Origin of the sequence: Pseudomonas salomonii (genome assembly GCF_900107155.1) — a bacterium.
Lineage (GTDB): Bacteria > Pseudomonadota > Gammaproteobacteria > Pseudomonadales > Pseudomonadaceae > Aquipseudomonas > Aquipseudomonas salomonii.
The window spans coordinates 1-57671 of sequence record NZ_FNOX01000020.1 but is presented as its reverse complement, the minus strand read 5'-3'; the positions used below and the strand labels follow the sequence as shown (position 1 = coordinate 57671).

Here is a 57671-nt window from a genome sequence, read left to right as displayed (position 1 = left end):
GTTGCTCGATGCGCATAAAGACGCGCAGTGGATCGGCAGCCTGGTGGCCGACGACGAGCAAGCCGGTTATCTGATGCTCACTGATCTTGTGCGCCAACATGGCCCGATAGCCCCAGGCGAGTCGCTCGGCCTGCTGGCGTTTTCCGGCGCCAAAAATACCCCGGCCGCGCAACTGCGCGAACAAGGCTTGCGCCGGGCCCTGGCCGAGCACCCCGAAGTGCGCCTGCGCCAATTGGTCTATGGTGAGTGGAACCGTCAACGCGCCTTTGAACAAGGCACGCAGATGTTCAAGCGTTACCCACAGACAGCGCTGGTATGGTCAGCCAATGACGAGATGGCGCTGGGGGCAATGCAGGCCTTGCAAGACAGCGGGCGGGTGCCGGGCAAGGACGTTCTGTTCAGCGCGGTCAACAGCTCGCCCGAGATCCTGCAGGCGCTTCTTGGGGGGCGGCTGACCACTCTGGTTGCAGGTCACTTCACCTTGGGCGGTTGGGCCATGGTGCTGATCCATGATGATGCCCGGGGGCTCGACATCAGCGCCTATGGCGGGCGTGATCGCCAGCAGGCGCTGTTCCAGCTCATCGACAGCGCGCAGGCCCGCCGCTTGTCAGGGCCGACAACGGCGGTGGATTTCCGTGCGCTGTCGGCCGTGGGCAAGCCCGCGTCCTATCGCTACCCGTTCAGCCTGCAACTGCTGCTGCGTTAGGCGCCGGCCAGGTGCAGCACCAGCTTGACGATGCCAAACAGGGTCAGGGCAAACACTGCCGTGAACAGAATACCCAGGATCACAAAGTGGCTGGGCTTGCCGTGGGTGAAATCGCGGGCGCGGTTCTTGCCGCTTTGCACGCCGAAAGCCGCCGCCATCACGCTGTGCAGCATCTGCCAGAAGGTCGGCGGCTTGTTATCGATTGGATCGTCCATACAGCCCTCGTCAGCCGGATTATCCTACTGAGCATAGACAATCTGGCCGCCCGACCTGGAACTTCACTCAGGTATCAGTACCTCCAGCTTGAGAAACAACTCTTGGTCAAGTGGTGGCCAGATTTTAGCGGTCTCGTAGATGACTAACGCGCGGTTGCTCGAGCGTGCCTTCTCGATCAGTTGAGCACGGGTGAAACGCCGATCCTCTTTGGTCTTGAGGTGGCCGAAAGGCGATTGCGAGGGCGGCGTATCGACGGCTGGGTAGTGGAAGTGGGCGTACCACAACACGGTCTCTTCGAACGTTGCTCCTGCTTTGATTTTGCTCCGGTCACGAATCACGTACTCGGTGAGGAAGTCACCGGCCGCCAGTGGAATACGACTGCCCAGCAGATTGATATCGACAAAGCCATGCTTCCATAAATAGGCGACTTTATCGGCTTTGGGCCGCTGTAGTTTGTAACCCTCGGCGCAGGCTATGCGGGCCGCTGTTGTGGCGTCTCCGGCCTTGGCCTGGTATTCATCGATCAACACGATGGCACCGGTATTGGCACTGTGGTCGCGTTTGAGTTCTGTGGCGAGGGCTTCGAATTTTTCCGCGTGTTGGCTCAACATAACGTCCCATTCGTAAGGACTCAGGCTTTCCACTCGGCTGGGCTCTCGAAGCCCTCTCTGTTGGAAGAGAATGCTCGCATCAATACCGGCCCGCTGGCCGTCGAGGGTCTGTGCATCCGCCTTTATCCTCTTCAATGATCGAGCCGCAGGCGCGGGAGCCTTTGCTTTCGGACCGTCGGGATCGACAATTTTCCAGACGTTTTCACTGGCATGTTCATGGTAAGTGGCGAAGATCTCATTGGTGAACGGGTCCTTGATGTCGACGTAATTACCTGAAGCGTCAGCCGTCCTCGGGCGCATGTCGCCCACCAGGCTCTTCTTGTCGACGGTTTTGATCACCCTCCGGTTGCTTGGTTTTTGCCGTTTGGTTTTATCCTGCGCAGGTTGAGGGGTAATCTTTTCTTCAATCAGGATCAGGTTCGCAAGCCGTGCTTCAACATCGGCGCGGGCCTCGCTGAGCTGTTCCAGGAACGGCGCGCTATAGTCCTCTTGAATGAGCGGGGAACCCATTTCAATTAACGAGCTGACGGCACTTCCCAGCTGTTCATATTGCTGAAGTAAGTTCTTGAATACGTCCATTTGCTCTGAGGTGGAGTAGCCGGTAGTCGTCTGTATTTCCGTATGCGTGTTAATACTGGCGTAGAGTTGGCGATCCGTGAGCACGTCGAGGAAAGGGCGCTGTTCCGGTTTATCGGTATCCAGTGCACGATTCACTAGCAGTTCAATAAACGCTAACAAAATGTTTTGCTTTATCCGGAATGAGGATATGGGTTGACTAGGGTTGAAGTCTCTCAACAGTTTTTCATGCAGTGCCGCGCCCGCTTGCTTAAGTGTGGCTTCGTATTTTTCTGTGGCATCGAGGGCTTCTTTAAGCGCTTCTAATCGTTGCGTGGCGCCACGGATGAACGCCTTGTAGCCGTCCGTGACCTTGTCCGGCAGTTCTCTGTTCATACGATTGAGCAATTCAAGAAGGCTTTCGCCGCGCGGGGTTTGCAGCGTCAGTGAGATTTTTTTATGCAGGTAGCCATAGGTAAATAGCCAATGCTGGTAAATGTTAGTTATGACGTTATTTCGTAAATCGGTGTATTCCTTTTCTACCCTGTCCACTGCTATCAGTTCGTCAACTTTGGCCACCGACGCTTCCAGTGCGTTTATAAAGGGCTGTGTATTTTCTTGATAGTTTTCGAATGCAAGGCCCCATGCGCTTTTGGCGTGCAGTGTCGAGGCTTGCCTTTGTTCATGCCGCTCAGCGATTCTGGGGCGTAATGCGGGGAGTAATTCGGGGTTGCTGAGTAATTCCCAATCTTTCCTCAAGGCGAGCAGCCGCTCGTCAAGTTGAGCCCCACTGCGCACGACGGCTTCGTTGAACGGTTGGGCATGTTTTGCCAGGACCTGCGCTTCTTGATTGAGGATGGCCAGCTCCGAGCTGAGCTCGGCGATGCGTTGGGTCTTATGCGCTCGCAGTGCGCTGAGGCCGGTCCTGCGCATGCCCCCCTCCAGCCTGGCATGTCGGTCCAACCGCCAATGCCCCTGGCCGTCGGTGACCAGCCTGAAGCCTGGATGCAACGGATGCTGCGGATCAATCAGATAGACGTCGCCGAAACCGGGCACCACGCTCACCTGAAACAGCAGCCCGCCAACGCTGGCATGCCATTTTTCCTCAATCCAATAGAGCCCTTTGAGAACACCCGTGGGCAGTGGGGATGGTGGTGGGTCGGGCCAAGGCACCTTCACTTCCAACAGTGCCTTGAGCAATTTTGCGCTGGCTTGAGGGCTGGCAATCGAGCGGCTGAAGTCCAGCGTGGTATGGCCTGTCGCCGGCGGCTCGCCGGGAAATGCCACTGAGCCGATGCGGACCTCTGCGATAGGTTGCTGGTGGGCCAGGCCCACGGCGCGACGCCAGGCTCGCAATGGTAGGGTGTGCTCCGCTGCGCTCGGTTCCGACAGCGGTTGGTGTGACCTGTTGGTGGGTGTCGCCGTGTGCAGCAACACCATCGCGGTGTTGAGCAACAGATCAATCAGCGCCAACTCACGAGTGGTTGGGTCTTCACTGTCCAGGCCGGCCAAATCCTGCTCCAGGCTGCTGACCAGCACCATGAACCACCCCACCAGCATGGCCGGCCCCTGTACCAAGGGCAGCAACAGGGTATTGAACAGCAGCCAGGCACCTTCCATCATAACGGCCCAGCGGCTTTCGCTGTTGGATACCGACTCGCGATCCGCCAGGTCAACCAGTGCCCTTGCAGTACTGCCGAATAGATGGCTGAGCAGCTGTCCATTGATTTGCGACTGCATCCATTCGCCAGCGCCCTCATCGATGGCCAGGGTGGCAGGGCTTGGTTTTTCAGGGGGGGTGAACTCGTCTCCAGGCAAGAAATGAACGATGTGAGGTTCCTTGATTCCGCCGTGGTCATAGATGGGGCGGGCCTTGTCGGTTAGCCACGTCAGTATGCTGTCTTGCAGTTCGCCGGGTGTGACCAGCGCATCCAGCAGGGCTTGGCGGGTCGAAAATTCATGTAGGGCCTCGTCATACAGCGGCCGATACAGCAAGTGCGGGCCGACGCTGGCGTCACGCGGTTCAATGATAAATACATTGTTGACTTCATCGGGCCTGGCCCCGGGTTTACGACACAGGGCCAGAGGGCGCAGGACGATCTCCTGTTCGTCGACGACTCTGTCCGTTGGCATCTCACCCATCAATGCCTTCACATACCGGTAGCCTGTGACAGTAACGCCGTTAAGTTGCCGGATCTTGCACTCCAGCGCCAGCATCGGCAGCTTGACCTTGAGTTCGCGGGTGAACAACGTCTCGCGTTGCCGGGCGTCATCCGTGTCGGACAACAGTAGATCCTTGATTTTTTGCGGGTAGGTGGTACCGATGTCGACGCGCTGGATCAGGCCGGTTCTGCCTAAGAGATACTCTTCGTTCAACCATGCGGGCAACGGCGTGGCGCCTTTGGAAGATAGCTTCAACACGCCAGAGGGTTTACCGGCCAGGTTCTTCAGGGCCAGTTCTGTCAACGACATACGCACGTGCTCGATTATACCGGCAGTGCCTGGAAGCCCGGCCGCCACGGTGAAGTCCAGCACCACTTCATCGGGGTCGAAATCTTCATGATCGGCCTGCATCTGCTTGCGCAGCGCTTCACGGCTGAAGCGGTGGATGCTTTCAATGCCCTGATCGAATGATCGGCCTTGGTTTTGTCGCAGCACCCGCGCCATGTCCTGAAGGTGGCGGTGGTGGGCAAAGCTGTCAGTGGCTGTGGCTTGCTTGAACCATTCAGGCAGGTGGTCACTGACTTTTTGCATGAGCGGGGCTGCGGGTGTCGGGATGTTGGTAAAAAGCAGCGCCGGATCGGTGATTTTGTCCAAGCGTCGCTCAAGGGTTTTCTCGTCTTGCCCCTCAAACACAAGCGTCGCCAAGTCTTCAAGTTGTTGATTGAGGATCAAGCCGGCTTGCTGTTCGAACACATTGCCGTCTGGTTCATTGCGCCTCCAGGTCATGCTGTCGAACTGGTACTGGTCCTGCATCCGCGTGCCCCAGGCCTGACCGAAGGCATCAATGGAGTCAAACGCCTCGATAACGCCGGCGACGCTGTACAGCAACACTTGTTTTTCACGGACCAGCAGCAGGTGCGGCGTCAGCAAGCGCACTTGCTTATCGGCGGTGGTGAAAGTGTTTTCAATGAAATAGGTGTAGGTAGGGGGCGAAGAATGGGGCAGACGCTCGAGTAATACCGGCCAGGCGGCGACGACAGTCAGCATATCCCGCTGGGTGTCGTTCAGGCTTGATTGGCCCGCTGCCGCTGCGGTCATTTGACCGTTGAGAAAGGTGCCCAGCCATTGCCAGCGGCTGTTGCCGTGGCTGTCAATAACGCTCCAGTAGTCGGCCAGGTCGTACTGAAAATAGAGGTACAGCGATGAGCGCAGTTCGTCGATGATTTGCGCGATGACTTTCATGTCGATGAGCGCGGGCGGCACAGGTTTCAGAATCTTGGGGATTTGCTGCGTCAGGTAATAGGGCAGTTCGCGTTTTGAGTGAAGGTCCAGCGATTGCGGGTTCAGGACATGCGCGAGGGTGACTTCCATCAACGATCGGTAGGTGTAGTGGCCGGTGGAGGTCGGAATGGCTAGTTGCACGTCGAGCAGGTTTAGCTCAAGGGTAGGGTAGCGCTCCAGGATGAGGTTGCGCAGTGCGTTGAACACGACGGAATACAACACCGGGCGGGTGGCGAAATGTGCATGAACGGCTTTGGCGGGTAATTGGCTCAGCGCCATGGGTAATGCAGGAGCAGTTGGGTCGGGCATGACGAAATCCTTTTTCTGTGTGAAACCGGTGTTTTTCAGGCTGCCGGCTCAGCGAACCGGGGGTGGTCCGGTACAGGAAATCGCATTTCGTCATCGCAGATGCGGTAGGCGATTATCGCCTACCGCCCCACCGTGGGTTTCGCTCGGTTTGGCAACAGTCAGCTTCTCTACATAGTCACCACCGACCAAGGCCTGGACGGTGATGTTCTGTCATTCCCTATCACAGGAGTGACCGAATGTCTGATTTACCCACCCCGCGCGCTGCCGACAGGCAGCTCGCGGCGACCTTGAGTATTCATGGCGACTTTCTCGAGAAAGCCGTGCCCCGATGGCTGGTCGATGCAACGCCTGCGCGCAGGTTGGCGCTTAAGCACGCTGCGCCGGTCACGCCGCCCGTGTACCAGAATGCCTCTGCCTTGCAACGCCAGGCCGTCGCTGCAAGCGCCCAGGCCAGTGCAATCGCCCAGGTTCAGTTGGACAGCGCGATGTCAACGTTCCAGGACGTCGACGCCTTCGCCAGGCCGTTGTTGCTCAAAGCCTTGAAAGACCAGTACCAGGTAGAGGTCGATGTCGACAAAACCTTTCTGTGTCTGCGACGCCCGCTGGCGATCAGTGCGCTGGAACTTGAAGTCGCTTCGTTCGAGTTTCTGAGGATATCGATGCTGCAGGCGGCCCTGCATAACTTTGAAGCCTGGGAGTGCCGGGCAGGGGCGTACCATTCGACTTCTGGTTATGTGCGGGAAACCGCCGAAGCCGCAACCTTTGAAGTTGCGACCGTCAATCTGACGGTCAGCCAGTTCATGACCCTGTGTCGCAGCCTCGATATCGGCGCAAAGTATCAGGCCTACCTCACGTCGTTCTTTGAACCGGTCGACACCCAACCTGAGCCGCCTCTTCGCCAGCACTTCATCGCCTGCCAGAAGGCAACCATGAAGGCCGCCGCCGACTATGCCGTGTTGGCCGGTGATATCGAGCCGGCCGACCATGCGATGATCCTGGCGGTGATCGGCGGCAGTCTTTACCCCACGCTTGGTGACAAACGTGTGTGGGTGCTCGACATGAGCCTGATGAAAATAAGACTGACAGGCTGTGTCTATTTTGCCATCGGTGACACCTACAGCAACGAGTTGATCCTGTATATCCCGCACGACCCGGCCCACCCGCTCAAGCGCTATACCAGGCAGCAAATGCGCGACGAGCTCAAGCGCCTGTTCACGGACCGTAAAGGCATGGCGACGGATGATCCTGCACCAACGCCCTATCAGCGCTTTTTCAGCCAGTTCGTACCCTATGAGCAGCGGCCTTACTATTTCAGTCAGTTCACGCAGACGTCTGCCGACTCCCCGAGCAGCCCCTTCAACTCGCCGTGGCGAGGGCTGGTGGAGTTCATCTTCGGGTTGTCGCCGATTACACGTATTAAGGAATTGCCGCCGGAAAAACCGGCGAAACGAGAGCCGGCAAGCGACCCTTACATTGCGCCCGGCAGCCAGATGCCTTACCGCGGTGTAGGCATATATTCCGGGCTTCTCGATCTTTGGCCATTTCTCTACGAAAAACAGCGTAACAAGATCCTGGCCGACGCCCGTGCCCATGCAGTGCCCACCGCCGACGTTGATGCAAAGGCGCGGGAAGCCAAGCTGGCGCACCTGCTGGAGGTCGGCATATTGGCGCTCAACGTGGTCTCCATGTTTGTGCCGGTGTTGGGTGAAGTCATGCTCGCAGTCATGGCTGAGCAATTGCTCTGGCAAACCGTGGAAGGCGTGGCTGACTGGGCCGAGGGCGATAAACGGGCGGCCAAGGCGCATCTGGTCGATGTGGCACAGAACCTGGCCCAGATCGCGGTGATGGCAGGCGTGGGGGCGGCGGTAGGCAAGTACCGCGCGGTCAAGGCTGAACCGATCCTCGAAAACCTCAGCCCCGTGACCCTGCCCAACGGTGAGACCCGTCTCTGGAAACCAGACCTGACGGGCTACGAAAGCCCCGTGACGCTGGACGCCGGGACAGCCCCGAACGCAATGGGGCAGTACACGCTCAACGGCAAGACTTATGTGCGCCAGGGCGGTCAGGTTTATGAACAGGTTTTCGATGAGTCGACCAAGCATTGGCGAATCAAGCACCCCACTAATCCCGAGGTGTACCAACCGGTGCTGCAAAGCAACGGCAGGGGGGCCTGGCGTCATACCCTCGAGCGACCTGCCGAGTGGGATCGTTTGACGCTGTTGCGGCGCATGGGTCATGAAACCGAGGCGTTTTCCGATACTGAGTTGCTCAAGGTCGCGCACGTCAGTGGGGTGAGCGACAGCGCTTTGCGTAAAATGCACACTGACCTGGCGGCGCCGCCTCCGCAGTTGCTCGATGCCATGCGCTTGTTCAAGGCTGAGGCTGACAGCTCGAAAGTGATAGCGCAGTTGCGAGGCAGTCAACCAATCGACGACCATTATTTATTTGCCCTGCCTCTGATCACCGAGATGCCGCGTTGGCCGAAAACGCGCGTGCTGCAAGTGTTCGAGGGGGCAGCGTTCACTGGCGATTCGGTGAAGTACGGCTCTGAGCGCTTGCCGCGTGGAGCGGGGACGCAAGTGCCGATCCAGATTACCCGTGCCGATGTACTGAACGGGAAATTGCCCACGGTGATTCTGGCTGCGCTGGATGAGTCGCAGGTGACCAGCCTGCTGGGCGGCGAAGCTGCCCGCGTCGGTGATTTGCGGCCGCAGGAGTTTACCCGGCAAATCGCCGATTATGCCCAGACCCGCAAACCGGCTGTTTTTGACAGCATTTACGCGGGTACCGAACCTGTAGACAGCCAGGTCAAGCTGCTACAACGCCTCTGTCCCGGGCTCAGCGAAGCCGCCGCCGAGGAAACCCTGGCCAACGCTTCTGTGGAGGACCTCAAACGTCTGCAAGCGACGCGCCGGCCGTCTTTGGCGATGCTTGAGGAGGCGCGCTGGTACGCGCTTGAGGGGCGACAGACGCGTGCGTATGCCGGTTTGCGCAGCGAAACCATGGCCTCGGCAGATAGCCGTCGGCTGGCGCTGCACACCCTCGAGAAACTGCCTGGTTGGCCGGACACCTTACGTCTGGAAGTACGCGAAGGCAGTGAGAGTGGTGCGCTATTGGACAGCATCGGCAGTGACACCGCCCGGCACAAGAAGTACCTGGTGAAAAAAGGCCCGCGCTTCCAGGCGTTCAACGAGCGCGGGGAGGAACTCAATAGCGTTCCCTCGGACGGCGATAACTTTTACGCCTCGCTCATGCATGCCATGCCCGATCAAGTGCGTCAGGGGCTGGATGTGCCGCATGTGGGTCAAAGCGCGCAACTGCGCGAAAAGATCATCGAATTCGCAGACCTGTATCGTAACCAGGCAGCACGATGGCTGGAGCCGCAGCGCAAATGGTTCAAGCCCCCCGTGCGGCTCAATGGCAAGGTGGTGGGCTATTACGCCAGTGGACGAGGGGCGGGGCTGGGGGCAAACCTTGAGTCACGCGCGCAGGCACTCTACGGGCTGAACGATGAGCAGGCTGCCGGCTATATCCGACACCTGCAAAGAGAGGGCAAGGATAGCAGGGCGATATTCAATTATCTGCAAACCCGTGAGCGTGAATACACCGCGCTGGTGTCGGCACTTGACGAATGGGCCGGGACCTGGGGCGGCACGGCGTCCGACACTGCCACGTTCCAATACAGAACTCGCCTGGCGCATCAGCTCAAGGAGGCCTGGCGGATGGAGCCGTTGGCTGGAAAGGGGGTCGGTGCCGATCACTTGCATCTCTATATCGATGAGCATCTGCCGCCATTGCCGACTGACTTTTCCCATATCCGTGAGCTGACGGTGATCGGAAGGAAGATGAACGATGCCGGAGTTGAGGCTTTCCTGGCGCGGTTTCCTGAGGTGCAGACCCTGTCGATTGGCGACACGACCCAATTGTGGGCGCCGACCATCCCGACAGGCCGAACGTCGTTGACGACACTGCCCCCGGCGGTCTCCAGGATGGCCCGTCTCAAAAACCTGAAGTTCGGTTCGGCGGCGGAGCAACTGGCGCCGGAGTTTTTCTCAAGGCTCAATACGCTGACTTCGCTGGAGGCGTTGCATATCGATTACCGTGGGTTCTCCAGCGACGCACTCAATAACCTTGACTTGTCGGGGTTGACGCAGTTGCAACGGTTGCAAATCGAAGCGCCGATAGGCCTTTCCCTGTGGCCGATCAATATCGAGAACCTGCCCCATCTGGAACGTCTCGATTTGAGCCGTACCGCAATCGGCGCGCTGCCTGAAACGCTGTATAGCGGGCATGAGCGACTGTGGGCGGGGCTGTCGATGGACTGGTCGAGGTTTACCCGCGAAACCTTCCAACCGGCCTATGAGTATGTCAGCGCTTACCGGGGCGAGCTTGGGCACTTGGTTGATTTGCACCAGATGGTCAATGGTTATGCCAAGGGCGAGTTGGCATCGCTGACCGGCAATACATTTTTGGCTGACGCACTGCGCGAAAAAATAATCTCAGCCGCGCAAACCCCGCAGGCACAGCTTGCCATTATTGATGGCCTCAGCGATCAGTACTCCGGCATTTTTGAGACGTTCTACTACTCGCCGGTCAAGACCGCCCGGCAGTTGAGATTACGTTCCCAGTCATGGCAGGCGGGGCCGAGTGCTCAGATACTGAGTGTGCTTGAAACCAACTGGTGGGAGGCAGTGGGCGAGCGATACGGCATAGCGGGCAAGGCATCAGTGTTGGATTTGCCAGGACCGTCGTATCCAGCGACGGGCTCTGGGGGGCAACTGAGTAGCGTGAAGCTGCCCCGGTTACCGGCAGCGAGTTTTGCGCATGTACGCACGTTGCGCATGCGCTGGGCGGGTGAAACGCCCGCACAGATGCGTGCCTTCATACGCGCCTTCAGCGGTACGCAATCCCTTGAACTCAAAGGGCTTGGCTTGACTGAAATACCCATTGGCGCGGGCGACCTTCCCGCTTTGGCTCGGTTAGACCTGGCCGATAACAGCCTGGTCATGCCGGCACTGCAGGCACAACTCAATGACCTGGGCGGCCTGGAGCTGTTGGACTTGAGCCGGAGCAGCACGCCGCTCGACGAGGTGGATGTGAGCGCCTTGAGGCAGCTTGAGGCGCTGAATCTGCGCGGTTCAGCCTTGCAGGCATGGCCGAGCGGAGCCGAGAGCCTGCCGAAATTGGCCTGGCTGGACCTGCGGGACAATCTACTGGCGACCTTGCCGCCTCAGGTGTTGAGCAATGATGCGATACTGATGAAAACCCACTTCGCGGGTAACCGCTTCAGCACCTCGGGTGAGGCTGCGTTGTCCTCTGCGCGCCTGCGGGTCGAGGACGCGAAGGGTTTACCGGCGGGCGCGTTGGCGCGTTTTGACGCGCAAAATGTACCGGACGTGTTTCCCCCGCAGGAAACGGGCATGACGATGGCACGTTATTTATTGCCATTGCCTGAGCCGATTGCAGTGGCCGAAGGGGCTGAGGGGTTTGTCCCTCGGTTGCAGCAGATGAGCCCAGCGGTGACCGAACAAAACGCACGACAATGGTTCGCGCAGCTCCGTCAGGGAGGCATGAGTGACGCGCAAATCGATAGCCTGTTGACGGGCTGGCACGAGGAGTACGTGACTTTGACGCGCCAGCTGAACGGCTGGCTGTATACCCGCCAATTGCCCGGCGCCGACATCAGCCAGTTGGCTGACGAACGTCGATTGATCGCGCTTAATATAGTTGAGTGCTGGCAAACCGGCGTGTCGGCCGAAGCCGGTTATACGTTGAGCCTGCAAGGCCTGCAAACCCATGACCTGCCTGAATTGACTGTGCAGTTCAACAACGTGCACACGCTGAACCTGACCGGTGTGCAGTGCACGGCATCGGGTGCCGAAGGTTTCCTGAATAGTTTTCCCGCGCTGCGCAAACTCACCTTGAGCGGCAATGGTTTGACCATGCTTCCTGAAGCGGTGGGGCACATGGCTCAGCTCGAAGCGTTGGAGCTGGCCTCCAATGCCATCAGCGATCCTGAGCCTCTGTATCGCCAGTTGGGGGGCGGCCACCTGCGGCAGTTGGATCTGGCCAGAAATGACCTGCGTGAGTTCAGTACCGAGGCTTTCACTCGGCTTGAGCGTCTGGACCTTAGCTACAATCGCCTTGCAGAGTGGCCAGACGGCGCATTGGACACCCCGAGCCTGCGCAGGTTGAACCTGTGTGGCAATGACCTGACGACGTTTCCTGAAGCGTTGCTTGATGGCGACCATCACGCATTGGTTAGCGGCACGGACCTGTCCGAGAACCAGTCCCTTTCACTCGAGAGCTTCGAGCTGCTCAGAGATTATAGCGAGGGCACCGTGATGGGGTGGACCCGGCGCGAGATCGAAGAGGAAATTGCAGCGGCCCAAAGTAATGACAGTGACTCGGGTTCCGACAGTGAGGATGACGAAGAGGCTGCCAACGAACCATTGGAAGTCATTCTCAACCCAGGCGCAGACACGAGCGAAACGGTGTTGGCATCTTGGCTGACACACTCCCCGGGCAGTGTGATTGAATCCAGGCGGCAGTTGTGGCAGCAACTGGCCGGGGAGCCGGGCCACGAGCGGTTTTTCCATCTGCTCGAGAGACTGCGCGCGACTGATGAGTACCAGTATGTCCCCGCCGACCTGACCCGACGGGTATGGACTGTCATTGAAGCGGCGGCCGGCAGCGCGCAGATGCGTGAGTTGTTGTTCGTGGCCGCTGAAACCCACGGCACCTGTATCGACGGACGTATCCTCACGTTCAGCTCAATGGAAGTTCTGGTGTTCGAAACGGACATGCTGGGTGTGGCTCCGACGCAAGATTTGCACGTCAGGGGCCAGCGTTTGCTGAGGCTGTCCCGGCAATTGTTCCGGCTGGACCACGTCGACACGTTGGCCATCGCCGACGCCATAGGACGCGACCAGGCCGAAGTGCGCCTGCAATACCGCATCGGCATGACCGGTGGCTGGCCCGACGGACTCGAGCTGCCTGGGCAACCCAGGTACATGGCATTTGGTCGACCGATCAGCGGTCAGGCGTTGACCACCGCCCGCGCGCGGGTGCTGGAGGCCGAAGCTTCCGATGCGTTCTATGAAAGCCTGATTGCCCGCGATTATTGGACCCGGTACCTGAAGGACCGCTACCCCGATGAGTTCCAGGCGCTGCAGAGCGATGCTGCCGCGCGTTATGAGGCTTTGGAGGACGAGTATGCGCACAGGATGCCGGGCACCGACAGCCAGGAAAACTACGAGGCGGCACTGATCCGTCTGGAGGTTGAGCGAAGTAGCGCAAGGGCGCGGTTGTTGCTGGAGTTGTCGCGCAAAGAGGTCGCGGCATCGCAGGCGGCAGGCCCGGCGTCGCCACAGCCGGGTCCCTCGACACGGCCGTAACGAGCCGGGCAGGCCGTCAGTTGTCGTAGCCCAGGTTGGGTGCCAGCCAGCGCTCCGTCACGCTCAGGTCCTGGCCTTTGCGTGCGGTGTAGCTGGCAACCTGATCCTTGTCGACTTTGCCCACTGCAAAATACTGCGCCTGCGGGTGGGCAAAGTACCAGCCGCTGACCGCCGCTGCCGGGAACATCGCGTAATGCTCGGTAAGAAACACACCGCTACGGCCTGCGTGCATTTCGCGGGCCTCGGGGTCGAGCAATTGAAACAGCTGGGCTTTTTCGGTGTGGTCCGGGCACGCCGGGTAGCCGGGGGCAGGGCGGATGCCGCTGTATTGCTCTTTGATCAGTGCCTCGTTATCCAGCTGTTCGTCCTGGGCGTAGCCCCAGTGTTCCTTACGCACTTGCTGGTGCAGCCATTCGGCGCACGCCTCGGCCAGGCGGTCGGCCAGGGCCTTGACCATGATCGAGTTGTAGTCGTCGCCAGCGTCCTGATAGGCCTTGGCAACTTCTTCGGCGCCGATGCCGGCGGTGGTGATAAAGCCACCGATGTAGTCGGTCACGCCGCTGTCCTTAGGCGCAACGAAGTCGGCCAGGGAGAAGTTCGGCTTGCCGTCGGTCTTGATGATCTGCTGGCGCAGGTGGTGCAGCTTGGCAATCGGCTGGCCGTCGTCGCCGTAGACTTCCAGGTCATCGTCCTGCACCTGGTTGCTCGGCCAGAAACCGAACACGGCGCGGGCGCTGATGAGCTTTTCGTCGATCAGCTTGTTGAGCATTTCCTGGGCATCGGCGTACAGCGCAGTGGCGGCTTCACCGACCACTTCGTCTTCAAGGATGCGCGGGAACTTGCCGGCCAGGTCCCAGGAGATAAAGAACGGCGTCCAGTCGATGTATTCGGCCAGCACCCGCAGATCAATGTTGTCCAGCACCCTGGCGCCGGTAAACGTCGGCTTGACCGGGGTGTAGCTGCTCCAGTCGAACTGCGGCTTCTTGGCGATGGCGGCCGGGTAGCTCAGGCGCTCGGTGCGCGCACTGCGGTTGGCGGTGCGCTCACGTACGTCGATGTATTCCAGGCGGGTTTTTTCGACAAAACCGGCCTTCAGTTCCTTGGACAGCAACTGCGTGGCCACACCCACGGCGCGTGAGGCGTCGGTAACGTAGATCACTGCATCGTTGCGGTACTTGGGCTCGATTTTCACCGCCGTGTGCGCCTTGGAGGTGGTGGCGCCGCCGATCATCAAGGGCAGGTGGAAGTCCTGGCGCTGCATCTCACGGGCCACGTGCACCATTTCATCCAGGGATGGCGTGATCAGGCCGGAGAGGCCGATGATGTCGCACTTCTGTTCCTTGGCCACCTGCAGGATTTTTTCCGCAGGCACCATCACACCCAGGTCCACGATGTCATAGCCGTTGCAACCAAGCACCACGCCGACGATGTTCTTGCCGATGTCATGCACGTCGCCCTTGACCGTGGCCATCAGGATCTTGCCCTTGGCTTGCGGTTTATCGCCTTTTTCCAGCTCGATAAACGGAATCAAGTGGGCCACGGCCTGCTTCATCACGCGGGCGGACTTCACCACCTGAGGCAGGAACATCTTGCCGGCGCCGAACAGGTCGCCGACGATGTTCATGCCGGACATCAGCGGGCCTTCGATCACTTCAATCGGGCGCGCGAACGACTGCCGGGATTCTTCGGTGTCTTCGACGATATGGGTGGTGATGCCCTTGACCAGCGCGTGCTCGAGACGCTTGTTGACGTCCCAGCCGCGCCATTCCTCGGTTTCGGCTTCCTTGACGCTGCCGTCGCCCTTGTACTTGTCGGCAATCGCCAGCAGGGCGTCGGTGCCTTCCGGCGTGCGGTTAAGCACCACGTCTTCCACCGCGTCGCGCAGCTCGGCCGGGATCTGGTCGTAGATCTCCAGCTGGCCGGCGTTGACGATACCCATGGTCAGGCCGTTGCGGATCGCATACAGCAGGAACACCGAGTGAATCGCCTCACGCACCGGGTTGTTGCCGCGGAACGAGAACGACACGTTGGACACGCCGCCGGAGGTCAGCGCATATGGCAGCTCGTCGCGGATGTAGGCACAGGCGTTGATGAAATCGACGGCGTAGTTGTTGTGCTCTTCGATGCCGGTGGCGACCGCGAAGATATTCGGGTCGAAAATGATGTCTTCCGGCGGGAAGCCGACTTCATTCACGAGGATGTCGTAGGAGCGTTTGCAGATCTCTTTTTTTCGCGCTTCGGTGTCGGCCTGGCCGGCTTCGTCGAAGGCCATCACCACCACCGCCGCGCCGTAGCGCTTGCACAGCTTGGCGTGGTGAATGAACTGCTCGACGCCTTCCTTCATGCTGATCGAATTGACGATGCCCTTGCCCTGAATGCACTTGAGGCCGGCCTCGATCACTTCCCATTTGGAAGAGTCGATCATGATCGGTACACGGGAGATGTCCGGCTCACCGGCAATCAGATTGAGGAAGGTGACCATGGCCTTCTTCGAATCGAGCATGCCCTCGTCCATGTTGATGTCGATCACCTGCGCGCCGGCTTCCACCTGCTGCAGGGCGACTTCCAGGGCTTCGGTGTAGTTGTCTTCACGGATCAGACGGGCGAACTTGGCGGAACCGGTGATGTTGGTACGCTCGCCGACGTTGACGAACAACGAGCTGCGATCAATGGTGAACGGCTCCAGGCCCGACAAGCGGCAGGCCTTGGGAATGTCCGGAATTTGGCGCGGCGCATACCCGGCCACAGCCTTGGCGATGGCCTCAATGTGGCCCGGCGTGGTGCCGCAGCAGCCGCCGACGATGTTGAGGAAACCGCTCTGGGCGAACTCTTCGATGACCTTGGCGGTTTGTGACGGCAGTTCGTCGTACTCGCCGAACTCGTTGGGCAGGCCGGCGTTTGGGTGCGCCGACACATGGGTGTTGGCCTTGTTCGACAGCTCTTCGAGGTACGGACGCAGTTCGCTGGCGCCCAAGGCGCAGTTGAGGCCCACCGAAATCGGCTTGGCGTGCGCCACCGAGTTCCAGAACGCTTCGGTGGTCTGGCCCGACAGAGTACGGCCGGAGGCGTCGGTGATGGTGCCGGAGATCATGATCGGCAGTTCGACGTTCAACTCCTCAAACACGCCTTGCACGGCGAAGATCGCGGCCTTGGCGTTGAGCGTGTCGAAGATGGTCTCGATCAGGATCAGGTCGGCGCCGCCTTCGATCAGGCCCTTGGTGGCCTCGGTGTAGTTTTCCACCAGTTCATCGAAGGTCACGTTGCGGTAGCCGGGGTTGTTCACGTCCGGCGACAGCGAGCAGGTGCGGCTGGTCGGGCCCAGCACGCCGGCAACAAAACGCGGCTTGGCCGGGTTCTCGGCTGTTTTGGCGTCGGCGATCTTGCGCGCCAGGCGGGCGCCTTCTACGTTGAGTTCATAGGCCAGTTCTTCCATGCCGTAATCGGCCATGGAGATACGCGTGGCGTTGAAGGTGTTGGTTTCCAGAATGTCGGCGCCGGCATCCAGGTAGGCCTTTTCGATGCCGCCGATCACGTCCGGGCGGGTGAGAACCAGCAGGTCGTTGTTGCCTTTGACATCACTGGGCCAGTCAGCAAAGCGTTTGCCGCGATAATCCTGCTCTTCGAGCTTGTAGCTCTGGATCATCGTGCCCATACCACCATCGAGGATCAGGATACGGTCCTTGAGGGCTTGATGAAGGGCTTGCAGACGAACGCTACGGTCGGACATGGGGCTACTCTGGTCAGGCATTTCGGAGGGCGTGAATCATAGCAAACCTGTGCCGATTTAGAGCATGTCGTGGTTTTGCATGAATATCGTTCATGTTGGTGCGGGCCTTGGCCCGGTAGACTCGCCGGCACTTATAGCGCACGCATTGAATCGGGACCGGATACATGTCACTTCGTCTACTCACCAGCGCCGTCCTGGCACTGGTCGCCTGCGTTGCACAGGCCAACGGACCCGCCCCGGCGATTTCCTATACCCGCGACATCCAGCCGATCTTCACCGAAAAATGCGTGGCCTGCCATGCCTGCTACGACTCCGCGTGCCAATTGAACCTGGGCAGCGCCGAGGGCGCGGCCCGTGGCGCGAGCAAAACCCCGGTGTATGACGGCGAGCGCAGCCAGGCCACACCGACCACGCGTTTGTTCTACGACGCCTTCGGCAAGCAGGCCTGGCAACAAAAAGGCTTCTATTCGGTACTCGACGCCCAAGGCAGCCAGGCTGCGTTGATGGCGCGCATGCTGGAACTGGGGCATAACGCACCGCTGCAACCGAATGCCAAGCTGCCCGACGAGATCGTGTTGGGCCTCAACCGCCAAAACCTGTGCGCCATGCCCGGCGAGTTCAATGCCTACGCCGGCAGCCATCCCAAGGAAGGCATGCCGCTGGCGGTCACCGGTTTGACTGACCAGCAATACCAGACCCTGCAGCGCTGGCTCGCCTCCGGTGCGCCGATTGATGAACAAGGCCTGGCGCCGAGTGCCAGGGAAGCCCTGCAAGTACAGCAGTGGGAAAACCTGTTCAACCAGCCCGGCGCCCGCGAAAGCCTGGTGGCTCGCTGGTTGTACGAGCATTTATACCTGGCGCATATCTACTTCGAAAACGGCGAGCCGGGGCATTTCTTCCAGTGGGTGCGTTCGCGCACGCCAAGTGGTCAGCCCATCGACCTGATCGCTACCCGTCGCCCCAATGATGATCCGGGCACCCAGGTGTATTACCGCCTGTGGCCGGTGCAGGGCGTGATCGTGCATAAAACCCACATCACTTACCCGTTCAGTGCGGCGAAAATGCTGCGTATCAAAGACCTGTTCTATTCCGGCGAATGGCAGGTGAGTGCCTTGCCGGGCTATGGCCCGGGTCGCCGTGCCAACCCGTTCGAGACCTTCGAAGCCATCCCGGCCAAGGCCCGCTACCAGTTCATGCTCGATAACGCCGAGTATTTTGTGCGCACCTTTATTCGCGGGCCGGTCTGCCGTGGGCAGATCGCCACGGATGTGATCCGCGACAATTTCTGGACGCTGTTCCAGGACCCGGACCATGACCTGTACATCACCGATGCACGCTATCGCGGCCAGGCCACGCCGCTGCTGGCGATGCCGGGGCAGAATGATGACGTGGGCAGCGTGCTCAGCCTGTGGCTGGCCTATCGCGACAAGCGCAACCAGTACGAAGCCTTGCGCCGAGACAGCTACGCGGACGTGCCGCCGCCGAGCTGGTCGACCTTGTGGGCGGGGAATGACAATGCCTTGCTGACGATTTTCCGGCATTTCGACAGTGCTGCGGTGACCAAAGGCTTGATTGGCGAAGTACCGCAGACGATGTGGTTGTTCGACTATCCGCTGCTGGAGCGCACCTATTACCAGTTGGCGGTGAATTTCGACGTGTTCGGCAATGTGTCGCACCAGGCCCAGACCCGGCTGTATTTCGACCTGATCCGCAACGGCGCCGAGCAGAACTTCCTGCGCCTGATGCCGGCCGATACCCGCGATGACTTTATGGATGATTGGTACCAGAACAGCGGCAAGCTCAAGCTGTGGCTGGACTACGAGGCGATTGACGACGACAAGCCAAGCGGCTTGCATCTGGATGAAAAAGACCCGAAACGTGACTTTGCCAACCAGTTACTGACGCGTTACGGCAATTTGAATGCCAGCCCGGATCCGATCAACCGTTGCACGGGTGCTTATTGCTCGCGCGATGGTATCGACCCGGCGTTGCAGGACGCGGAGCAGGCGTTGAGCCGGCTGACATCGCGCCCGGCGGCGGGGCTCAAGGTGATTGATCAGTTGCCTGAGGCAACCATGCTGCGTATCGAGACCGCCAGCGGCAAGCGCGTGGTTTACAGCCTGCTGCGTAACCGCGCGCACAGCAATGTGGCGTTCCTGCTGGGCGAGGCTTATCGCTATCAGCCGGGGTTGGATACGGTGACGATCTATCCGGGTGTGCTTAGCAGCTATCCGAACTTCATCTTCAACATCCCGGCGCAGGAAGTGCCGGCGTTTGTGGCGGCCATGGAAAACGCCAAGGACGCCAAACGGTTCGAGAAAATTGTTGATCGGTGGGGTGTGCGGCGCAGTCATCCGCTGTTCTGGCAGTACTTTCACGACCTGTCGCAGTACATCCGCGAGACGACGCCGGTGGAAGAGGGTGTGCTGGATATGAATCGCTATGAAAATCTTTGATGAGGGGTTTGGGTCTTTTCCGACAAAATTACTCGGACTTTGTACCTGCGTAATATTTTGGCGTAAACTGCCGGCAAGCCTGTGAGGAGTTTCCATGACTGCCATAACCATTACCGACGCCGCCCACGATTACCTGGCTGACCTGCTGTCCAAGCAGAACACCCCAGGCATCGGCATCCGCGTCTTTATTACCCAACCCGGCACCCAGTACGCCGAGACTTGCATCGCCTACTGCAAGCCTGGGGAAGAGAAACCTGAAGACACCGCCCTGGGGCTTAAAAGCTTCACCGCGTACATCGACAACTTCAGCGAAGCCTTCCTCGACGACGCCGTCGTCGACTACGCCACCGATCGCATGGGCGGCCAGTTGACCATCAAGGCGCCCAACGCCAAGGTGCCGAACGTCAACGCCGACAGCCCGGTCAACGAGCGCATCAACTACTACCTGCAAACCGAGATCAATCCGGGGCTGGCCAGCCACGGCGGTCAGGTCAGCCTGATCGATGTGGTCGAAGACGGTATTGCCGTGCTCAAGTTCGGCGGCGGCTGCCAAGGCTGCGGCCAGGCGGACGTGACCTTGCGTGAGGGCATCGAGCGCACCTTGCTCGAACGTATCCCGGAGCTCAAGGGCGTACGTGACGTGACCGACCACACGCAGAAAGAAAACGCCTACTACTGAGTAAGGTGTTCACTGCGAAGAAAAAACGGCGCCCCGTGAGCGCCGTTTTTTATTTTTAAAATTCAGTGCCTTACGCGGTCTACCTAACAAAGCAGATTAACTGTGGGAGCGCGTTTCTTCAGGGTCGATACAGGTGAGCATGCCCCGCCCGATACAGCGACGATTCGCTGAAACCATCACTGGCCAGCACCCGGCCCACCACAATCAACGCCGTACGCCGAAACCCTTTGGCCGCCACCTTCGCGGCAATATCCGCCAACGTGCCCATCACCCAATCCTGATCCGGCCACGTCGCGCGATGCACCACGGCAATCGGGCAGTCCGCGCCGTAGTGCGGCAGCAGTTCGGCGACGATCTTCTCCAGATGGTTGACCCCCAGGTGAATCGCCATCGTTGTGCCGTGTTGCGCCAAACGGTCGAACGCTTCACCGGCCGGCATGCTGGTTTTATCGGCATAACGGGTCAGGATCACACTCTGGGCGATGTCCGGCAGGGTCAGCTCTGTCTCCAGCAATGCTGCGCAAGCCGACACCGCCGTCACCCCAGGGATGATCCGGAAGGGGATGTCCAACTCACGCAAATAACGGATCTGCTCGCCAATCGCGCCATACAGGCTCGGGTCGCCGGAGTGTACGCGCGCCACATCCTGGCCGTTGGCGTGGGCTGTCTTGATCAACTCAATGATCTGTTCCAGGTGCAATTCGGCGCTGTTGACCACCTGTTCGGCCTGATGACCTTGCAATACCGCCGCCGGTACCAGGGAGCCGGCGTAGATGATCACCGGGCAACTGCGGATCAGCCGCTGGCCCTTGACGGTGATCAATTCCGGGTCGCCGGGGCCTGCGCCGATAAAGTAGACGGTCATGGGAGTTCCTGTTGAAAAAACGGGCGAGCATGAAAATTGCTCATGATCGAGGCGCGCAATTATCGGGATTTTAGTCGGCGCATGCCAATGCAAACGTCGCCTGGGCGGTTTTTTTGCGCGTGATCAACAGGCGAGCGGGGCGTTGAGACAGCTGTTCAGCCAGGGCCAGGGCCGCGCTTTCGGCGATGCCGTAGCAACCGGTATGCGCAAAAGCGACGGCTGACGTGTGGCTCAAGCGGTCTTGATAACCAGCCAATTGTTCTGCACTGAAACACCGCAAGGGCAGTTCCAGCAGCCGGGCCAGGGCCAGCAGGCCGGGTTCATCATGTTTGTGATCAATGCTCGCCAGCGCGGTGATGCGTTGGCGATCAATGCCGCCGTCGGCGAGGGCTGCGTCAAGCAGGCCCAGCAGGGTGTGAACATCACAGCCGCGCTGGCAACCCAGGCCGACCACCAGCGTCATGCCGAGTATTGGCCGTCGCGGTTGCGGCGAAACAGCCACGCGCTGATCCAGCCCAAGGCCAGCCAGAAGGCGACGTTGGTCAGTTGCGAGGCGATCTTGAACTGCGCTTCCAGGGCTTCGGGTGCCAGCATCGAATGCACTTGCGGTTGCGGCGCGCCGATCACGTGGGGCACGGCCAGGATCGCCACGCCCAGCACCTTGAGCAGCCAGCTACGACCAAACACCAGCAGTGCGATACCCGCAGCGGTAGAGGCCGCAGTGCCGATCCACCAGATCTGCCGTTGCGCCAGGTCGGCGGCAGCCGTGCCCGGCAACTCCGGCGGCAGGCCCAGGGTCGGCGCCAGTACAAACGTTGCGTAACCGGCCAAACCCCAGAGCAACCCTTGAGCTGTGCGGGTCGGCGCGCGCAAGGTGTAGAGACCGGCGAGCATCAGCGCGAAACCCACCGCTACCACCAGGTTGCCGCCGGTGGTCGACAGCACACGCTGCCAGCCATTTTCCGGCTCCCAGGCTTCGGCGTCGTGGGTGTGAGCTGCGGCCCCGGCGGCGTGTTCGTGCGCGACTTCGGCAACCGGGGCCTTTTCAAAGGTTTCCGCCTGCAAAATCAGCGGGGCGACCCAGAAACTTTGCAGCAGGGTCAGCAACAGGGCGGCCAGCAGGCCGGTGAAACCTGCGGTTTGAGCAATACGCTTGATCATGTCGGCAGGCCTCAGTGGCACGGGAACGCGGCGCTGTGGCGGGTATCGTGGGCGGCGTTGTGCACCGCTTCGATATGCGAGAAACCGGCGAAGTACACCAGGCATGCGCCGAGGATCGACGCGCCGATGGCGGCGCCCAGGCGTTGGCTCAAGGTGGCGGTGCTGCTGGCGGTGTGCGAAGTGCTGCTGATGATCGACATGGCGCGTCCCTTCAGGGTTTCAGGGTGGCGCAGGCGCATGAAAACCCCGCGAGGCAGGCACGCAGGGTTCTGAACAGCGCCCGCCCACCGCGGGTTTGTTATCTGATTTTTTCGGGCCGGTCTCCGGGCTTGCGAGGGGCGCTCTTGGGAAAAGAGCCGGGCCGTATCAAGCATCTCCTTCCCATGCACAGGCACAGTGGATTTGACGCTTCGCTCGCTTACCGTTGCGGGGGCAGCACCGGACTCGTCATCACGCTATGACTCACCGGTTTCCCGTTTCACCCTGTGAAGGGCACCCGAAACAAGATGTGTAGGAAAGCATGGGCGGGCGACGGTAGTCAAATGCCGCGAGCCCCTGTAGCCTTGCACCTTCGAGGTTCTTCGGCCCACGCCGAAGCTAAGAAGGGAACGCGGTCCAAGCCGCGGCTGCCCCCGCAACTGTGAAGGGTTCAGCTGACTGCCACGCCACTGCCATAACGGCGGGAAGGCGCAGCCGGCGCGGGTCACCCGACTCGCAAGCCCCAAGCCAGGAGACCTGCCTCGCAACTGAATTTCTACTTAACCGGGCGGGGTGATCCGGTGACGAAATCCGCTGCTGCGCGCCGTCGCAGGGCTTATCGTCCCGTATGCCCGCCCCAAAGGGCATCCGATGAAAACACTGGCCAAACTTCCCGTCACCATCGTTACCGGCTTCCTCGGCTCGGGTAAAACCACCTTGCTGCGCCATATGCTCGACAACGCCCAGGGCCGTCGCATCGCCGTGATCGTCAACGAGTTCGGCGAGCTGGGCATCGACGGTGAAATCCTCAAGCAGTGCTCAATCGGTTGCACCGAAGAAGAGGCCAACGGCCGCGTTTACGAACTGGCCAACGGCTGCCTGTGCTGCACCGTGCAGGAAGAGTTCTTCCCGGTGATGCGCGAGCTGGTGGCACGTCGCGGCGACCTCGACCATATCCTTATCGAAACTTCGGGCCTGGCCCTGCCAAAACCGCTGGTGCAAGCCTTCCAGTGGCCGGAAATCCGCAGCGCCTGCACGGTTGACGCAGTCATCACCGTGGTCGACAGCCCGGCCGTGGCCGCCGGCACCTTCGCCGCTTTCCCGGACCAGGTTGACGCCCAGCGCAAACTCGACCCGAACCTGGACCACGAATCGCCGCTGCACGAGCTGTTCGCCGACCAACTGGCCAGCGCCGACCTGGTGATCCTCAACAAATCCGACCTGATCAGCGCCGAAGACCTGGCCCGCGTGCGCCTGGAAGTCGCCGAGGAACTGCCGCCAGCCGTGAAAATCGTCGAAGCCAGCAGCGGTCGCCTGCCACTGGACGTGCTGATCGGCCTGGGCGCCGGTTCCGAAGAGCACATCGACGGCCGCCACAGCCACCACGATCATCATCACGACGGTGAAGACGATCATGACCACGATCACGATGCATTCGACTCCATCTCCATCGACCTGCCGCAGGCCGACGAAGCACTGCTGCTCGACGCCCTGACCCAGTTGGTGGTGCAACACGGCATTCTGCGCGTCAAAGGCTTTGCGGCGATCCCGAACAAGCCGATGCGCTTGCTGATCCAGGGTGTGGGCACGCGTTTCGACAAACATTTCGACCGTGCCTGGGGCGCCGACGAAGCGCGCATCACACGCCTGGTGCTGATCGGCCAGGCGCTGGACGCGGCGGGCCTCGAAGCGCAATTGCGCGCAGCGCTCAGCGTTTAACCCATGCACCTGCTCAGGACTCAGCCGGGTGGTTTCGTTTCGGACGACAATATTGCCGACTTGGGCCAAACCCCCGCCGAACTGGTGATCCTGTGCAGCGGTGATTCCAGCCTCGCACTGTTGGCCGAGGCCGGCCGGCAGTTGCCCGACGACTACCCCAGCTTTCGTCTGGCCAACCCCATGCAGGTGCAAAACCACGCCTCGGTCGACCTCTACGTCGACGAGGTGCTGCGCCACGCCAAGGTCATCCTGATTTCACTGCACGGCGGCATTGGTTACTGGCGCTACGGCATTGAGCGCCTGGTGGAGTTGGCGGAGCGCGGCGTGCAGCTGATTCTGGTGCCGGGCGATGATCGCCCCGACCCGGAGCTCAGCGGCTTAAGCACCGTTGGCACGGCTGAACGCGATCGCCTCTGGCACTTCCTGCGCCAGGGCGGCTTGGGCAATGCGCTGGATTTTTATCGTTGCCTGGCCAGCAGCCACCTGGGCCGCGACTACGCCTGGGACGAGCCGCAAACCCTGGCGCGCACGGCCATTTATCACCCGCATAAACCCCACCCGCGCCTGAACGACTGGCAGGCCGATTGGCACGCCGACTGGCCGGTGGCGGCGGTGTTGTTCTACCGCTCGCACCTGCAGGCGGCCAATACCGGTTTTATCGATGTTTTCTGCCAACGCTTGCAGGCGGCGGGTCTTAACCCGCTGCCGATGGCGGTGGCCAGTTTAAAAGAGCCCGGCTGCCTGACGGTGGTCGAGGACTGGCTGGATGAAGTGCAGGCGGCGGTGATTTTAAACACCACCGGCTTTGCCCAATCCAGCCCGGAAGCCCCCCATTTGCGCCCGTTTCGCCGCAACATCCCGGTGATCCAGGCGATCTGCGCCCAGGACAACCAGCCCGGCTGGGAGGCCAGCGAACAAGGCCTTGGCCCACGTGACCTGGCCATGCACATCGCCTTGCCGGAGCTGGACGGGCGCATTATCAGCCGGCCCATCAGCTTTAAAGACTTGGCTTGGCGCAGCGAGCGCAGCCAATCCGACGTGGTGTGCTACCGCGCAGCGCCGGAGCGCATGGATTTTGTTGCCGAACTGGCGCGGCGCTGGGTTGAACTGGCGCGGGTACCGAATGCCGACAAACGCATCGCACTGATCCTCGCCAATTACCCGACCCGCGACGGCCGCATCGGCAATGGCGTGGGCCTGGACACCCCGGCGGCGGCACTGAATATCCTGCGGGCGCTGCAAGCCGAAGGTTACCCGGTGCCGAGTGAGTTGCCCGCCAGCGGCACCGCCTTGATCCAGGAACTGCTTGGCGGCGTCACCAACGACCTCGACAGCCTCGACCTGCGCCCGTGCCATCAAAGCCTGGGCCTGGACGACTACGAGGCGATGTTCCAGCGCTTGCCCGAAGCCAATCGCCAGGCGGTGCTGGAACGCTGGGGCGCGCCCCATAACGACCCGATGTGCCGCGACGGGCGCATGATGATCGCCGGCCTGCGCCTGGGCCTGACCTTTGTCGGCATTCAGCCGGCACGCGGTTATCAGGTCGACCACAGCGCGGTGTACCACGACCCCGACCTGGTGCCGCCCCATGGCTACCTGGCGTTCTACTTCTGGTTGCGCCACACCTACGGCGCCCATGGTGTGATCCATGTGGGCAAGCACGGCAACCTTGAATGGCTGCCGGGCAAGGGTGTCGGGCTGTCGCAACAGTGCTGGCCGGACGCGCTGCTCGGGCCATTGCCGAATATCTACCCGTTTATCGTCAATGACCCAGGCGAGGGCGCCCAGGCCAAGCGCCGTACCCAGGCGGTGATCATCGACCACTTGATGCCGCCGCTGACCCGCGCCGAAACCTACGGCCCGCTGCGTAACCTGGAGCTGTTGGCAGACGAATATTATGAAGCGCAGCTGCTTGACCCGCGCCGTGCCCTCGAGCTGCAGAAGGACATTCTCAAGCTGGTGCGCGAAACCCGTATCGACCAGGAGCTTGAGCTGGATAACGACGCCGACGCGGCAGTCTGGCTGCCGCGCCTGGACACCTACCTGTGTGACTTAAAGGAATCGCAGATCCGCGACGGCCTGCATATTTTTGGCGAGTCGCCCGAGGGCCGCCTGCGCATCGACACCTTGCTGGCCTTGCTGCGCATTCCCCGGGGCGATGGGCGTGGGCCGCAATCGAGCCTGCTGCGGGTGTTGGCCAAAGCCTTCGACCTGGGTTTCGACCCACTGGATTGCGCATTGGCCGAACCCTGGACCGGGCGCCGTCCCGAGGTATTGCAGAAGATCGACGCGCAGCTGTGGCGCACCGCCGGTGACACCCGTGAACGCCTGGAGCTGTATGCCGCGCGGCTGATCGAGCAGGCACTGGAAGGGCCGCTGGAACAGCTTGAAGAACCCGGCTGGGAGGACGTCAAGTCAGTCATCGAGAGCCTGCGCATTGTTGTCGCGCCGCGCCTGGACGCCTGCGGCCCCGCCGAAATGCGCGGCCTGCTGGATGCCCTCGGCGGTCGTTTTGTACCGGCCGGCCCCAGCGGCGCGCCAAGTCGCGGGCGCCTCGACGTGCTGCCCACCGGGCGTAATTTTTTCAGCGTGGACGTGCGCAACCTGCCCACCACCACCGCCTGGCGCATCGGCTTTCAATCCGCCAACCTGATCCTTGAGCGGCACTTGCAAGACCACGGCGACCATTTGCGCCAGCTCGGTCTCTCTGTCTGGGGCACTGCCACCATGCGCACCGGCGGCGACGATATCGCCCAGGCCATGGCGCTGATGGGCGTGCGCCCGGTATGGGCCACGGGCAGCCAGCGTGTGGATGACTTTGAAATCCTGCCGATCAGCCTGTTGGATCGCCCACGGGTCGATGTGACGCTACGCGTGTCCGGGTTCTTCCGCGATGCCTTCGCCAACCTGATCCGCCTGTTCGATGCGGCGGTGCAGGCAGTGGCGGCGCTGGATGAACCGGACGATATGAACCCGCTGGCCGCCAAGGTGCGCAGTGAGCGTGAAGCGTTGCTCGAGTCGGGCCTGGATGAAGCAGCGGCTGCGAAGCAGGCGGGCTGGCGCATCTTTGGCGCCAAGCCCGGTGCCTATGGCGCGGGCGTGCAGGGTGCGATTGACGGTCGCCTGTGGCAAAGCCGCGAAGACTTGGCCGAGGTCTACCTGAACTGGGGCGGCTACGCCTATGGCGGCTCCGACGAGGGAACCGCCGCCCGCGAACAATTCGCCCAGCGCCTGGGCCAGGTGCAGGCGGTATTGCAAAACCAGGACAACCGCGAACACGACCTGCTTGATTCCAACGATTACTACCAATTCCAGGGCGGCATGCTCGCCGCCGTGGAAACCCTGAGTGGCGACAAGGCCGCCAGCTACCATGGCGACCACAGCCAGCCGGACTTGCCGAAGATCCGCACCTTGAAGGAAGAGCTCAACCGGGTGATCCGCTCCCGTGCCGCCAACCCCAAGTGGATCGACGGCGTGAAACGCCACGGTTACAAAGGCGCATTCGAGATGGCGGCCACGGTGGACAACCTGTTCGCATTCGACGCCACCACTGCGCTGATCGACGATCACCAATACGCCTTGCTCGCCGACGCTTACCTGCTCGACGCCGACACCCGCGCCTTTGTGCAGCAGCACAACCCGGCGGCACTGCGCGACATGACCGAGCGCATGCTCGAAGCCCAGCAGCGCGGCATGTGGCAGGAGCCGGGCGCGTATCGCGAGGCGTTGGAAAACCTGTTGCTGGACATAGAAGAAGACACCTGACCGATCTTTGACCGATCGTTCCCACGCTCCGCGTGGGAATGCAGCCAGTGACGCTCCGCGTCACAAAAGCGGACGCAGAGCGTCCATTGAAGCGTTCCCACGCGGGAGCGTGGGAACGATCCACTTAGAGTTGACTATGACCGATATCCCCCACTTCCCGCTGTCCGCCGTGGTCGGCGCCGATGAGTTGAAACTGGCGCTGTGCCTGACCGCCATCGACCCGAAAATCGGCGGCGTGCTGATCGAAGGCCCACGCGGCATGGCCAAATCCACACTGGCGCGTGGCCTTGCGGACCTGCTCGCCAGTGGCCAGTTCGTCACCCTGCCATTGGGCGCCACCGAAGAGCGTCTGGTCGGCACCCTGGACCTGGATGCCGCGCTGGGCGAGGGCCGTGCGCAATTTTCCCCTGGTGTACTGGCCAAGGCCGATGGCGGCGTGCTGTACGTCGATGAAGTCAACTTGCTTCCCGACCACCTGGTGGACCTGCTGTTGGATGTGGCCGCCAGCGGCACCAACCTGATCGAGCGCGACGGTATCTCCCATCGCCATTCGGCGCGTTTTGTGCTGATCGGCACCATGAACCCGGAGGAGGGCGAGTTGCGCCCGCAACTGCTCGACCGCTTCGGCTTCAATGTGGCGCTGAGCGGGCAGACCTTGCCCAGCGAGCGCGGGCAAATCATCCGGCGCCGCCTGGATTTCGACAGCGACCCGGCGGCGTTCTGCCGCCAATGGGACGAACCGCAGGCGGCGCTGCGTGAGCGTTGCACCCAGGCGCGCCAGCGGCTCGAGAGCATTGAGCTGGACGACCAGGCCCTGGCGCAGATCACCGAGCGGTGCTTTGCCGCCGGTGTCGATGGCTTGCGCGCCGACCTGGTCTGGTTGCGCGGCGCGCGTGCCCATGCCGCCTGGCGCGGCGCGGCTGCCATCGCCGAAGAAGATATCGAAGCGGTGGCCGAGTTCGCCTTGCGTCATCGCCGCCAACCGCAGTCAGCGTCGACAAGCCCGCCCGATCAGGGCCAGGCTGCAAAACCGTCTGACCCGTCGCCCGGCCAGGGCCAGTGGGGCGATATGCCCGCGCCCGCATTGCCCACGGGCGCCCGCCGGGAAGTACCCGCCTGGCCAAAAAAGCCCTAGGCATTCGCCCTCGACCTGACGCGGGGGCGGATGCCCGGCCCAAAGCAGGGCGACTGGAACACGGCAGGCACGGCAAGGCGCGCAGCGCCCAGCGTGGCGCGATCAATTGGCCGGGCACCTTGCTCGGCGGCCGGCCGCAGTGCCGTGAGGATCTGCTCTATCACCTGCGTAGCCGCACGCCTCATGAGCTGTGGCTGGTGATTGTCGATGCCTCGGCGTCCACCCGCCGCCATGGCGCGCTGAGCGACGCCAAAGGCCTGCTCGCCCAACTGTTTGATGACGCGTATCGACAGCGGGCGCGCATGGCGTTATTGACCGCCAGCGGGCACGCGCCTGAATGGCAGGTGCAGGGGCTCAAGGCCGCCAAAGGCTTGACCGGCTGGTTGGCGCAGCTGGGCGCCGGTGGCGGCACGCCGTTGCTGGCGGCGTTGTCCGAAGCCGGCCAATGGCTGCAAACACGTCGCCAGCGTTATCCGGCCGAGCAGCAACGGCTGCTGGTGATCACCGATGGGCGGCTCAAGGCTATCGCCGGGTTGCCTGTGCTCGACTGCCCTGGATTGCTGGTGGATATCGAGCGCGGCCCGATCAGGCTGGGCCGCGCGAAGCAACTGGCGCTTGAGCTGCGACTGGACTATCGGCCTATCGATAGTTTGTAGGCTTAATAAAACCGAGCGCTGCCTGATTCCCGCTTGTCCCCGCTTCCCATGTCACCCCGCACCTGTCAAATCCCTTAATTTTCCAAGCCTGCCGGAAGCCACTCCAGGCTCCCGGCTGCGCCCGCGATTTTTTTACGGCGCCAGCACACCCGCTTCAAACGGCAGCTGAATACGGACGTTCTCCTCAACCGTGACTTATCAGGCAGGTTACCCCCATGCAGTTCAGTGAATTATTGGCAGCGATTTCCACCCATGCGGTCCGTCTTCAATTGGAAGAAGGCGACCTGATTATTCTCGGCGATGACCAAGCCCTGGATGACGCGCTATGGGATCAACTGATCGCGCACAAACCCCACCTGCTTGCCTTTGTGGCTGAACACGGCGGTGACTGGCTCAGCCCGGCCTACCGCATTACCCCGGACATGCTGGCGCTGGTCACCCTCGATCAGCCGGCCATCGACCGTATCGTCGCCACCATCCCCGGTGGTGCGGCGAATGTGCAGGATATCTACCCGCTGGCGCCGCTGCAGGAAGGCATGCTTTACCACCATCTTTCGGCGCAGCAGGGCGACCCCTACGTGCTGCATGCGCAATTCGTGTTCGACAGCCGTGCGCGCCTGGAGGCGTTTGCCCAGGCGCTGCAATGGGTGATCGACCGCCACGATATCCTGCGCACGTCCATGGCCTGGGAGCGTCTGGACGAACCGCTGCAAGTGGTGTGGCGCACGGCGACTCTGGCCTGCGAAGAGGCGCACTTTGCCGACGGCGACCGCCTGGCGCAGCTGCTCGCCCGCTATGATGCCCGCAGCTACCGCATGGACCTCGGCCAGGCGCCGTTGCTGCGCCTGGTTTACGCCAATGACCCGGCCAACCAGCGCGTGGTGGCGATGCTGCTGTTCCACCACACCATCCTCGACCACACCGCGCTGGATGTGGTGCGCCATGAAATCCAACGCTACCTGGCCGGTGAGCAAGCCCAGGCGGCCGAGCCAGTGGCGTTTCGCAGCTACATCGCCCAGGTGCGCCATGGCGTCAGCGAACAGGCGCACGAGGCGTTCTTTCGCGACATGCTGGCGGATATCGATGCCCCGACCTTGCCCTTCGGCCTGCAGGATGTGCAAGGCGACGGGCACGGCATCGATGAAGTGCGGGTGCCCGTCGACAGCAGCCTGAGCCGCCGCCTGCGCAGCCTGGCACGGCCCTTGGGCGTCAGCGTGGCAAGCATCATGCACCTGGCGCTGGCGCGCGTGCTGGGCGTGGTGTCCGGGCGCGATGCCGTGGTGTTCGGCACCGTGATGCTTGGCCGCATGGGCGCCGGCGAGGGCGGTGAACGCGCGCTGGGTATGTTTATCAACACCTTGCCGTTGCGCGTGGACGTGGGCGAGCAGGGCGTGCGCGCCGGGGTCAAGGCTACCCACGAGCGGTTGACCGCCTTGCTCAATCACGAGCACGCGTCCCTGGCGCTGGCCCAGCGTTGCAGCGGTGTGACGGCGCCGACGCCGCTGTTCAGTGCGATGCTCAACTACCGGCACAGCGCCGCCACCGACATGGCTGCGGTGATCGAGGTGGCCGAAGGCATCCAGGTATTGGGCGCCGAAGAGCGCACCAACTACCCGCTGACGGTCAACGTCGACGACCTGGGTGAAGACTTTGCGCTGACGGTGATGGTCGATGCGTCCATCGGCGCGCAACGCGTCGCCGGCTACCTGCACACGGCCCTGCACAGCCTGGCCGAGGCCCTGGAGCAGCGACCGGATATGCCGCTTTGCGGCCTGAACATCCTGCCTGACACCGAGCGTCACCATCTGCTGCACCGCCTCAATCAAAGCCCCGCGCACTACAGCGACACCGCCCTGATCCACGCGCAAGTCGAAGCCCACGCCGCCGCACAACCCAATGCCATCGCCCTGCGTTTCGACACCCGGCGCATCACCTACCGCCAACTCAACGAACGCGCCAACCAGGTGGCCCACCGCCTGCTGGCCCAGGGCATTCGTCCCGATGATCGCGTGGCCATCTGTGTGGAGCGCGGGCCGGACATGATCATCGGCTTGCTCGGCATCCTCAAGGCCGGCGGCGGTTATGTGCCCATCGACCCGGCTTACCCGCTGGAGCGCATCGCCTATACCCTGGCCGATAGCGCGCCAGTGGCGGTGTTGGTGCAAGCCGACACGCAGCATCTGGTCGGCGATCTGACCCGCATCGACCTCAACAACCTGCGCGCAGAATCCATCGTCAACCCGCGCGTTGCGCTCAGCCCGGCCCACCTCGCCTATGTGATCTACACCTCCGGCTCCACCGGCCTGCCCAAGGGCGTGATGATCGAACACCGCCAGGTGGCGCGGCTGTTCACCGCCACCGAGCATTGGTTTGGCTTTAACGCCAACGATGTGTGGGCGCTGTTCCATTCCTTCGCGTTCGACTTCTCGGTCTGGGAAATCTGGGGCGCGCTGATGCACGGCGGCCAGTTGCTGATCGTGCCGCAACTGGTCAGCCGCTCGCCGGATGAGTGCTACGCGCTGATCTGCGACGCGGGCGTGAGCATCCTCAACCAGACACCCAGTGCGTTTCGCCAGTTGATCGCGGCCCAGAGCGACCAGGCGCATTCACTGCGCCAGGTGATTTTCGGCGGTGAAGCCCTGGAGCCGGGCATGCTCAAGCCGTGGTACGCCCGCGCCATCAACGCCGGCACCCAATTGGTCAACATGTATGGCATCACCGAAACCACCGTGCACGTGACCTACCGTGCCCTGGAGGCGGCGGATGCGCAGTTGGTCGGCGTCAGCCCGATTGGCGTGCGCATCCCCGACCTGCAGCTGTATGTGCTGGATGCGCGTCGTGAGCCGCTGCCGATCGGTGTAGTCGGCGAGTTGTATGTCGGCGGCGCGGGTGTGGCGCGTGGTTATCTCAACCGTGACGAGCTGAATGCCGAACGTTTCCTGGCCGACCCGGCCACCGGCCTGCGCATGTACAAAACCGGCGACCTCGGCCGCCTGCTGGCCGATGGCAGCGTCGACTACCTGGGCCGTAACGATGACCAGGTGAAGATCCGTGGTTTCCGTATTGAGTTGGGCGAAATCGAAGCCACTCTGGCCAGCGCCGACGGCGTGCGCGACGCGGTGGTGATCGCCCGCGAAGACGAACCCGGTGACAAACGCCTGGTGGCCTACGTGATCGCCGAGCGCGAACTGGGTGCCGCCGAACTGCGCGACCATCTGCTGCTGAGCCTGGCCGAATACATGGTGCCCAGCGCCTTCGTGCGGCTGGACCAGTTCCCGCTGACCACCAACGGCAAGCTCGACCGCAAAGCCTTGCCCGCGCCGGATGCCGACGCCTTGGCGCGGCGAGACTACGCCGCCCCGCAAGGCGCTGTGGAAAGCACCATTGCCGGTATCTGGCAATCGCTGTTGAAGCTCGACAAGGTGGGGCGCGACGACAACTTCTTCGAGCTCGGCGGCCACTCGCTGCTGGCGGTCAAGCTGATCGAACGCATGCGCCAAGTGGAGTTGAGTTGCGACGTGCGCGTGCTGTTCGGCCAACCCACCTTGCGCGCACTCGCTGCGGCGGTGGGCGGGCAGCAGGAAGTGCAGGTGCCGGCGAATGTGATCACGGCGAGCAGCGCACACATCAGCCCCGAGATGCTGCCGCTGGTGACGCTGGACCAGGCCGCCATCGACCATATCCTCAAGCACGTGCCCGGCGGCATCGCCAACGTGCAGGACATCTACGGCCTGGCGCCGTTGCAGGCCGGCATTCTGTATCACCACCTGGCAACCACCGAGGGCGACCCCTACGTGTTGCAGGTGCAGTTCAAGTTTGCTGACCAAACCGCGGTGGACGCGTTTACCCACGCCTTGCACAGCGTGATCGAGCGCAACGACATCCTGCGCACCGGTATCCTGTGGGAAGGCCTGGATGAGCCGGTGCAAGTGGTGTTGCGCAAGGCGCAGCTGCAGGTCGAGCGCCTCGACGTGCCGGCCGATAATGCGCTGGCACAGTTGCAGCAACGCTTCGACCCGCGCCATTTCCGCCTCGCCCTGAGCCGCGCGTCGCTGATGCATTTCGGTTACGCGCAACAACAGGATGGTTTGGTCGGCATCCTGCTGCTGCACCATATCCTGCTCGACCACACCGCCCTGCAGGTGTTGGTGGAGGAGATGAGCGCCAGCCTGGCCGGCCACGGCGCGCAGCTGCCGCCGGCGGTGCAATACCGCAATTACGTGGCCCAGGCGCGTTTGGGCGTGACCCAGGCGCAACACGAAGCCTTCTTCAGCGACATGCTCGGCGATATCGACGAACCCACGCTGGCGTTCGGTTTGCAGGATGTGAATGGCGACGGCAGCGGCATCGTCGAGGCGCATTTGCCGCTGGCCCCGGCACTCGGCCACGGCTTGCGCGAACAGGCGCGGCAACTGGGCGTCAGCAGCGCCAGTCTGGTGCACCTGGCCTGGGCGCAGGTGCTGGCCCAGGTCTCCGGCCAGCAGGAGGTGGTGTTCGGCACCGTACTGCTGGGGCGCATGCAAGGCGGCGAGGGCGCTGACCGGGCGCTGGGCATGTTCATCAACACCTTGCCGCTGCGCGTCAGCCTGGGCGCCACCAGCGTGCAGGCCGGCGTGCGCGCCACCCATGCGCGCCTGGCGCAGTTGCTTGGGCACGAGCACGCGTCGCTGTCCCTGGCCCAGCGTTGCAGCGGTGTGCCGGGTTCGTTGCCGCTGTTCAGTACCTTGCTCAACTATCGTCACAGCGCCGCGCACGAGGCGCCGGGAGACAGCCCGTTTGCCGCGCACGGCATCGAGATTCTCAGTTCCCAGGAACGCAGCAACTACCCCTTGGTGCTCAACGTCGATGACCTCGGCACCGGCTTTGCGCTGACCGTACAAGGCGTGGCCAGCGTGGATGCGCAGCGCGTGGGCGAGTACATGCTCACCGCCCTCAGCCACCTGGTGACCGCGCTGCAACAAGCGCCGACCACCGCGTTGCAGGCGGTGTCGATTTTGCCGGCGGCCGAGCGCCACCAACTGTTGGTCGCGTTCAACGCCACTGCCCGCCAATACCCGTCGCAGCTCACGGTGCACCAGCTGTTCGAAGCTCAGGCACTGGCGCGTCCCGAAGCGGTGGCGGCGGTGCATGGCGGGTTGTCCTTGAGCTACCGCGACCTCAACCGCCGCGCCAACCGCCTGGCCCATCACCTGATCAACCAGGGCGTGCAACCGGGTGACAGCGTAGCGATTGCGCTGCCGCGCTCCCTGGATCTACTGGTGAGCCAACTGGCGATCCTCAAGTGTGCGGCGGTGTATGTGCCGCTGGACATCAACGCGCCGCTCGAACGCCAGGCCTTTATGGTGCAGGACAGCGGTGCGCGGCATGTGCTCCATACCCTGGCCGACCTCAACCTGGACAGCCTGTCGCCGCGCAACCCGGAGCTTGCGCAGTCTTCGGACGAGGTGGCGTACATCATGTACACCTCCGGCTCCACCGGCGCGCCCAAAGGTGTGCAAGTGCCGCACCGCGCCGTCTCGCGCCTGGTGCTCAACAACGGGTATGCCGACTTCAACGAGCGCGACCGCGTGGCCTTCGCCTCCAACCCGGCGTTCGACGCCAGTACCCTCGACGTGTGGGCGCCGTTGCTCAATGGCGGTTGCGTGGTGGTGGTCGAGCACGCGGTGCTGCTGTCCCAGGCCGCATTTGCCGAACTGTTGCAGGCACAGGCCGTCAGCGTGTTGTGGATGACTGCGGGCTTGTTTCATCAATACGCCGACGCCTTGCTGCCGGTGCTGCGCCAGTTGCGCTACCTGATCGTCGGCGGCGACGTGCTCGACCCGCTGGTGATCGGCCGGGTGCTCAAGCACGGCAAGCCGCAACACCTGTTGAACGGCTACGGGCCGACCGAAGCCACCACCTTCTCGACCACCTTTGAAATCACCACACCGGGCGCGGGCGCCGTGCCGATCGGCCGGCCCATTGCGAATGCCCAGGCGTATGTGCTGGATGCGCGCCAGCAGCCGCTGCCGCTGGGTGTGGTCGGCGAGCTGTACATCGGCGGTGCAGGCGTGGCCAAGGGTTACTTGAACCAGCCGCAACTGACGGCCGAAAAATTCATTCCCAACCCGTTCGGCGACGGCCTGTTGTACCGCACCGGCGACCTCGCCAGTTGGCAGGCCGACGGTACCTTGCTGTACCAGGGGCGCAATGACTTGCAGGTGAAGATCCGTGGTTTCCGCATCGAGCCCGGCGAAATCGAAACCTGCCTGGCGGCCTTCCCGGGCGTGCGCGACGCAGTGGTACTGGCCCGCGAAGACGAGCCCGGCGACAAGCGTCTGGTGGCGTACTACACCGCCCCGGCACCCTTGCCCCTCGAAGCCCTGCGCGCCCATCTGCAAGGCCAGTTGCCGGATTACATGGTGCCGTCGGCCTATGTGTGGCTGGAGCTGTTGCCGCTGACCGCCAATGGCAAGCTGGACCGCAAAGGCCTGCCGGTGCCTGACCCAAGCGCGCTGCTCAGCCGTGGCTACGAGGCCCCGGAAGGTGAAGTGGAAACCCTGCTGGCGCAGATCTGGCAGGACGTGCTCAAGCTCGAACGCGTCGGGCGCCATGATCATTTCTTCGAGTTGGGCGGGCATTCGTTGCTGGCGGTCAGCCTGATCGAACGCATGCGCCAGGTCGGCCTGAGCGCGGATGTACGTGTGCTGTTCAGCCAGCCGAGCCTTGCGGCACTCGCGGCGGCAGTCGGCAGCGGGCGTGAAATTGTGGTGCCGGCCAATGGCATTGCGCCGGACTGCACGCAGATCACGCCGTCGATGCTGACCCTGGTGCAGCTTGACCAAACGGCGATCGAGCGCATCGTCGCCCATGTGCCCGGCGGTGCGGCCAATGTGCAGGATATCTACCCGCTGGCGCCGTTGCAGGAAGGCATTCTCTATCACCATATCAGCGCCGAACAGGGCGACCCGTATTTGCTGCAATCGCGCATGGCGTTCGACAGCCTGGCGCGTTTGCACGGTTTTATGGGTGCACTGCAGCAGGTAGTGGCGCGGCATGACATCCTGCGCACCGGCGTGGTCTGGGAGGGCTTGGACAGCCCGGTGCAAGTGGTCTGGCGCGACGCGCAACTGAGTGTGCAGGAGGTGATCCTGGACCCGGCCGAGGGCGGCATCATCGAGCAGTTGCATGCACGCTTCGATGCCCGTCATTACCGCCTGGATATTACCCAGGCGCCGCTGCTGCGCATGGTTTACGCCCAGGACCCGGCGAATAACCGGGTCGCGGCAATCCTGCTGTTTCACCATTTGGCGCTGGACCACACAGCCATGGACGTGGTGGGCCAGGAGATGCGCGCGTTCCTGTTCAACCAGGCGGATGCGCTGCCCGTGGCGGCGCCGTTTCGCAACTATGTGGCCCAGGCACGCCTGGGCGTGAGCGTGGCCGAGCATGAGCAGTTCTTCAGCGCCATGCTCGCCGATGTGGACGAGCCGACCTTGCCGTTCGGCGTGCAGGACGTGCAGGGCGATGGCCGCGATATCGAAGAGGCCGAGCAGCACCTGGACGCGACGCTGGCCGTGCGCGTGCGTGAGCAGGCGCGGTTGTTGGGCGTGAGTGCGGCGAGCCTGATGCACCTGGCCTGGGCGCAGGTGCTGGGGCTGGTGTCCGGGCGCGATGACGTGGTGTTCGGCACTGTATTGATGGGCCGTATGCAAGCGGGTGAGGGCGCCGACCGGGCGCTGGGCATGTTTATCAACACCTTGCCGCTGCGGGTGAATGTCGCGGCGGGTGCCGCCGTGGCGGTCAAGGCCACCCATTCACGCTTGAGCGCCTTGCTGGGGCACGAACACGCGTCCCTGGCGCTGGCCCAGCGTTGCAGCGGCGTGCCGGCCAGCGTGCCGCTGTTCAGTGCCTTGCTCAATTTCCGCCACAGCCGCCCCGACGCAATGGCCCGCGATGGCCACGGTATCTGGGAAGGCGTGCAACTGCTGGGCGGTGAAGAGCGCAGCAACTACCCGCTGACCTTGAGCGTGGATGATTTTGGCGCAGGCTTTGGCCTCAGCGTGCTGGCGCTGCCGCAGATCGGCGCCCAGCGCCTGTGCGGCTATATGCATAACGCCGTGGAGCAACTGGTCGAGGCCCTGGAAAACGCCGCCGATACCGCGCTCAACCGCCTGCCGATACTGCCGTCGGCCGAACGCGACACCCTGCTGCGCGAGTTCAACGCAACGGCTGCGGATTTCCCCACCGGGCACACCCTGCACGGTGCCTTTGAAGCCCAGGTCGAGCGCCAGCCCCATGCGATTGCGCTGCAGCAGGGCGCGCTGTCGCTGACCTATCAGCAGCTTAATCAGCGCGCCAACCAACTGGCCCATCACTTGCTCGCGCTCGGCGTACAGCCGGACGACCGCGTGGCGATCTGTTGCCGACGTGGCCCGCAGATGCTGATCGGGCTGCTGGGCATTCTCAAGGCCGGCGCCGGTTATGTGCCAGTCGACCCGGCTTACCCTGCCGAGCGCATTGCTTATCTGTTGCAGGACAGTGCGCCGGTGGCCGTGCTGGCCGAGTCCGGCACTCAAGCGTTGCTGGGCACGTCCGCCACAGTGGACCTGCTGGGCGAAAGCTGGCAGCACCACGCCGTCAGCAATCCCCAGCTCGCAGCGCTGACCCCGGCGCACCTGGCCTACGTCATCTACACCTCCGGCTCCACCGGCCAGCCCAAAGGCGTGATGGTGGAACACCGCAACGTGGAAAACCTGGTGCACTGGCACTGCGAAGCCTTCGGCCTGGACGCGCGCAGCCATACCAGCAGTGTCGCCGGTTTTGGCTTTGATGCCATGGCCTGGGAAGTCTGGCCGGCGCTGTGTGCCGGTGCGACCCTGCACTTGCCACCTGCCACGGTGGGCAGTGAAAACATCGACGAACTGCTCGCCTGGTGGCTGGCGCAGCCGCTGGACGTCAGCTTTCTGCCCACGCCAGTGGCCGAATACGCCTTCAGCCGGCACCTGCAACACCCGACGTTGCGCATCCTGCTGATCGGCGGCGACCGTCTGCGCCAGTTCAGCCAGGAGCGGCGTTTTGCGCTGATCAACAACTACGGGCCGACCGAGGCCACGGTGGTTGCCACCTCCGGCCGTGTCCGTGCCGGGCAGGCGCTGCATATCGGCCGGCCGGTGGCGAACGCCAGCACCTACTTGCTCGATGCACAGCTGCGCCCGGTACCGGTGGGCGTGGCCGGTGAGCTGTACGTGGGCGGCAGCGGCGTGGCACGCGGTTACCTGAACCGTGCGGACCTGACCGCCGAACGCTTCCTGCAAGACCCGTTCAACCCTGGGCGCATGTACCGCACCGGCGACCTGGCGCGTTGGTTGCCCGACGGTAATATCGAGTACCTGGGCCGTAATGATGATCAGGTCAAAGTGCGTGGCGTGCGCGTGGAGCTGGGCGAAATCGAAAGCCGTCTGGCGGCAGTGGAAGGCGTTGGTGCGGCCGTGGTGCTGGTGCGCGAAGGGCGCCTGATTGCCTGGTTCACTGAACACCAGCCGCTGGCGATCGAGACCCTGCGCGCACAATTGCAGGCGCAACTGCCCGATGCGCTGGTGCCCGCCGCTTACGTGAGGCTCGACGCGTTGCCCCTGACCGCCAACGGCAAACTGGATCGCAAGGCCTTGCCGGAACCTGATCAGACGGCATTGCTCTCCCGCGACTACGAAGCGCCCCAGGGCGCAGTGGAAACCACCCTGGCGCGGATCTGGGCCGAGGTGTTGCAGGTCGAACAGGTCGGCCGTCATGACCACTTCTTCGAACTCGGCGGCCATTCATTGCTGGCCGTGAGTCTGATCGAACGCATGCGTCAAGCGGACCTCAGCGCGGATGTCCGTGTGTTGTTCAGCCAGCCAACCCTGGCCGCGCTGGCGGCTGCCGTGGGCAGTGGCCGTGAAGTGCAGGTGCCGGCCAACCGGATTGCAGCGGATTGCGTGCGTATCACCGCTGACATGCTGCCCTTGGTGGATATCGACCAGTCGACCCTCGATCAAGTCGTCAGCCGCATCCCCGGCGGTGCCGCCAACGTGCAGGATATCTACCCGCTGGCGCCGTTGCAGGAGGGCATTCTTTACCACTACCTCACCGCCGCACAGGGCGACCCGTACCTGCTGCAATCGCACCTGGCCTTCGACAGCCTCGAGCGCCTGCAAGCCTTTGCCCAGGCGCTGCAACAGGTGATCAACCGCCATGACATCCTGCGCACCGGCGTGGTCTGGGAAGGCCTGGCGCAACCGCTGCAAGTGGTGTGGCGTCAGGCTCAATTGCCGCTTGAAGAGCTGCAGTTGCAGGGTGATGTGCTCGCCGGCCTGCACGAGCGTTTTGATGCGCGGCGTTATCGCCTGGACATCAGCCAGGCGCCGCTGATCTGCCTCAAGTACGCCAAGGACCCGGCCAACCGGCGCGTGGTGGTGGTGTTGCTCTATCACCATATTGCGCTGGACCACACCGCGTTCGACGTGGTGCTGCGTGAGATGCAGGGGCACTTGTTGGGGCACGCCGCCCCGACGGTGGCGCCGATGCCGTATCGCAACTACGTGGCCCAGGCGCGATTGGGCGTCAGTGAGCAGGAACATGAGGCGTTCTTCCGCGAGATGCTCGCCGATGTGGATGAGCCGACCTTGCCGTTCGGCTTGCAGGATGTGCGCGGCGACGGCAGCGCGATTGAGGCGTTCAGCCTGCACCTGGACAGCGACCTCAACCGCCGCCTGCGGGCCCAGGCACGTTTGCTCGGCGTGAGCACGGCAAGCCTGTTCCACCTGGCCTGGGGCCAAGTGCTGGCGGCCACTTCAGGGCGCCACAGCGTGGTGTTCGGCACCGTGCTGGTTGGGCGTCTGCAAGGCGGCGAGGGCGCTGATCGCGCGCTCGGGGTGTTTATCAATACCTTGCCGCTGCGCCTGGAGATCGACGCGCAAGGCGCACGCGATGCCGTGCGTGCCACCCACACGCGGCTCACGGCGTTGCTCGGCCATGAACACGCGTCCCTGGCCCTGGCCCAGCGTTGCAGTGGCGTGGCGGCCCCGGCGCCGTTGTTCAGCTCGATGCTCAACTATCGCCATCGCGGCGCCGCCACGCGCTCTGCCCAAGCGCAACACGCCTGGGAAGGCATGCAGACGCTGGCCAACGATGGCCGCACCAACTACCCGTTGACCCTGAACGTGGATGACTTGGGCGATGGTTACGATATCACCGCCCTGGCGCAGGTTGACGCGCAACGGGTGTGTGGTTACCTGCAGAACGCCTTGGCCGGGCTGGTTCACGCCTTGGAACAGGCGCCGCACCAGGCGCTCAATCGCCTGCCGGTTCTGGGCGCCGAGGAACGCCAAAAACTGCTGGTAGCGTTCAACGCCACCGAGGTCGATTACAACCTCGACCAGACCCTGCACGGTTTGTTCGAAGCCCAGGTTGAGCGCACGCCGCATGCGGTGGCGGTCAAGGCCGGTGACCAGCAGTTGACCTACCGGGCACTCAACGAACGCGCCAACCGCCTGGCCCATCATTTGCGCGAACTCGGCGTGCGGCCGGATTCGCGCGTGGGTATCTGCGTGGAGCGTGGGCTGGACATGGTGGTCGGCCTGTTTGCGATCCTCAAGGCCGGCGGCGGTTATGTGCCGCTGGACCCGGCGTATCCACTCGAGCGCATCGCTTACATGCTGCAAGACAGCGCGCCGGTGGTGGTGTTGGCGCAAGGCGCGACCCGCCAGTTATTGGGCGACGTGCCGGTGCTGGACCTGGATCGCGTCACCTGGCAACAGCAGAGCGCGAGCAACCTGCAGGTGCCGGGCCTGACCGCCCGGCACCAGGCCTACGTGATTTACACCTCCGGCTCCACCGGCCAGCCCAAAGGTGTGATCAACGAACACGCCGGCGTGGTTAACCGCTTGCTGTGGATGCAGGACGCCTATGGCCTCAAGGCCCATGACGCGGTGCTGCAGAAAACCCCGTTCAGCTTCGACGTGTCGGTGTGGGAATTCTTCTGGCCGCTGTTCACCGGCGCACGGTTGGTGATGGCGCGCCCCGGCGGGCACAAAGAGCCGGCGTACCTGTGCGAGGTGATCGAGGCCGAGCGGATCACCACCTTGCACTTTGTGCCGTCGATGCTCGATGTGTTCCTGGCCCATGGCGATGTCAGCCAGGCCATAGGGCTGGCGCGGGTGATGTGCAGCGGCGAAGCCTTGCCGGGCAGCCTGGTGCGGCGCTTCAAAGCGCAACTGCCGGGGGTTGGCCTGTACAACTTGTACGGCCCGACGGAAGCGGCGGTCGACGTCACCGCGTGGAACTGCGCACGGCCCGACGTGCCGGACAACACGCCGATCGGCAAGCCGATTGCCAATACACGCCTGTACGTGCTGGACGCCCAGCTGCAGCCGGTGCCATTGGGGGTGGTGGGTGAATTGTTTATCGGCGGCGTGCAAGTGGCGCGCGGGTATCTGAACCGCCCGGAACTGAGCGCCGAGCGCTTCCTCAAGGACCCGTTTACCGACGGGCGCATGTACCGCACCGGCGACGTCGGCCGTTACCTGCCCGACGGCAATATCGAGTACCTGGGCCGCAACGATGACCAGGTGAAGATCCGTGGTTTGCGCATCGAACTGGGCGAAATCCAGGCGCGCTTGCTGGAGCATCCGCAGGTCAACGAAGCCGCCGTGGTCGCCCGTGAAGAGCGCCTGGTGGCGTACTACACCGGAACACACACTGACATCGACAGGCTGCGCACCCACCTGTTGCAGCACTTGCCGGACTTTATGGTGCCCGCGGTGTTTGTGCACCTGGAGGCATTGCCACTGAGCCCCAACGGCAAGCTCGACCGCAAGGCACTGCCGGTGCCGGGCATGGACGCACTGAGTGTGCGCGAATACGCGGCCCCCGAAGGCGACACCGAAATCCTCATGGCAGCGCTGTGGGCCGAGTTGCTCAACGTTGAGCGCGTTGGGCGCCATGACAACTTCTTTGAACTGGGCGGGCACTCGCTGCTGGCTGTGAGCTTGATCGGACGCCTGCGCCAGGAAGGCCTGGAAGCCGATGTGCGGGCGCTGTTCGAACAGCCGAGCCTGGCCGGCTACGCCGCCATTACCGAACGAATGGAGATCGTCCTGTGAGCATTTTTGAGTTATTGACCACACTGAAAACCAAGGACGTGCAACTGGCGCTCAAGGGCGAGCAGTTGTCGGTGCAAGGCAACAAACAAGCGCTGAGCGACCCTTTGATCCTGGCGGCGTTGCGTGAGCACAAAGCGGCTTTGATCGAACTGATCAAGGCCGGTGAATATTCGGCCTCCAAGGCCGGTGAAGTGCAGGTGCCGGCCAATGGTATCCCGACGGGGGCCGAGCACATCACCCCGGCCATGCTGACCCTGTCGACGTTGAGCCAGGACGAGATCGAGCGCATCGTGGCCACGGTCGACGGCGGTGTGGCGAATATCCAGGACATTTACCCGCTGGCGCCGTTGCAGGAAGGCATTCTGTTCCACCACGTCAGCGCCGAGCAGGGCGACCCCTATGTGATGCAGTCGCAGTTTGCGTTCGACAGCCTGGAGCGTTTCGAGGCTTTTGCCCAGGCGTTGCAAAGCGTGATGGACCGCCACGATATCCTGCGCACCGGGGTTGTCTGGGACGGTTTGCAGCAACCCTCGCAAGTGGTGTGGCGCCAGGCACGCCTGCCGGTGCAGGCGCTGCAATTGAACCCGGCCGACGGCGATATCGCCGCCCAACTGCACGGGCTGTTCGACGCTCGCCATTATCGTCTCGACGTGACCCAAGCGCCGCTGCTGCGCCTGGTGCGGGCCGACGACCCGCTGAACCAGCGCATTGTCGCCACCTTGCTGTTCCACCATATGGCCCTCGACCACAGCGCCCTCGAAGTGGTGTGCCATGAAATGCAGGCGTGCCTGCTGGGCCAGGGCGCGGCGCTTGGCCAGGCCGTGCCGTTTCGCAACTATGTGGCGCAGGCACGCCTGGGCATCAGCGAGCCGGAGCACGAAAGTTTCTTCCGCCAGATGCTCGGCGACATCAGCGAGCCGACCTTGCCATACGGCTTGCAGGACGTGCAGGGCGATGCCCGTGGCATCAGCGAAGTCAGCCTGCCTTTGCCCGCAGCACTCAGCCAGCGGTTGCGCGCGCAAGCCCGGCAATTGGGGGTGAGTGCCGCCAGCCTGTTCCATATGGGCTGGGCGCAGGTGTTGGCGGTGCTGGCCGGTAAAGAGCAGGTGGTGTTCGGCACCGTATTGATGGGGCGCATGCAAGGCAGCCATGCCACGGATCGGGCGCTGGGCATTTTCATCAACACCTTGCCGTTTCGCGTCGACGTAGACGCCAAGGACGTGCGCGCCGGGGTCAAGGCCACCCACGCGCGGCTCACCACCTTATTGCGCCATGAACACGCGCCGCTGGCCCTGGCCCAACGCTGCAGCGGGGTAGTGGCGCCGACGCCGCTGTTCAGTGCCTTGCTCAACTATCGCCACAGCGCCCCGGCCGCGAGCGCCGAAGCCGTGTCGGCCTGGCACGGTATCGCCGCGCTCAGCGCCGAAGAGCGCACCAACTACCCGCTGACCCTGAGTGTGGATGACCTGGGTGACGGCTTTGGCCTGAGCCTGCTGGCCAGCCAGCGGGTCGACCCGCAGCGTGTGTGCGGCTACCTGCAAACCGCCCTGGAAAACCTGGTGACGGCGCTGGAGCAGGCACCGCACACCGCGCTCAATCAGCTGTCGGTGGTGCCCGCCGCCGAGCGGCAGTTGCTGCTTGAGCAGTTCAACGCCACCCAGGTCGATTTCGCTCACGGCAGCACCTTGCACGGCCGCGTCGAAGCCCAGGCCGCGCTCACGCCGGACGCGATCGCCGCCGTGCAGCAAGGCCGCCAACTGACCTACGCCGAACTCAACCAGCAAGCCAATCTGCTGGCCCATCACCTGTTGGCGCTGGGGGTCAAACCCGACGACCGCGTAGCCATCATCGCGCGGCGTGGCCTGGACACCCTGGCCGGGTTGCTGGCCATCCTCAAGGCCGGTGCCTGCTACGTGCCGGTGGACCCATCGCACCCGGCCGAGCGCCTGAGCTACCTGCTGAGCGACAGCGCCCCGGTGGCGGTGCTGACCCAACAGGCATTGCTTGAGCGCTTGCCTGCGCTGGACGCGCCGGTGATTCAGCTGGACCGCTACACCTGGCAGCACCATTCAGCCAGCAATCCGAAAGCCGCCGTCAGCCCTTCGAACCTCGCCTATGTAATCTACACCTCCGGCTCCACCGGCCTGCCCAAAGGGGTGATGGTGGAGCACCGCACGCTGGCCAACCTGGTGGACTGGCATTGCCGTGCCTTTGACCTGTGCGCCGGGCGCCACACCGCCAGTGTCGCCGGCTTTGGTTTTGATGCGATGGCCTGGGAAGTCTGGCCGGCGCTGTGTGTCGGCGCGACCCTGCACTTGCCGCCCGCCACGGACGGCGCCGAAGATATCGATGCGCTGCTGAGCTGGTGGAGCGCGCAGCCGCTGGACGTGTGCTTTTTGCCCACGCCGGTGGCTGAGTATGCGTTCAGCCAGCAAATCGAACACCCTACATTGCGCACCCTGCTCATCGGCGGTGACCGCCTGCGCCAGTTTGCGCGGGCCCAGCGGTTTGAACTGATCAACAACTATGGCCCCACCGAAGCCACGGTGGTGGCTACTTCCGGCAAGGTCGAGGCAGGCCAGGCGTTGCATATCGGCAAACCGGTGGCCAATGCCACGGTGTACCTGCTCGATGAACAACAACGGCCGGTGCCTTTGGGTGTGGCCGGTGAGCTGTACGTGGGCGGCAAGGGTGTGGCGCGTGGTTACCTCAACCGCCCGGAACTGACCGCCGAGCGCTTCCTGCAAGACCCGTTCAACCCCGGGCGCATGTACCGCACCGGCGACCTGGCGCGCTGGTTGCCGGATGGCAATATCGAGTACTTGGGGCGCAACGATGATCAGGTAAAAATCCGTGGCGTGCGCATCGAGCTGGGCGAGATTGAAACCCGACTCGGCCAATTGCCCGAAATTCAGGAAGCGGTGGTGCTGGTGCGCGAGGACCGGTTGGTCGCTTATTTCACCCAGAACCCGCAACTCGACCCGCTGGCTGTGGGTGATATCCGTGCCCACCTGGTCGCGCATCTGCCGGACTACATGGTTCCGGTGGCCTATGTGAAGCTCGAGGCGTTGCCACTCACCGCCAACGGCAAGCTTGACCGCAAGGCCTTGCCGGCGCCGGACATGGCTGCCGTGTTTACCCGCGACTACGCAGCGCCCGAGGGCGAGATCGAAAGCGCGCTCGCGCAGATCTGGGCCGATGTGCTGCAGGTGCAGCGTGTCGGGCGCCACGACCATTTCTTCGAACTGGGCGGGCACTCGTTGCTGGCGATGCGCATGGTGTCGCAAGTGCGCCAACGCCTGGGGGTGGAGCTGGTGCTGGGCGACTTGTTTGCCAATGCAGAGCTGGCGGCGGTCGCTGAAGTGCTGGCGAAGTCGGCGCGCAGCACCTTGCCGGATATCCTGCCGGCCAATCGTGATGAAGATGTACCGCTGTCGTTCGCCCAGCAGCGCCTGTGGTTCCTGGCACTGATGGAAGGCGCCAACACCGCCTACAACATTCCCATCGGCCTGCGTTTACGTGGCCAATTGCATGTCGAGGCGCTGCAGCGCGCGCTGGCGCGTATCGTCGCGCGCCACGAAACCCTGCGCAGCCGCTTTGCCCAACAGGGCGACCAAGCCAAGGTTCTCATCGTACCGGCCGAAGAGATGCTGCCCCTGCAAGTGCAGGATTTGCGCCGCCACCGGCAACCGCAGCAGGCGCTGGATGCCTTGATTCATGGCGAGGCCTCGGCGCCGTTCGACCTGGAGCGCGGCCCCTTGCTGCGCGGGCGCCTGGTGGTGATGGCCGACGATCACCATGTGTTGCTGTTGACCCTGCACCATATCGTTTCCGATGGCTGGTCGATGGGCGTGCTCACCCGCGAGCTGATGGCGCTGTACCAAGCCTTCAGCCACGGCATGCCTGACCCGTTGCCAAGCCTGCCGATTCAGTACGGCGACTTCGCCGTGTGGCAGCGCTTGTGGCTGAGCGGCGAAGTGTTGCAGCGCCAAAGCGCCTATTGGCAACAGGCACTGGCCGGTGCGCCGGCCTTGCTCACGCTGCCCACCGACCGCCCACGGCCTGTGCAGCAGGACTACGCCGGCAGCAGCGTCGAAGTGCGCCTGGACGAACGCTTGACCGCCGGGCTCAAGGCCTTGAGCCAACGCCATGGCACCACGCTGTACATGACTTTGATGACGGCCTGGGCCTCACTGCTGGCACGGCTGTCCGGGCAACAGGAGCTGGTAATCGGCACGCCGGTGGCCAACCGTACCCGCAGCGAGGTGGAAGGGCTGATCGGCCTGTTCGTCAACACCCTGGCGGTGCGCATCGACACCTCGGGCGAGCTGAGCACCGAGGCCTTGCTGGCACGGGTCAAGGCGCTGACGCTGGCAGCCCAGGCGCATCAGGACTTGCCGTTCGAACAGGTGGTGGAAATCACCCGGCCGGTGCGCAGCCTGGCCCACAGTCCAGTGTTCCAGACCTTGCTGAGCTGGCAGGACAGCAGCGCGCCGACCCTGGCCTTGGGCGACCTGGCCCTGGAAGGCATTGTCGAGAATAGCCACTTTGCCAAGTTCGACCTGTCGCTGAACCTGGGGGAAGTGCAGGGCAGCATTCTCGGCGCACTGGAATTTGCCGTGGCGCTGTTTGATGAGTCGACCGTGCAGCGTTACGCCGGCTATTTCACCCGCACCTTGCAGGCCATGGTCGATAACGACCAGGCGGTGCTGGAACATGCGTCGTTGGTGGATGAGCGTGAGCGTCAGCACCTGCTGGTCGACTTCAACGCCACCGCAGTGGCCTACAACCTCGACCAGACCCTGCACGGGATGTTTGAAACGCAGGTGACGCGCACGCCGAACGCGATTGCAGTGAAGGCGGGCGAGCAGCAACTGACCTACGCCGAACTCAATGCGCAGGCTAACCAGTTGGCCCATCACTTGCTGGCGCTGGGCGTACAGCCGGGTGCGCGGGTGGCTATCTGCGTGGAGCGCGGCCTTTCAATGGTCATTGGCCTGTATGCGATCCTCAAGGCCGGCGCTGCGTATGTGCCGCTGGACCCGGCCTATCCGCAGGAGCGCCTGGCCTACATGCTGCAAGACAGTGCGCCGCGGGTGGTGCTGGCCCAAGGTGCGACCCTGGGCTTGCTGGGCGAGGTGGCGGTGGTCGATCTGGACCAGCCAAGCTGGCAGCACCTGCCCGCAGGCAACCCTCAGGTACAGGGCGTGAGCGCCTATGTGATCTACACCTCCGGCTCCACCGGCCTGCCCAAAGGTGTGATCAACGACCACGCCGGGGTGGTCAACCGCCTGCTGTGGATGCAGGACGCATACGGCCTTAACGCGCAGGATTCGGTGCTGCAGAAAACCCCATTCAGCTTTGACGTCTCCGTGTGGGAATTCTTTTGGCCGTTGTTTACCGGCGCGCGTCTGGTGATGGCGCGCCCAGGCGGGCACAAAGAGCCCGAATACCTGTGCGAAGTGATCGAGGCCGAACAGATCACCACCTTGCACTTTGTGCCGTCGATGCTCGATGTGTTCCTCGCCCATGGCGATGTCCGCCAGGCGGCCGGGCTGGTGCGGGTGATGTGCAGCGGCGAAGCCTTGCCGGGCAGCCTGGTGCGGCGCTTCAAGCAGCAACTGCCGGGCAGCGAGTTGCATAACCTGTACGGGCCGACCGAAGCGGCCGTCGACGTCACGGCCTGGAACTGTGCAGGCCCGGAGACCCCGGACAACACGCCGATCGGCAAACCCATCGCCAACACGCGCATGTACCTGCTCGACAGCCAATTGCAGCCGGTGCCGCTGGGTGTGGTGGGCGAGTTGTTTATTGCGGGTGTACAAGTGGCGCGCGGCTATCTGAACCGGCCGGAATTGACTACCGAGCGTTTCCTTGACGACCCTTTCATGCCGGGGCGCATGTACCGCACCGGTGATGTCGGGCGTTACTTGCCGGACGGCAATATCGAGTACCTGGGGCGCAATGATGACCAGGTGAAGATCCGTGGTTTGCGCATCGAACTGGGTGAAATCCAGGCGCGGCTGCTTGAGCATCCGCAGGTCAACGAAGCCGCCGTGGTCGCCCGTGAAGAGCGGCTGGTGGCGTACTACACCGGCACGCCGAGCGACATCGACGCGCTGCGCGGCCACCTGCTGCGGCATCTGCCGGAGTTTATGGTGCCGGCGATTTTCGTGCATCTGCAGGCGTTGCCGCTCAGCCCCAACGGCAAGCTCGACCGCAAGGCGCTGCCGGCGCCGGGCCTGGACTCGGTGGCGGTACGAGCGTATGAGGCGCCCCAGGGCGATACCGAAATCGCCTTGGCCAGCCTGTGGGCCGAACTGCTCAGTGTTGAGCGCGTGGGCCGTCACGACAACTTCTTCGAACTGGGCGGGCATTCGCTGCTGGCCGTCAGTTTGATGGGGCGCATGCGCCGTCTGGGCTTGTCGGCGGATGTGAAGGTGCTGTTCGGCCAGCCGACGCTCTCGGCGTTGGCGGCGGCGCTGGGCGGTGGGCACGAAGTGGCGGTGCCGGCCAATGGCATTGTCGAAGGCTGCACCCACATCCGCCCGGCTATGCTGCCCTTGATCGCGTTGGACCAGGCCGCCGTCGACCGCATCGTCGCGTGCATTCCCGGCGGTGCGGCGAATGTGCAGGATATCTACCCGCTGGCGCCGTTGCAGGCCGGCATCCTGTATCACCATCGCGCTGTGCTTGACGGCGATGCCTACCTGTTGCGCGCGCAATTTGCCTTCGACAACCGTCTGCGCCTGGACGCCTTTGCCCAGGCCTTGCAGGCGGTGATCCAGCGGCATGACATCCTGCGTTCCTCCTTCCATTGGGAGGGCCTGGAAGAACCGGTGCAGGTGGTGTGGCGTGAGGCCTCGCTAAGCGTTGAAACCGGTGCTGTGCCACAGCGCCTGAACCTTTCGCAAGCGCCGTTGATGCGTTTGATCTATACCGAGGAACCGCAGCGCGTGGTGGCCACGTTGCTGTTCCATCATTTGGTGATGGACCATATCGCGCTGGACATCCTGCAGCATGAAATGCAGGCGTTTCTGCTCGGTACCCAGCACACCCTGGACGCGGCCGTGCCGTATCGCAACTATGTGGCCCAGACCCGCCTGGGCGTTGACGATCACGAAACGTTCTTGCGCGAAATGCTCAGTGAGATCGACGAGCCCACCGAGTTTGAAAACCTGGGTGTCGATCAAAAGGCTCAGTTGGCAATCGACCCTCAGTTGAGCCGGCGCCTGCGTACCCAGGCCCGTCAGGCAGGTGTGAGTGCTGCCAGCCTGATGCACCTGGCCTGGGCGCAGGTGCTGGGCAAGATCAGTGGCCGCGAACAGGTGGTGTTCGGCACTGTAATGCTCGGGCGCCTGCAAGGCGGCGAAGGCGCCGAGCGGGCCATGGGTGTGTTTATCAACACCTTGCCGCTGCGCGTCGACCTGGGCGAACACTCGGTACGCGCCGCACTGCGCACCACCCATGCGCGCCTGAGCCAATTGCTCAGCCATGAACATGCACCGCTCGCGTTGGCCCAGCGCTGCAGCGGCGTGCCAGTAGGGACGCCGTTGTTCAACGTGCTGTTCAACTACCGTCACAGCGCGCCGCACACGGGTGGCGTGGCCGAGGCATGGCAGGGGATTGCGCTGCTCGGTGCCGAGGAACAGACCAATTACGGGGTGTCGGTGAGTGTCGATGACCTTGGCGAGGGTTTCGGCCTCACCGCCATGGGGCAGGGCGCCCGGCGGTTGTGTGATTACCTGACTATCGCACTGGAACAGGTGGTTGAAGCGCTGGAGCAGCACAGCGAGACGGCCATCAGTTGTCTGCCGATCCTGCCGACAGCCGAGCGCCAACAGCTGGCGGATTTCAATGCCACGGCGCGCACCTTCCCCCGCGAGCATACGGTGCAGCGCTTGTTTGAAGCCCAGGCCCAGGCACGGCCTGACGCGATAGCGGCGTTGCACGGTGATGCGGTGCTGAGCTACGGCGAACTCAACACCCGCGCCAACTGCCTGGCCCATCACCTGATGAGCCTGGGCGTGCGCCCGGCCGATAACGTCGCAATCCTGCTGCCGCGTTGCCTGGACCTGCTGGTCAGCCAACTGGCGATCCTCAAGTGCGCGGCGGCCTATGTGCCGCTGGACATCAACGCACCCGCCGAACGCCAGAGCTTCATGTTGCAGGACAGCGGCGCGAGCTGGCTGTTGACCCGCAGCGACGCGGCGCTGGAGCACCCGGCGCGGCGCCTGGACCTGGATACGTTGGTCATGGACCCGCAGCCGAGCCACAACCCAGACCTGTCGCAGTCGTCGGACAGCGTGGCGTACATCATGTACACCTCCGGCTCCACGGGGACGCCCAAGGGCGTATTGGTGCCCCATCGCGGCATCACGCGGCTGGTGCTCAACAACGGTTACGCCGACTTCAACGCCGCCGACCGTGTGGCGTTTGCCTCCAACCCGGCGTTCGACGCCAGCACCATGGACGTGTGGGGCGCGCTGCTCAACGGCGGCCAGGTGCAGGTGGTCGACCATTGCACCTTGCTCGACCCGGTTGCATTCGGCCGTGCGCTGCACGGTGCCACGGTGCTGTTCGTGACCACCGCGTTGTTCAACCAGTACGTGCAGATGATCCCCGAGGCTCTGGCCGGCTTGCGCATTTTGCTCTGCGGCGGCGAGCGTGCCGACCCGGCGGCGTTCCGCAGCCTGCTGGCGCAGGCGCCGGGCTTGCGCCTGGTGCATTGCTACGGGCCGACCGAAACCACCACTTACGCCACCACTTACGAAGTGCGTGCGGTCGCCGCCGATGCTGACAGCGTGCCGGTCGGCCGACCGATTTCCAACACGCAAATCCACGTGCTGGATGCGTATTTGCAGCCACTGCCCGTGGGCGTCACGGGTGAAATCTGCATCGGCGGTGACGGCGTAGCCAAGGGCTATTTGAACCGCCCGGAGCTGACGGCCGAGACGTTTGTCGACGACCCGTTCACCCCGGGCGCCTTGATGTACCGTACCGGCGACCTAGGCCGCTGGACGGCGGACGGCTTGCTGGAGTGCATCGGGCGTAACGACGACCAAGTGAAGATCCGCGGTTTCCGTATTGAATTGGGCGAGATCGAAGCACGCCTGGCGACCTTCGCCGCGATCCAGGACGTGGTGGTGCTGGCCCGTGAAGACGTGCCGGGCGACAAGCGCCTGGTGGCGTATTTCACCTGGGCTGGCGAGCCTGTGGAGATCGACAGTGTGCGTGCGCACCTTCACGGCCAATTGCCGGACTACATGCTGCCGTCGGCCTATGTGCCGCTGGTGCAGTTGCCGCTGACGGCCAATGGCAAGATCGATCGCAAAGCCTTGCCGGTTCCGGCGTTGGAGGCCTTGCTCAGCCGCGACTTCGAGGCGCCGGCCGATGCTTTGGAGCAGTCGCTCGCCGGCCTGTGGGCCGAGGTGTTGAAACTTGAGCAAGTGGGTCGACATGACAGTTTTTTTGAACTGGGCGGCCACTCGTTGCTGGCGATTCGACTGGTCAACCTGATGGAGGCGGCGGGGTTGCAGGTGTCGCTGGCCGAGCTGTTCCAGCACGTCAGCGTGGCCTCGGTGGCGGCGATGCTGCGTCAGCGTACCGGCGAGCCGGTGCGCGACACCTCGCTGATCACCGTGCGCAGCAGCGGCGCGCAGCCGCCGTTGTTCCTGGTGCACGAGTTCAGCGGCATGGACGTGTATTTCCCGGCGTTGGGCCAGCACTTGCCCGGTGACTATCCGATCTACGGTCTGCCGGGCGCGGCACTGGGCGAGGCGCACCTGAACACCATGGAAGGCTTGGCGGCGCGCATGGTCGGCCTGATCCGCCAGGTTCAGCCGCACGGGCCTTACCGCGTGGCGGGCTGGTCGTTTGGCGGCGTGTTGGCCTATGAAGTGGCGATGCAACTGCTGGGGCTGGATGAGCCGGTGGCGTTCCTCGGTTTGATCGACAGCTATGTGCCGCGCATGACCGATCAGGGCAAGGCGCGCTGGAGTGGGCCGGATGCCCTTAAACGGCATTTGCTGTTGCAGTGCACGGCGTATTGGAAAGCACAGGGAGGTGTGGATGAACTGGCGAACCTTGAACAGCTTGAGGCGGGCATTGGACAGCTGGACTTTGCGGGTCTGCTGCAACGCTGTCGCGATCAAGGTCTGCTATACGCGCAAATGGCAGCGGCTACGGACGCGGACCTCTTGAGCTTTATCGAGCGGGAAGTCGGCCACGGGCATGCGCTGGCGCACTACAGCCTGTTCCCGCTGCCGGTGCCGGTGCATCTGTTCAGTGCCCGCGAACGGCCGTCCGAGCTGTCGCGGCGCAGTGAATCGCTGGGTTGGGAAGACACCTTGGCGCCCGGGCAATTGCGCCGGGTCGAGGTGCCGGGCGATCACCAGAGCATGATGCAGGCACCGCATATTCAAGGCTTGGGCGCGGCGATGGCTGAGGCCCTGGCCTTGAGTGCGCCGGTGACGCAAGCGCTGCATCAACCGGTGTTGCGCATTCAGAGTGGGCGTGCGGGCCATGCGCCGGTGTTCTGCGTGCCGGGAGCGGGGGACAGTGTTACCGGGTTTGTCGGGTTGAGCGAGGCACTCGGGCGGGACTGGCCGCTGTTCGGCTTGCAGCCGCGCGGGCTGGATGGCGAGGCGGTGCCCCATAGCCAGGTGGAAGCGGCGGCGCAGTGTTACCTGGCGGCGCTGGCGCAAGAGTGCCCGCGCGGGCCGGTGCATCTGGTCGGGCATTCATTTGGTGGCTGGGTCGCGCTGGAGATGGCGCTGCGCTTGCAGGCGATGGGCCGGGAGGTGGCGTCGTTGACGGTGATCGACAGTGAATCGCCGGGTGGTCCGGGCAAGCCGTATTCGACCACCGCAGCGCTGTTGCGCTTGATCGAGGCCATGCAGTTGTCGGCGGGCAAGTCGCTGGGCATTGACCGGCTGGATTTTGCCGGGCGCGATGAGGTGGCGCAGCAGCAGTGGCTGCACGCGGGGATGGTGAGCGTGGGGTTGTTGCCGGGGCGTGCCAGTGTGGATGCGATGGCGGGGCCGGCGCGGACTTATGCGGCGGCGTTGCGCACGGTGTATCGGCCGGTGCAGCGGTTCAACGGGGTGGTGCGGTTGGTGCTGGCGCAGGATCCGGCGTTGGATGCGGCAGGTAATCAGCGTGAGCAGGGGTTGATGGTGGAAGGGTGGCGGCGCCAGGGGAACGGGTTGCAGGTTTGGTATGGCGCGGGGAATCACTTTACGTTGCTTAAGGCACCGAATGTTTTGGGGTTGGCGCGGTGGTGGCTGGAAGGGGTGGTGGTTGGGGAGGTGGTGTCGTGAAGTTTCGCAAAACAGCGGTGTTCTTGGCGTTGGCGGTTGCAGCAGGTCTGATTATCTATACGGTGCAGGCACCCGCCGACGCGCCGCAGTACCTCACTGCCACGGCTGAGCGCGGTGATATCGAGAATGCGGTGTTGGCCACCGGTTTGCTCGAAGGCATCAAGCAGGTCGATGTCGGCGCGCAGGTGTCGGGGCAGTTGAAGTCGCTCAAGGTCAAGGTCGGCGACAAGGTGAAGAAGGGCCAGTGGTTGGCGGAGATCGATCCGCTGATCCTGCAGAACACCTTGCGCAAGGCCCAGGTGGATGAGGAAAACCTGCAGGCCCAGCGCCGCGCCACGGCGGCGCAGCTCAGGCAGGCCAAGTCGGTGTATGAGCGCTACAAGGACTTGCAGGTGGATGAGTCGGTATCGCGTCAGGATTTTGAAGATGCCGAGTCCACGTTCCAGGTGCAACAGGCCAACCTGCTGTCCCTGGATGCGCAGATCAAAAGCGCGCATATCCAGATCGACACCGCCAAGGTCAACCTGGCGTATACGCGCATCGTCGCGCCCATCGACGGCGATGTGGTCGGCATCGTCACCCAGGAAGGCCAGACCGTGATCGCCAACCAGTTGGCGCCGGTACTGCTCAAGCTGGCGGACCTGGACACCATGACCGTCAAGGCCCAGGTGTCGGAGGCCGATGTGATTCATATCAGCCCTGGCCAGCAGGTGTATTTCACCATTCTGGGTGAAGCCGACAAGCGCTACTACGCCAAGCTGCGCGGCACGGAGCCGGCGCCGCAGAACTTCCTCGAAACCCAGACTGCCGGCACGCCCAAGCAGAACACCGCGGTGTTTTACAACGCGCTGTTCGACGTGCCGAACCCGGACCATCGTCTGCGCATCGCCATGACCGCCCAGGTGCGCATCGTGCTCGACACCGCCCAGGCGGCGTTGATGGTGCCGGTGGCGGCGCTCGGCGCGCGCAACAACGACGGTACTTACCCGCTGCGGGTGCTGGACGCCAAGGGCAAGGCGCTGTCGCGGGATGTGAAGACCGGCATCAATAACAACGTCAAGGTGCAGATCCTGGAAGGCCTGGCCGAGGGCGACAAAGTCGTGATCGGCGATGCCACCCCAGCCGTAGCGGGGAACTGAGCCATGACCCAACCTCTGTTGGAGCTCAAGGGCATTACCCGCAGTTTCATGGCCGGCGAGCGCGAGTTCATCGCGCTCAAGGGCATCGACCTGACGATTCATGCCGGCGAAATGGTCGCGATCATCGGCGCCTCGGGTTCGGGCAAATCCACCTTGATGAACATCCTCGGCGGCCTGGACTACGCCACCGCCGGCAGCTACAAGATCAACGGCATCGAGACCCGCTCGCTGGGTGATGAACAGTTGGCGGAGCTGCGCCGTGATTACTTCGGGTTTATCTTCCAGCGCTACCATTTACTCGCGCACTTGAGCGCCTTGCACAACGTGGAAATGCCGGCGATCTATGCCGGTACGCCCGAAAACCAACGGCACGGCCGCGCGCGCGACCTGCTCACGCGCCTGGGCCTGGCGGGGCACACCACCCACCGCCCGAGCCAGCTCTCCGGTGGCCAGCAACAGCGCGTGAGTATTGCCCGGGCCTTGATGAACGGCGGTGAAGTGATCCTCGCCGACGAGCCCACCGGCGCCCTCGACACCCACAGCGGCAAAGAGGTGATGCGCATCCTCGCCGAGCTGCACGCGGCCGGGCACACGGTGATCATCGTCACCCACGACCCCAAGGTGGCGGCGAACGCCCAGCGTATTGTCGAGGTGTGTGATGGCGAGATCGTCAGCGACAAGGCCAATGACAGTGAGGGCCTGGCGTTGCCCAGCGAGGCGCCCATCGAACCCAAGCGCAGCGGCGCCCGGCGTCTGGTGGCGAGCCTGGGGTTGTTCAAGGAAGCCTTCAATATGGCCTGGGTCGCGCTGATTTCCCATCGCATGCGCACCTTGCTGACCATGCTGGGTATCGTGATCGGCATCACCTCGGTGGTGTCGATTTCGGCGATCGGCGAGGGGGCCAAGCGTTATGTGCTCAAGGACATCCAGGCGATTGGCAGTAACACCATCGATATCTTTTCCGGCACCAGTTTTGGGGACAGTCGGGCGTCGGCCATCGAGACATTGATGCCATCGGATGTGGAGGCGTTGAACCAGCTGTATTACGTCGACAGCGCCACGCCGGTGGTGGGGCGTAACCTGTTGCTGCGTTTCGGCAATATCGACCTGGATGCGCAGGTGAACGGCGTCAGCGATCGGTATTTCAAAGTGAAGGGGCTCAAGCTCGAAGCCGGGATTGCCTTCAGTGAAAGTGACGCGCGGCGTCAGGCGCAGGTGGTGGTGATTGACCACAACACTCGGCATCGTCTGTTCGGCCCGAATGTGGACCCGCTGGGGCAGGTGATCCTGGTCGGCAAACTGCCGTGTACGGTGATCGGGGTGACGGCTGACAATAAAAACATGTTTGCCGCCAGCAAGGCGTTGAACGTGTGGGTGCCTTATGAAACGGCGGCGGGGCGCTTGTTGGGGCAGCGGCATCTGGACAGCATTACCGTGCGTATCAAGGATGGGCAGCCGAGCAAGGTGGTGGAAGACAACGTTAACAAGCTGATGCTGCAGCGGCATGGGAACAAGGATTTTTTTACCAATAACCTTGATAGCATCATGCAGACGGTGCAGAAAACCAGCCGCTCCCTGGCGCTGCTGTTGTCGCTGATTGCGGTGATTTCGCTGCTTGTGGGCGGGATTGGGGTGATGAATATCATGCTGGTATCGGTCACTGAGCGCACCCGTGAGATCGGGATTCGCATGGCGGTGGGGGCGCGGCAGTCGGATATTCGTCAGCAGTTTCTGGTGGAGGCGGTGATGGTGTGTTTGATCGGCGGGGTTATCGGGATTTCGTTGTCGTATGCCATTGGCTATCTGTTTTCGCTGTTTGTGAAGGAGTGGGAGATGGTGTTTTCGGTGGGGTCGATTGTGACGGCGTTTGCGTGTTCGACGTTGATCGGGATTGTGTTTGGTTTTGTGCCGGCACGGAATGCGGCGCGGTTGGACCCGATTGAGGCGCTGGCGCGGGATTGATTTTTGTTGGCAGCGTTTGATTGGGGTGGGGGGGCCGGTGTACATATCCGTTGCTGCGGTAACGGCGGCTTATGGTTCCGCCCTTACGGCGGGTCACTTTTGGCAAACGCCCGGAATGCCGGCCCAGCCAAAAGTAACCAAAAGGTCTTCGCCCCACCACTCGGATTCAAGCCTGCGTTCGGCCATCGTGGTTGACGGGGCGCCTGAGATCAAAAGCAGATCAAGATCTACAGCACGGCGGCCTGAAAGCCGACCTGAGTGGTTGAAGCAAAAGCCAGATCAAGTGCAAAGCAACAGCCTATCTACCTGATGCCGGGGGGTCTAAATGTGGGAGCGGGCTTGCTCGCGAATACGGTGGGTCAGTCAATTTATCTGTCACTGGCCCACCGCATTCGCGAGCAAGCCCGCTCCCACCTTTGACCGAGTATGGCTTTGCTGTTGCTGTTGCTCCGGCTCTTACATCCTTTTCGATGACGAAGTCAGCGGTCTTTTGATCTGCGCTTGTGATCTTGATCTGAAATCGCCCCGT

General features: G+C 62.9%; 19 protein-coding genes and 2 riboswitches (1 of these 21 running past the window's edge). Of the genes, 12 read left to right on the top strand and 7 right to left on the bottom strand.

Annotation, left to right across the window (positions count from 1 at the left end):
- On the top strand, positions 1 to 706 hold the 3' portion of the coding sequence (locus tag BLV67_RS30490; RefSeq protein ID WP_069785726.1) for an ABC transporter substrate-binding protein. 362 nt of this gene lie to the left of the window's left edge; the window shows 706 of its 1068 coding nt (coding positions 363–1068); the start codon falls outside the window, past its left edge; its stop codon occupies positions 704 to 706.
- On the opposite strand, the gene BLV67_RS30485 is transcribed toward BLV67_RS30490, so the two are convergent.
- Both BLV67_RS30485 and BLV67_RS30480 read right to left on the bottom strand, forming a co-directional pair.
- Positions 703 to 921, bottom strand: a complete 219-nt coding sequence (locus tag BLV67_RS30485; protein WP_065911407.1) for a DUF2970 domain-containing protein — start codon at positions 919 to 921, stop codon at positions 703 to 705. The two genes, BLV67_RS30490 and BLV67_RS30485, sit on opposite strands and share 4 nt — an antisense overlap.
- 63 nt (positions 922 to 984) lie before the next feature.
- Positions 985 to 5841 (bottom strand): dermonecrotic toxin domain-containing protein, encoded by a 4857-nt coding sequence (locus tag BLV67_RS30480; RefSeq protein WP_069785727.1) that lies wholly within the window; start codon positions 5839 to 5841, stop codon positions 985 to 987.
- Positions 5842 to 6077: 236 nt separating this feature from the next.
- On the opposite strand from BLV67_RS30480, the gene BLV67_RS30475 reads away from it, so the two are divergent.
- Entirely contained in the window at positions 6078 to 13238 is a 7161-nt protein-coding gene (locus BLV67_RS30475) for an NEL-type E3 ubiquitin ligase domain-containing protein (RefSeq protein WP_069785728.1), read from the top strand.
- Positions 13239 to 13254: 16 nt separating this feature from the next.
- Here the strand turns inward: BLV67_RS30475 and metH are convergent, their stop codons facing one another.
- A complete protein-coding gene (metH, locus tag BLV67_RS30470) occupies positions 13255 to 16965 on the bottom strand; it encodes a methionine synthase (RefSeq protein WP_069785729.1) in 3711 nt (1236 codons plus the stop codon).
- Positions 16966 to 17129: 164 nt separating this feature from the next.
- On the opposite strand from metH, the gene BLV67_RS30465 reads away from it, so the two are divergent.
- Positions 17130 to 19421, top strand: a complete 2292-nt coding sequence (locus BLV67_RS30465) for a fatty acid cis/trans isomerase (protein WP_069785730.1) — start codon at positions 17130 to 17132, stop codon at positions 19419 to 19421.
- A gap of 94 nt (positions 19422 to 19515) precedes the next feature.
- A complete protein-coding gene (gene nfuA / locus BLV67_RS30460; RefSeq protein ID WP_017136914.1) occupies positions 19516 to 20100 on the top strand; it encodes a Fe-S biogenesis protein NfuA in 585 nt (194 codons plus the stop codon).
- A 118-nt stretch (positions 20101 to 20218) separates the two neighbouring features.
- Here nfuA and cobM read toward each other — a convergent pair whose 3' ends face one another.
- From cobM to BLV67_RS30440, 4 genes are all read right to left on the bottom strand, one after another.
- Positions 20219 to 20965 (bottom strand): precorrin-4 C(11)-methyltransferase, encoded by a 747-nt coding sequence (gene cobM, locus BLV67_RS30455; RefSeq protein WP_069785731.1) that lies wholly within the window; start codon positions 20963 to 20965, stop codon positions 20219 to 20221.
- 70 nt (positions 20966 to 21035) lie between these two features.
- Positions 21036 to 21428, bottom strand: a complete 393-nt coding sequence (locus BLV67_RS30450) for a cobalamin biosynthesis protein (RefSeq protein WP_065911423.1) — start codon at positions 21426 to 21428, stop codon at positions 21036 to 21038.
- Positions 21425 to 22126, bottom strand: a complete 702-nt coding sequence (locus tag BLV67_RS30445; protein WP_065911425.1) for a CbtA family protein — start codon at positions 22124 to 22126, stop codon at positions 21425 to 21427. Before BLV67_RS30445 ends, BLV67_RS30450 begins: the two co-directional genes overlap by 4 nt.
- An 11-nt stretch (positions 22127 to 22137) precedes the next feature.
- Entirely contained in the window at positions 22138 to 22326 is a 189-nt protein-coding gene (locus tag BLV67_RS30440) for a CbtB domain-containing protein (RefSeq protein WP_056859468.1), read from the bottom strand.
- A 97-nt stretch (positions 22327 to 22423) separates the two neighbouring features.
- Positions 22424 to 22641, bottom strand: a riboswitch (cobalamin riboswitch).
- Between the two features lie 42 nt (positions 22642 to 22683).
- A riboswitch (cobalamin riboswitch) is annotated at positions 22684 to 22883 on the top strand.
- A gap of 92 nt (positions 22884 to 22975) precedes the next feature.
- Between BLV67_RS30440 and cobW the strand changes: the two genes are divergently transcribed.
- From cobW to BLV67_RS30400, 8 genes are all read left to right on the top strand, one after another.
- The gene (gene cobW / locus BLV67_RS30435) at positions 22976 to 24043 is read left to right on the top strand and encodes a cobalamin biosynthesis protein CobW (protein ID WP_065911427.1); all 1068 of its coding nucleotides are present in this window, start codon (positions 22976 to 22978) and stop codon (positions 24041 to 24043) included.
- Between the two features lie 3 nt (positions 24044 to 24046).
- Entirely contained in the window at positions 24047 to 27808 is a 3762-nt protein-coding gene (gene cobN / locus BLV67_RS30430; RefSeq protein WP_069785732.1) for a cobaltochelatase subunit CobN, read from the top strand.
- Between the two features lie 136 nt (positions 27809 to 27944).
- Entirely contained in the window at positions 27945 to 28943 is a 999-nt protein-coding gene (locus BLV67_RS30425; protein ID WP_069785733.1) for a magnesium chelatase ATPase subunit I, read from the top strand.
- A gap of 53 nt (positions 28944 to 28996) precedes the next feature.
- A complete protein-coding gene (locus BLV67_RS30420) occupies positions 28997 to 29599 on the top strand; it encodes a vWA domain-containing protein (protein WP_069785737.1) in 603 nt (200 codons plus the stop codon).
- A 215-nt stretch (positions 29600 to 29814) separates the two neighbouring features.
- Positions 29815 to 42720, top strand: a complete 12906-nt coding sequence (locus tag BLV67_RS30415; protein WP_069785734.1) for a non-ribosomal peptide synthetase — start codon at positions 29815 to 29817, stop codon at positions 42718 to 42720.
- Positions 42717 to 54041: a non-ribosomal peptide synthetase gene (locus BLV67_RS30410; protein ID WP_069785735.1), complete on the top strand. Its 11325-nt coding sequence runs from the start codon at positions 42717 to 42719 to the stop codon at positions 54039 to 54041. The genes BLV67_RS30415 and BLV67_RS30410 overlap by 4 nt, the downstream gene beginning before the upstream one ends.
- Entirely contained in the window at positions 54038 to 55180 is a 1143-nt protein-coding gene (gene macA, locus BLV67_RS30405) for a macrolide transporter subunit MacA (protein ID WP_074854572.1), read from the top strand. The genes BLV67_RS30410 and macA overlap by 4 nt, the downstream gene beginning before the upstream one ends.
- Before the next feature lie 3 nt (positions 55181 to 55183).
- Positions 55184 to 57142, top strand: coding sequence for a MacB family efflux pump subunit (locus BLV67_RS30400; RefSeq protein WP_069785736.1), 1959 nt, complete (start codon positions 55184 to 55186; stop codon positions 57140 to 57142).
- The last annotated feature ends 529 nt before the right edge of the window (positions 57143 to 57671 follow it).

Coding starts and splice junctions, on each gene's coding strand:
- BLV67_RS30485 (WP_065911407.1), bottom strand. CDS start 921: ATGGACGATCCAATCGATAACAAGCCGCCGACCTTCTGGCAGATGCTG.
- BLV67_RS30480 (WP_069785727.1), bottom strand. CDS start 5,841: ATGCCCGACCCAACTGCTCCTGCATTACCCATGGCGCTGAGCCAATTA.
- BLV67_RS30475 (WP_069785728.1), top strand. CDS start 6,078: ATGTCTGATTTACCCACCCCGCGCGCTGCCGACAGGCAGCTCGCGGCG.
- metH (WP_069785729.1), bottom strand. CDS start 16,965: ATGTCCGACCGTAGCGTTCGTCTGCAAGCCCTTCATCAAGCCCTCAAG.
- BLV67_RS30465 (WP_069785730.1), top strand. CDS start 17,130: ATGTCACTTCGTCTACTCACCAGCGCCGTCCTGGCACTGGTCGCCTGC.
- nfuA (WP_017136914.1), top strand. CDS start 19,516: ATGACTGCCATAACCATTACCGACGCCGCCCACGATTACCTGGCTGAC.
- cobM (WP_069785731.1), bottom strand. CDS start 20,965: ATGACCGTCTACTTTATCGGCGCAGGCCCCGGCGACCCGGAATTGATC.
- BLV67_RS30450 (WP_065911423.1), bottom strand. CDS start 21,428: ATGACGCTGGTGGTCGGCCTGGGTTGCCAGCGCGGCTGTGATGTTCAC.
- BLV67_RS30445 (WP_065911425.1), bottom strand. CDS start 22,126: ATGATCAAGCGTATTGCTCAAACCGCAGGTTTCACCGGCCTGCTGGCC.
- BLV67_RS30440 (WP_056859468.1), bottom strand. CDS start 22,326: ATGTCGATCATCAGCAGCACTTCGCACACCGCCAGCAGCACCGCCACC.
- cobW (WP_065911427.1), top strand. CDS start 22,976: ATGAAAACACTGGCCAAACTTCCCGTCACCATCGTTACCGGCTTCCTC.
- cobN (WP_069785732.1), top strand. CDS start 24,047: ATGCACCTGCTCAGGACTCAGCCGGGTGGTTTCGTTTCGGACGACAAT.
- BLV67_RS30425 (WP_069785733.1), top strand. CDS start 27,945: ATGACCGATATCCCCCACTTCCCGCTGTCCGCCGTGGTCGGCGCCGAT.
- BLV67_RS30415 (WP_069785734.1), top strand. CDS start 29,815: ATGCAGTTCAGTGAATTATTGGCAGCGATTTCCACCCATGCGGTCCGT.
- BLV67_RS30400 (WP_069785736.1), top strand. CDS start 55,184: ATGACCCAACCTCTGTTGGAGCTCAAGGGCATTACCCGCAGTTTCATG.